This is a genomic window from Massilia sp. LXY-6 (genome assembly GCF_051233485.1).
Taxonomy (GTDB): domain Bacteria; phylum Pseudomonadota; class Gammaproteobacteria; order Burkholderiales; family Burkholderiaceae_D; genus Telluria.
Genome location: NZ_JBKFGF010000013.1, coordinates 1 through 44,635, shown reverse-complemented (window position 1 = coordinate 44,635; position 44,635 = coordinate 1). Strand labels below are relative to the sequence as shown.

44 protein-coding genes are annotated in these 44,635 nt (G+C 67.8%); 24 read left to right on the top strand and 20 right to left on the bottom strand.

Going from position 1 to position 44,635, the window contains the following annotated elements; genetic code table 11:
- From ACI48D_RS07535 to hemC, 3 genes are all read right to left on the bottom strand, one after another.
- The coding region (locus ACI48D_RS07535; protein WP_435570604.1) for a uroporphyrinogen-III C-methyltransferase at nt 1-726 on the bottom strand (726 nt) is incomplete at its 3' end.
- Entirely contained in the window at nt 723-1,502 is a 780-nt protein-coding gene (locus ACI48D_RS07530; RefSeq protein WP_435570603.1) for a uroporphyrinogen-III synthase, read from the bottom strand. The genes ACI48D_RS07530 and ACI48D_RS07535, both read right to left, overlap by 4 nt.
- Nucleotides 1,502-2,479 (bottom strand): hydroxymethylbilane synthase, encoded by a 978-nt coding sequence (hemC, locus tag ACI48D_RS07525; protein ID WP_435570602.1) that lies wholly within the window; start codon nt 2,477-2,479, stop codon nt 1,502-1,504. The genes ACI48D_RS07530 and hemC overlap by 1 nt, the downstream gene beginning before the upstream one ends.
- A 170-nt stretch (nt 2,480-2,649) precedes the next feature.
- Here hemC and ppc point away from each other — a divergent pair, with 170 nt between their 5' ends.
- A complete protein-coding gene (ppc, locus tag ACI48D_RS07520) occupies nt 2,650-5,469 on the top strand; it encodes a phosphoenolpyruvate carboxylase (protein WP_435570601.1) in 2,820 nt (939 codons plus the stop codon).
- A gap of 168 nt (nt 5,470-5,637) precedes the next feature.
- Entirely contained in the window at nt 5,638-5,916 is a 279-nt protein-coding gene (locus tag ACI48D_RS07515; RefSeq protein ID WP_435570600.1) for a hypothetical protein, read from the top strand.
- A 19-nt stretch (nt 5,917-5,935) separates the two neighbouring features.
- On the opposite strand, the gene ACI48D_RS07510 is transcribed toward ACI48D_RS07515, so the two are convergent.
- From ACI48D_RS07510 to rpoD, 3 genes are all read right to left on the bottom strand, one after another.
- Nucleotides 5,936-6,328 carry a hypothetical protein gene (locus tag ACI48D_RS07510; protein WP_435570599.1) on the bottom strand — a complete coding sequence of 131 codons (393 nt, stop codon included), beginning with the start codon at nt 6,326-6,328 and terminating at the stop codon, nt 5,936-5,938.
- Nucleotides 6,329-6,443: 115 nt separating this feature from the next.
- Nucleotides 6,444-7,256: a transporter gene (locus ACI48D_RS07505; protein WP_435570598.1), complete on the bottom strand. Its 813-nt coding sequence runs from the start codon at nt 7,254-7,256 to the stop codon at nt 6,444-6,446.
- Between the two features lie 127 nt (nt 7,257-7,383).
- Nucleotides 7,384-10,113: an RNA polymerase sigma factor RpoD gene (gene rpoD, locus ACI48D_RS07500; protein WP_435570597.1), complete on the bottom strand. Its 2,730-nt coding sequence runs from the start codon at nt 10,111-10,113 to the stop codon at nt 7,384-7,386.
- 806 nt (nt 10,114-10,919) lie between these two features.
- On the opposite strand from rpoD, the gene ACI48D_RS07495 reads away from it, so the two are divergent.
- From ACI48D_RS07495 to ACI48D_RS07470, 6 genes are all read left to right on the top strand, one after another.
- Nucleotides 10,920-11,297: a ProQ/FINO family protein gene (locus tag ACI48D_RS07495; protein WP_435570607.1), complete on the top strand. Its 378-nt coding sequence runs from the start codon at nt 10,920-10,922 to the stop codon at nt 11,295-11,297.
- Between the two features lie 18 nt (nt 11,298-11,315).
- Complete coding sequence (locus ACI48D_RS07490; protein WP_435570596.1) at nt 11,316-12,011, top strand: 3'-5' exonuclease; 696 nt, start codon at nt 11,316-11,318, stop codon at nt 12,009-12,011.
- Nucleotides 12,012-12,048: 37 nt separating this feature from the next.
- Nucleotides 12,049-12,474: a c-type cytochrome gene (locus tag ACI48D_RS07485; RefSeq protein ID WP_435570595.1), complete on the top strand. Its 426-nt coding sequence runs from the start codon at nt 12,049-12,051 to the stop codon at nt 12,472-12,474.
- 95 nt (nt 12,475-12,569) lie between these two features.
- Complete coding sequence (locus tag ACI48D_RS07480) at nt 12,570-13,322, top strand: c-type cytochrome (protein ID WP_435570594.1); 753 nt, start codon at nt 12,570-12,572, stop codon at nt 13,320-13,322.
- Entirely contained in the window at nt 13,319-14,572 is a 1,254-nt protein-coding gene (locus ACI48D_RS07475; protein WP_435570593.1) for a c-type cytochrome, read from the top strand. Before ACI48D_RS07480 ends, ACI48D_RS07475 begins: the two co-directional genes overlap by 4 nt.
- 42 nt (nt 14,573-14,614) lie before the next feature.
- Nucleotides 14,615-14,698, top strand: a complete 84-nt coding sequence (locus tag ACI48D_RS07470; protein WP_435570606.1) for a PEP-CTERM sorting domain-containing protein — start codon at nt 14,615-14,617, stop codon at nt 14,696-14,698.
- A 99-nt stretch (nt 14,699-14,797) separates the two neighbouring features.
- Here the strand turns inward: ACI48D_RS07470 and ACI48D_RS07465 are convergent, their stop codons facing one another.
- Both ACI48D_RS07465 and ACI48D_RS07460 read right to left on the bottom strand, forming a co-directional pair.
- Nucleotides 14,798-15,919 (bottom strand): type IV pilus twitching motility protein PilT, encoded by a 1,122-nt coding sequence (locus ACI48D_RS07465; protein ID WP_435570592.1) that lies wholly within the window; start codon nt 15,917-15,919, stop codon nt 14,798-14,800.
- Nucleotides 15,920-16,029: 110 nt separating this feature from the next.
- Nucleotides 16,030-16,503 (bottom strand): DMT family transporter, encoded by a 474-nt coding sequence (locus tag ACI48D_RS07460; RefSeq protein WP_435570591.1) that lies wholly within the window; start codon nt 16,501-16,503, stop codon nt 16,030-16,032.
- 231 nt (nt 16,504-16,734) lie between these two features.
- Here ACI48D_RS07460 and ACI48D_RS07455 point away from each other — a divergent pair, with 231 nt between their 5' ends.
- Nucleotides 16,735-17,523, top strand: a complete 789-nt coding sequence (locus tag ACI48D_RS07455; RefSeq protein WP_435570590.1) for a head GIN domain-containing protein — start codon at nt 16,735-16,737, stop codon at nt 17,521-17,523.
- Nucleotides 17,524-17,534: 11 nt separating this feature from the next.
- Here the strand turns inward: ACI48D_RS07455 and ACI48D_RS07450 are convergent, their stop codons facing one another.
- Genes ACI48D_RS07450 through purU form a run of 3 tightly spaced genes read right to left on the bottom strand, consistent with a single transcriptional unit; the run spans nt 17,535 to nt 19,472 of the window.
- Nucleotides 17,535-17,990 carry a copper chaperone PCu(A)C gene (locus tag ACI48D_RS07450; RefSeq protein WP_435570589.1) on the bottom strand — a complete coding sequence of 152 codons (456 nt, stop codon included), beginning with the start codon at nt 17,988-17,990 and terminating at the stop codon, nt 17,535-17,537.
- A gap of 29 nt (nt 17,991-18,019) precedes the next feature.
- Nucleotides 18,020-18,568, bottom strand: coding sequence for a YaeQ family protein (locus ACI48D_RS07445; protein ID WP_435570588.1), 549 nt, complete (start codon nt 18,566-18,568; stop codon nt 18,020-18,022).
- A 34-nt stretch (nt 18,569-18,602) separates the two neighbouring features.
- The gene (gene purU, locus ACI48D_RS07440; protein ID WP_435570586.1) at nt 18,603-19,472 is read right to left on the bottom strand and encodes a formyltetrahydrofolate deformylase; all 870 of its coding nucleotides are present in this window, start codon (nt 19,470-19,472) and stop codon (nt 18,603-18,605) included.
- A 123-nt stretch (nt 19,473-19,595) separates the two neighbouring features.
- Here purU and ACI48D_RS07435 point away from each other — a divergent pair, with 123 nt between their 5' ends.
- The 4 genes from ACI48D_RS07435 to ACI48D_RS07420 all read left to right on the top strand — a co-directional run bounded on the left by ACI48D_RS07435 (nt 19,596) and on the right by ACI48D_RS07420 (nt 24,650).
- Entirely contained in the window at nt 19,596-20,621 is a 1,026-nt protein-coding gene (locus ACI48D_RS07435; protein WP_435570585.1) for an NADP-dependent oxidoreductase, read from the top strand.
- A gap of 144 nt (nt 20,622-20,765) precedes the next feature.
- Nucleotides 20,766-21,098, top strand: a complete 333-nt coding sequence (locus ACI48D_RS07430; RefSeq protein ID WP_435570584.1) for a KGG domain-containing protein — start codon at nt 20,766-20,768, stop codon at nt 21,096-21,098.
- A 165-nt stretch (nt 21,099-21,263) separates the two neighbouring features.
- Nucleotides 21,264-21,782, top strand: a complete 519-nt coding sequence (locus tag ACI48D_RS07425; protein ID WP_435570583.1) for a M48 family metallopeptidase — start codon at nt 21,264-21,266, stop codon at nt 21,780-21,782.
- Nucleotides 21,783-21,953: 171 nt separating this feature from the next.
- Nucleotides 21,954-24,650, top strand: a complete 2,697-nt coding sequence (locus tag ACI48D_RS07420) for a PAS domain-containing protein (protein WP_435570582.1) — start codon at nt 21,954-21,956, stop codon at nt 24,648-24,650.
- Between the two features lie 3 nt (nt 24,651-24,653).
- Here the strand turns inward: ACI48D_RS07420 and ACI48D_RS07415 are convergent, their stop codons facing one another.
- Together ACI48D_RS07415 and ACI48D_RS07410 are read right to left on the bottom strand one after the other, a co-directional pair.
- Nucleotides 24,654-26,975 (bottom strand): TonB-dependent receptor, encoded by a 2,322-nt coding sequence (locus ACI48D_RS07415; protein ID WP_435570581.1) that lies wholly within the window; start codon nt 26,973-26,975, stop codon nt 24,654-24,656.
- 112 nt (nt 26,976-27,087) lie between these two features.
- A complete protein-coding gene (locus ACI48D_RS07410) occupies nt 27,088-27,507 on the bottom strand; it encodes a DUF2946 domain-containing protein (RefSeq protein ID WP_435570580.1) in 420 nt (139 codons plus the stop codon).
- Between the two features lie 177 nt (nt 27,508-27,684).
- Here ACI48D_RS07410 and ACI48D_RS07405 point away from each other — a divergent pair, with 177 nt between their 5' ends.
- Genes ACI48D_RS07405 through ACI48D_RS07390 form a run of 4 tightly spaced genes read left to right on the top strand, consistent with a single transcriptional unit; the run spans nt 27,685 to nt 32,186 of the window.
- Nucleotides 27,685-27,906, top strand: coding sequence for a hypothetical protein (locus tag ACI48D_RS07405; RefSeq protein ID WP_435570579.1), 222 nt, complete (start codon nt 27,685-27,687; stop codon nt 27,904-27,906).
- 1 nt (nt 27,907) lies between these two features.
- Nucleotides 27,908-28,345 (top strand): phosphate ABC transporter substrate-binding protein, encoded by a 438-nt coding sequence (locus tag ACI48D_RS07400; RefSeq protein WP_435570578.1) that lies wholly within the window; start codon nt 27,908-27,910, stop codon nt 28,343-28,345.
- Nucleotides 28,346-28,356: 11 nt separating this feature from the next.
- Entirely contained in the window at nt 28,357-31,077 is a 2,721-nt protein-coding gene (locus ACI48D_RS07395; RefSeq protein ID WP_435570577.1) for a bifunctional diguanylate cyclase/phosphodiesterase, read from the top strand.
- Nucleotides 31,074-32,186 carry a diguanylate cyclase gene (locus ACI48D_RS07390; protein ID WP_435570576.1) on the top strand — a complete coding sequence of 371 codons (1,113 nt, stop codon included), beginning with the start codon at nt 31,074-31,076 and terminating at the stop codon, nt 32,184-32,186. Before ACI48D_RS07395 ends, ACI48D_RS07390 begins: the two co-directional genes overlap by 4 nt.
- A 2-nt stretch (nt 32,187-32,188) precedes the next feature.
- Here ACI48D_RS07390 and ACI48D_RS07385 read toward each other — a convergent pair whose 3' ends face one another.
- The 7 genes from ACI48D_RS07385 to ACI48D_RS07355 all read right to left on the bottom strand — a co-directional run bounded on the left by ACI48D_RS07385 (nt 32,189) and on the right by ACI48D_RS07355 (nt 38,328).
- Nucleotides 32,189-32,755: a TIGR00730 family Rossman fold protein gene (locus ACI48D_RS07385; RefSeq protein WP_435570575.1), complete on the bottom strand. Its 567-nt coding sequence runs from the start codon at nt 32,753-32,755 to the stop codon at nt 32,189-32,191.
- Nucleotides 32,752-33,432, bottom strand: coding sequence for a TetR/AcrR family transcriptional regulator (locus tag ACI48D_RS07380; RefSeq protein WP_435570574.1), 681 nt, complete (start codon nt 33,430-33,432; stop codon nt 32,752-32,754). The genes ACI48D_RS07385 and ACI48D_RS07380 overlap by 4 nt, the downstream gene beginning before the upstream one ends.
- A 79-nt stretch (nt 33,433-33,511) precedes the next feature.
- Nucleotides 33,512-34,279: a response regulator gene (locus ACI48D_RS07375; protein WP_435570573.1), complete on the bottom strand. Its 768-nt coding sequence runs from the start codon at nt 34,277-34,279 to the stop codon at nt 33,512-33,514.
- Between the two features lie 33 nt (nt 34,280-34,312).
- Nucleotides 34,313-35,242 carry an esterase/lipase family protein gene (locus tag ACI48D_RS07370; protein WP_435570572.1) on the bottom strand — a complete coding sequence of 310 codons (930 nt, stop codon included), beginning with the start codon at nt 35,240-35,242 and terminating at the stop codon, nt 34,313-34,315.
- A gap of 7 nt (nt 35,243-35,249) precedes the next feature.
- Entirely contained in the window at nt 35,250-36,896 is a 1,647-nt protein-coding gene (locus ACI48D_RS07365; RefSeq protein WP_435570571.1) for a GMC family oxidoreductase N-terminal domain-containing protein, read from the bottom strand.
- A 9-nt stretch (nt 36,897-36,905) separates the two neighbouring features.
- Nucleotides 36,906-37,436, bottom strand: coding sequence for a twin-arginine translocation signal domain-containing protein (locus tag ACI48D_RS07360; RefSeq protein ID WP_435570570.1), 531 nt, complete (start codon nt 37,434-37,436; stop codon nt 36,906-36,908).
- Between the two features lie 136 nt (nt 37,437-37,572).
- On the bottom strand, nt 37,573-38,328 hold the full coding sequence (locus ACI48D_RS07355) for an RNA methyltransferase (protein ID WP_435570569.1): 756 nt from the start codon (nt 38,326-38,328) through the stop codon (nt 37,573-37,575).
- Between the two features lie 195 nt (nt 38,329-38,523).
- Between ACI48D_RS07355 and ACI48D_RS07350 the strand changes: the two genes are divergently transcribed.
- From ACI48D_RS07350 to ACI48D_RS07320, 7 genes are all read left to right on the top strand, one after another.
- Nucleotides 38,524-39,303: an inositol monophosphatase family protein gene (locus ACI48D_RS07350; protein ID WP_435570605.1), complete on the top strand. Its 780-nt coding sequence runs from the start codon at nt 38,524-38,526 to the stop codon at nt 39,301-39,303.
- Nucleotides 39,304-39,627: 324 nt separating this feature from the next.
- Complete coding sequence (locus ACI48D_RS07345) at nt 39,628-41,076, top strand: DEAD/DEAH box helicase (protein WP_435570568.1); 1,449 nt, start codon at nt 39,628-39,630, stop codon at nt 41,074-41,076.
- A gap of 171 nt (nt 41,077-41,247) precedes the next feature.
- A complete protein-coding gene (locus tag ACI48D_RS07340; RefSeq protein ID WP_435570567.1) occupies nt 41,248-41,709 on the top strand; it encodes a MarR family winged helix-turn-helix transcriptional regulator in 462 nt (153 codons plus the stop codon).
- 95 nt (nt 41,710-41,804) lie between these two features.
- Nucleotides 41,805-42,581 carry a 2-oxo-tetronate isomerase gene (otnI, locus tag ACI48D_RS07335; RefSeq protein WP_435570566.1) on the top strand — a complete coding sequence of 259 codons (777 nt, stop codon included), beginning with the start codon at nt 41,805-41,807 and terminating at the stop codon, nt 42,579-42,581.
- Between the two features lie 92 nt (nt 42,582-42,673).
- Nucleotides 42,674-43,543, top strand: a complete 870-nt coding sequence (locus tag ACI48D_RS07330) for a hypothetical protein (protein ID WP_435570565.1) — start codon at nt 42,674-42,676, stop codon at nt 43,541-43,543.
- A 15-nt stretch (nt 43,544-43,558) separates the two neighbouring features.
- The gene (locus ACI48D_RS07325) at nt 43,559-44,077 is read left to right on the top strand and encodes a hypothetical protein (protein WP_435570564.1); all 519 of its coding nucleotides are present in this window, start codon (nt 43,559-43,561) and stop codon (nt 44,075-44,077) included.
- A gap of 65 nt (nt 44,078-44,142) precedes the next feature.
- Nucleotides 44,143-44,523 carry a TraR/DksA family transcriptional regulator gene (locus ACI48D_RS07320; protein ID WP_435570563.1) on the top strand — a complete coding sequence of 127 codons (381 nt, stop codon included), beginning with the start codon at nt 44,143-44,145 and terminating at the stop codon, nt 44,521-44,523.
- The last annotated feature ends 112 nt before the right edge of the window (nt 44,524-44,635 follow it).

Here is a 44,635-nt window from a genome sequence, read left to right as displayed (position 1 = left end):
GGGCACGCCGGCGCGCGCCGGCGCGCTCGGCTCGGCCGGCTTTTCGTCGGCCAGCAGCGGCAGGTTGTCGATCTGGCCGATGACGTTGTCCAGGCGCAGGGCGATGCCGGCCTGGTCGACCTGCGGCAGCGCCTTCAGCTTGTCGATGTCGCGCGCGATCGCGCGGCGGATCGTGATGAATTGCGGCTTGTCGGAACGCGACAGCGAACGGTCCGCGTTCTGCAGCGCGATCAGGGCGCCCTGCACGTTGCCGGCCAGCTGCAGCTGCTGGCTGGCGGTGGACAGCACCTGCTCGATCTCGGACAGCGCCCATTCGTCGCGGTTCTTCGAGATGTCCTGGTACATCTGCTCGAGCGCGGCCTGCTGGCTCTGCGATTCGGACTGGCGGCTTTCCAGCACCCCGACCTTGACCTGCAGCTCCTTGGCCGTCTCCTGGGTCTCGCGTAGCAGCTGGGCGGTTTCGGCATTCGACGCGTTGTCCTTCTGCAGCGTCTTCGCCACGTCCTCGCGCAGCTTGTTGAAGCGGGTGTGGGTCGACCAGGTCTGCAGCGCCAGCAGCACGGCCAGCGCGATGATCGCCACGTTCTGCGGCTTGTTCAGCAGCCCGCCCACGCGGGTCATTTCCGGCACGCGCGGCTCGCCCGGCGAAGGCGCCACGTAGGCTTCCGGCGGGACGACCTGGCCGCCCTTGCTCGATGGTTCAGGATTGTTGGGCAATTCGTTCATGCTTGTGATTGTAACGCGGCAATGAGCCGCTCGTCGCCGGAACCGCTCAGGATCAGCCGGGTGAAGCCGAGCGCGCGTGCGGTTTCATGGATGCGCGCATGCGGCACGATCAGGCGCTGCTGCCGCAGCTGATGCGCTAAATCCTGCGCTTCCAGCCGCTCCACCAGGGAGACCAGGCCGCGCAGCGCTTCCGAGCTCGTGATTATCCAGTCGTTCGGCCGGGCCAGCAAGCCGGCCAGCCGGGCGGCCAGTTCGGGGGTGAGTTCCGGCACCGCGCGGCGGTAGGCCGTCACCGTCTCGACCGCGACGCCGGCGCCGCGCAGCGCGTCCGGCATCAGTTCGCGCCCGCCGTCGCCGCGCACCACCAGCACCCGGCGCCCGGCGAGCCGGCCGAGGTCGAGCTCCTGCAGCAGGTGTTCGGAATCGCTGTGGGCCGGGTCGCGCGGGCAATGGATGCGGACCCGCCCATCCACGCCGTGCTTCGCCAGCGCCGCGCGGCTGCCCTCGCCCACCACGCCGATGTCGACGCCCTCGGGCCAGCGCACGATGTGGGCGAAGGCGGCGTCGATCGCATTCGGCGAGACGAACACCACCAGCGCGTACGCATCCAGGCCGGACAGCACGCGGCGCAGCTCGGCGCCCGCTGCGCTGTCGTGCGGCAGCAACGAAATCTCCAGCAGCGGCAGCAGCACCGGCGCGCGGCCGAGGGCGGCCACGGCGCGCGCCAGCGGCTCGGCCTGCTGGCGGGGTCGGGTGATGACGACCGCCGCGGTCATCAGGGCGCGGCCGACTCGGCCTTGCACTCGGCCAGGATGGCGTCGGCGTCCTGTTCGCGCAGGCGCGTCGACACCTGTTCGCCGAGCTGCTCCGGCAGGTTCGCCGGGCCGCTGCTTTCGGCGAAGGCGCTGCGGCGGCCGTCCGGGGTGGCCACCATGGCGCGCAGATGGAGTGTCGCGCCGTCGACGGTGGCGTGGGCCGCCAGCGGAATCTGGCAGCTGGCGCCGAACACGCGCGAGACCTTGCGCTCGGCGGCGACGGCGCGCGCGGTGTCGTCGTGGTTCAGCGGCGCCAGCAGCGCGCGCAGGTCGACGCCGTCGCTGCGCTGACCGGACACGATCTCGATCGCCATCGCGCCCTGGCCGGCGGCCGGCAGGCTTTCATCGGTTTCCAGGTAGGCGCGGATGCGGCGTTCCAGCCCCAGGCGCTTGAGGCCGGCGGCGGCCAGGATGATGGCGGCATAGTCGCCGCGGTCCAGCTTGCCCAGGCGGGTGTCGAGGTTGCCGCGCAGCGGCTTAATCGTCAGCTGCGGATAGCGCGCCGCCACCAGGGCCTGGCGCCGCAGGCTGCTGGTGCCGACCACGCTGCCGGGCGGCAGGCCGGCCAGGCTGGAATAGTCGTTGGAGACGAAGGCGTCGCGCGGGTCCTCGCGTTCCAGCACGGCGGCCAGTTCGAAGCCGTCCGGCAGTTCCATCGGCACGTCCTTGAGCGAGTGCACGGCGAGGTCGGCGCGCCCTTCCGCCATCGCGACTTCCAGCTCCTTCACGAACAGGCCCTTGCCGCCGACCTTGGACAAGCTGCGGTCGAGGATCTGGTCGCCGCGCGTGGTCATGCCGAGAATATCGATTTGGCAATGCGGATATAATGCCGCGAGCCGGTCGCGCACGTGCGTGGCCTGCCACATGGCCAGTCGGCTCTCGCGCGATGCGATAATGAGGCGAATTGGCCCGCGCTGAGTCGTGTCACTAGTGTTCAAAACAATTTCTTTCACTGTCGTTGTGCCTGGATCGGCCGGCGCCGGTAAGCGGCATGCCTGTAACCATAAATTCTAGCATGTTGCCCCTTGCAGAACCGTGGCAATCGCCATGGCAGAGTTGTACCTGTGTGCCCCATTGGGACTCCCGTTAATTCAACCTGTGCTCGAACATGAACCAAGCTGCAATTCCTGATCCCCACGCCGATCCGCAAGTCCCGGCCAACAACCCAGTCCAGGCCGGCGACAAGGACGCGCCGCTGAAAGAAGACATCCGCCTGCTCGGCCGCCTGCTCGGCGACGTCCTGCGCAACCAGGAGGGCGAGGCCGTGTTCGACGTGGTCGAGAACATCCGCCAGACCGCCGTGCGCTTCCGCCGCGAGGACGACCCGCAGGCCGCCGCAGAGCTCAGCACCCTGCTGAAGAAACTCACGCGCGAAGAATCCAACTCGGTGGTGCGCGCATTTTCCTACTTCTCGCACCTGGCCAACATCGCCGAGGACCAGCACCACGTGCGCCGCCGCCGCGCCCACCAGCTGGCCGGCTCGAAACCGCAGCCGTCGAGCGTGGCGTATGCGCTGGCGCGCCTGCAGGAGGCCGGCGTCGAGCGCGGGCAGATCGAGGAATTCCTGCGCGAAGCATTGATCTCGCCGGTGCTGACGGCCCACCCGACCGAGGTGCAGCGCAAGTCCATCCTGGACGCCGAACACGACATCGCCCGTCTGCTGGCCGAGCGCGACCTGCCGCTGACGCCGAAGGAGCGCGCGCACAACCAGATGCTGCTGCAGGCGCGCGTGGCGACGCTGTGGCAGACCCGCATGCTGCGCTACGAGAAGCTGACCGTGGCCGACGAGATCGAGAACGCCCTGTCCTACTACCGCACCACCTTCCTGCGCGAACTGCCGGCGCTGTACGACGACATCGAGGACGAGCTGCAGGCATCGCTGGACGGCGCGGTCTACCTGCAGATGGGCAGCTGGATCGGCGGCGACCGCGACGGCAACCCGAACGTCAACGCCGGCACCATGCAGCGCGCCCTGGTGCGCCACGCCACCACCATCTTCGACTTCTACCTCGACGAGGTGCACGCGCTGGGCGCCGAGCTGTCGACCTCGACCCTGCTGGTGCCGGCCAGCGCCGCGCTCGACGCCCTGGCGGCGGCCTCGCCCGACACCTCGCCGCACCGCAGCGACGAACCCTACCGGCGCGCCCTGATCGGCATCTACGCGCGCCTGGCCTCGACCGCGCGCGCGCTGGGCGCCACCAACCCGCTGCGCAAGGAAGTCGGCCATGCCGACGCCTACGCCAGCGCGGCCGAGTTCCAGGCCGAGCTGCAGGTGCTGGTCGATTCGCTGAACGCCCACCACGGCGCGATCCTGGTCAAGCCGCGCCTTAGCGGCCTGCTGCGCGCCGCCAGCCTCTTCGGCTTCCACCTGGCCTCGCTCGACATGCGCCAGAGCTCGGACGTCCACGAGCGCGTGCTGGCCGAACTGTTCGCGGCCGCCTCCGTCGAAGCCGACTACGCGAAGCTCGACGAAGCCGCCAAGGTCAAGCTGCTGCTGGCGGAAATCGCCCAGCCGCGCCTGCTGTACACGCCGTATGCGGCGTATTCGGACGAGACCAATTCCGAACTGCAGATCCTGCGTGCCGCGCGCGAGATCCGCCAGCGCTACGGCGCGCGCGCGATCCGCAACTACATCATCTCGCATACCGAAACCGTGTCCGACCTGCTCGAAGTGCTGCTGCTGCAGAAGGAGACCGGCCTGCTGCGCCCGCGCGAGCAAGCCTGCGAGGTGATGGTGATTCCGCTGTTCGAGACCATTCCCGACCTGCAGCGCGCCGGCGAAATCATGGCCGAGTGGATGGCGATCCCGGTGGTGAAGGCGCTGATCGAGCAGCAGGGCCGGCTGCAGGAAGTCATGCTGGGCTATTCGGACTCGAACAAGGACGGCGGCTTCCTGACCTCGAACTGGGAGCTGTACCAGGCCGAGCTGAAGCTGGTGGAGGTTTTCGCCGGCGCCGGCGTCAAGCTGCGCCTGTTCCACGGGCGCGGCGGCACGGTCGGCCGCGGCGGCGGCCCCAGCTACGATGCGATCCTGGCGCAGCCGCCGGGCACGGTGAACGGCCAGATCCGCCTGACCGAACAAGGCGAGATCATCTCGTCGAAGTTCTCGAACCCCGAGATCGGCCGCCGCAACCTCGAACTGCTGGTGGCGGCCACGCTGGAAGCGGGCCTGATGCCGCACGGCGAAGACCCGGCACAGGTCGCGCGCCTGGCCGGCTACGAACAGGTGATGACCGAACTGTCCGAACGCGCCTACAAGGCTTACCGCAATCTGGTGTACGAGACCCCGGGCTTCACGGACTACTTCTTCGCCGCCACCCCGATCGCCGAGATCGCCGAGCTGAACCTGGGGTCGCGCCCGGCCTCGCGCAAGTCGACCCGCCGCATCGAAGACCTGCGCGCGATCCCCTGGGGCTTCTCGTGGGGCCAATGCCGCCTGCTGCTGCCGGGCTGGTACGGCTTCGGCGCGGCGGTGTCGGGCTGGCTGGGCGAGGGAGACCGGGATGAACGCCTGGCGCTGCTGCAGGAGATGTCCAGGCAATGGCCGTTCTTCGCCACCCTGCTGTCGAACATGGACATGGTGCTGGCCAAGACCGACCTGCCGATCGCGCGCCGCTATGCCGAACTGGTGCCGGATGCCGAACTGCGCGAGCGCATCTTCAAGCGCATCGCGGCCGAGTACGCCGAAACCCTGCGCTGCCTGGAGCAGGTCACCGGCCATGCCGAACGCCTGGCCGCGAACCCGCTGCTGGCGCGCTCGATCCAGAACCGCTTCGCCTATCTGGATCCGCTGAACCACCTGCAGGTCGAACTGATCCAGCGGCACCGGGCGCTGTCGCAGGATCCGGCGCAGATCGATGTGCGGGTGCACCGGGGGATTCACTTGTCCATCAATGGTGTGGCGGCCGGCTTGCGCAATACCGGCTGATCAGCTCGTCCCCGCCGCCGCCGTCCCCGCCCGCGTGGGAACGGCGGCGGCCGGCCGACGGCCTCTGACTGGATGCTTTATTCGGTGACATGGATCATGAACACCGCCGGCAGATTCGTGGAGATTGAGGATCTGGTGACAGACCAATCGAACAGCCGGAGCCCAGCCATGAACGACCTCACTCCAAGCCGCAAATACGCCATCGCCGCCGTGTGCGGCATCTTTGCGGTGTCGCTCCTGTACCAGATCGTCAAAGGCTGGGATATCGTGGAATTCCTGCTGCGCGGCACCATCAGCACCGCCGGCGCATGCCTCCTGTGGCGCAGCGCCGGCATGGTGAGCCGCGGCTATGCCGGCTCGGGCGCAGGCCGCCGCTTGGCGCTGCATGGCCTATGCTGGGCCGTGGTGGCGGCCGTCCTGTTCCTCGGCTTCGGACTGAGCGGCTGAAAGCGCCCATCCCTCCTGCTCAGTCGGCTTTCTTGCCGGCATGGTCCGGGTAGGCGGCGTCGATCGCCTTGATGATCTGCCTGCTCTGGTCGATGTACATCTGGTAGCGCTCGTACAGCTGGGGGCTGGACTGCATCTGGCCCAGCAGGCGCTTGCTCTTCGGCGACGTCATCCAGCGGAAATGCGACAGCTCGTCGTCGGCTTCCAGCTTGTCGTCACGGTAGTCGCGCAGCTTGCGCTGGCGGGTCTGCCATCCCTCTTCCGAGGTCTGGATCTGCGGCAGGAGCATCTGGTACAAGGCCAGGATCGAAGCCAGCAGCTTCTCGTCTTCGATATTCGTCAGCTTGCCACTCATCAGGAAGCCGTCGTAGCGGCTCCTGGCCGGGATATAGAACCCGTTCGCCTTGAACATATCATACGCGGCCTTGAATTTGTTCCAGTCCGGCTGCTTGCCGGGGTCGAGGCTGGCCAGGTAGGCATAGTTCGCATGGCAGATTGCAAGATGGCAATTTATTGGCGGCGCCGGCTTACCTGCGCAGCGACAGGCCGAACGTCAGGCTCAGGTCCGGCGTGCGGCGGTTCAGGCCATGCATCAGCGCGGCATCGACCTGAATATTCTTGCTCACCAGATAAGTCAGGCCGGCGTCGAAGACGGCTTGGGTGCCGCCGTGCGCGGCGCGCGCGATCTGGGGCGCGGCCAGCTCGGCGAAGCCATGCAGGCGCTCGTTGAAGGCCTTGTCCAGTTCCACCGCCAGCACCCCGTAGCCGTAGCGGGCGCCCCGCTCGTCGCTGTCGATGCCCAGGCCCGGCATCACGCTCAGCGAATACGCGTTTGCCAGCTCCCAGTCGGCGGCCAGGCGCAGCGAAGGGCGCAGGCCGCGTCCGCGCAGTTCCCGGCTCCCGCTCGGCAGGTCGGCATGCAGCAGTACGCCCAGCGAAGGCCGGCCCGCTTGTCCTTCGCGCTGGTCGGCCAGATGCCATTTCACGCCCAGCGAGGTGTCGGCGTAGCCGGCCGTGACCGTGTGCAGGCCGCTGGCGGGATCGGCATCGTGGATGATGGTGCGGCCATCGGTCTCGATGCGCAGCTCGGCGCGCTCCCCCAGTCCGATGCGCAGCAGGGTCGGCGTCGTCAGCGTGCGCTCGTGCACGGTCTCGTCGCGCTGGCGCTCCCACTGGAGTCCGGTCTCGAGCTGGAAGCGGCCCTTGCCGACGACCTGGCTGGATTCGGCGACGCTGGGACGGTCGGAGGAAATGGCATCGTCCTCGGCGGCGCCGGCGGTGCCGGAATATGCCAGGCAGAGCGCGGCGAGCAAGAGTGGAAGCGGGGCGGCGTGGGTCATCTGGGAAACGGATCGGTGATCGGAACCGACAGTATCCATGAGCGGCGCGGCCGATGCCAATACAGTTAAAAAAACTCCCCGGCCGTTGCCGGCCCGGGGAGTTTCTGGTTGAAGGCAGCGCCGAGGCTTACTGGTTCTGCAGGAAGGTCTTCAGCTTGTCCGAACGCGAGGGCTGGCGCAGCTTGCTCATCGCCTTGGCTTCGATCTGGCGGATACGCTCGCGGGTCACGTCGAACTGCTTGCCCACTTCTTCCAGCGTGTGGTCGTTCGACATCTCGACGCCGTAGCGCATGCGCAGCACCTTGGCTTCGCGCGGGGTCAGCGAGTCCAGCACTTCCTTGATCACGCCGCGCATCGAGGCGTGCATCGCGGCTTCCAGCGGCGCCAGGGTCGCGTTGTCCTCGATGAAGTCGCCCAGCTGCGAATCGCCGTCCTCGCCCATCGGGGTTTCCATCGAAATCGGCTCTTTCGCGATCTTCATGATCTCGCGCACCTTCGATTCCGGCATCTCCATCTTGGCCGCCAGGGTCGCCATGTCCGGCTCGGTGCCGGTTTCCTGCATGATCTGGCGCGAGATGCGGTTCATCTTGTTGATCGTCTCGATCATGTGCACCGGCACTCGGATGGTGCGGGCCATGTCGGCGATCGAACGCGTGATCGCCTGGCGGATCCACCAGGTCGCATACGTCGAGAATTTATAGCCGCGGCGGTATTCGAACTTGTCGACCGCCTTCAGCAGGCCGATGTTGCCTTCCTGGATCAGGTCGAGGAACTGCAGGCCGCGGTTGATGTATTTTTTCGCGATCGAGATCACCAGACGCAGGTTGGCAACCGTCATTTCGCGCTTCGCGGTGCGGGCGCGCTTTTCGCCGGCCGCCATCTGCTTGTTGATCTTGCGCAGGTCGGCCAGCGGCAGTGCCACGCGCGCCTGCAGGTCGATCATGCGGCGCTGCAGTTCCATGATCGCCGGCGCATTCCGCGACAGCACCGCGCTGTACGGATACGCGCAGTCGACTTCGCGCTGGACCCATTCCAGGTCCGTCTCGTTGCCCGGGAAGACCTTGATGAAGTGGGCGCGCGGCATGCCGCAGCGGTTCACGCAGATGTCCAGCACGGCGCGCTCGATCGAACGAACCTCGTCCATCTGGCCGCGCAGGGTGTCGCACAGCTTTTCGACGATCTTGGCGGTGAAACGGATGCCCAGCAGTTCGGTCGAGATCACGTCCTGGGCCGCGATGTACTGCAGCGAACCATAGCCGTGGGTCTTGAAGGCGTGGCCCATCTTGTCGAACTGCTTCTCGATGACGGCGAACTTGTCCAGCGCGGTCTTCTTCAGCGCGGCCAGCTGCTCGGCCGAGTAGCCGGCGGCGCCGCTGGCGCTCGAACCGCCCTCTTCTTCCTCATCCTCGATCTCTTCTTCTTCATCCTCGTCGTCCGAGGATGCGGCGACCGGGGCCGCCGGGGCGCCTTCGTCCGGGGCCATCAGGCCGTCGACCACGTCGTCGATCTTCAGCTCGTCGCTGGCGATCTTGTGCGACAGGGCGATGATTTCCGAGATGGTCACCGGGCAGGCCGAAATCGCCTGCACCATGTCTTTCAAGCCTTCCTCGATGCGCTTGGCGATCGCGATCTCGCCTTCGCGGGTCAGCAGCGACACCGCGCCCATCTCGCGCATGTACATGCGGACCGGGTCGGTGGTGCGGCCGAAGTCCGAGTCGACGGTCGACAGCGCGGTCGCGGCGGCGGCCTCGACTTCGTCTTCGCTGGTCGGGGTCACGACGGCGTCCGACAGCAGCATCATTTCCGCTTCCGGGGCGCGCTCGTAGACCGCGATGCCCATGTCGTTGAAGGTCGCGATGATGCCTTCGATCGCTTCCGGATCGATGATGTTTTCCGGCAGGTGGTCGTTGATCTCCGCATGGGTCAGGTAGCCGCGCTCCTTGCCCATGTTGATCAGGTTCCTCAGCTGCTGGCGGCGCTTTTCCAGTTCCTCGCCCGAGAAGCCCTGCTCGGCGCCGATGATGGCGGGGATGCCCTTGGCTTTGCGCTCGCGCAGCTTCGAGGCCGCCTTCATTTCGGCGCGCTCGACCGCGTTCAGCGCGGCGATCTCGTCGTTCTCCGGCACGAATTCGCTCGGCTTGCGGCCGCGGCGGCCCGGTACCTTCACCTGCGGCAGCAAGTAGCCCGAGGTGTCGATCGCAGCCAGCGCGGCGGCGTCGGTGGTGGTGCTGACGCTGCCGGTGCCGGGGACGGCCGGCGCGGCGCCGGACATGAGGGCGTCGACGCGGCGGGTGCGGGCAGTACGCACCACGCGCGGCGCCGAGGCTTCCTCGGCGGCCGCCGGTGCCGGGGCGGCGATCGGAGCCGCTTCGGCTTCGGCGTCGACGGCGGCTTTCAGAGCCGCCAGCTTCGAGGTACGCTTGCGTACGATCACCGGCGCGGCCGCCGGTGCGGTCGGGGTCGGGATCGCATCGGCTTCATCGGCTTCGTCAGCGGCGACGGCTGCGACCGGGGCCAGCACCGGGGCGGCGTCGTGAATGGCTTCGACGATGGCCTCGGCGGCGGCTTCGCCCGCAGCGGCGGCCTGGTCGAACTGCTCGGGCTGGAGTTGCGCTGCCTGCTCCTGCACGGCCTCGGCGGGCGCCGTGGCGGCCGCACTCTGCTCGGCCTGTGCCGCTTTCAGGGATGCCAGGCGGGAACGCGTCTTAACCACCGTCACCTTGGCCGCCGGAACGCCGGCCGCCACTTCCGTTTCGAGGAAGTAGGAGGTCGCGGTTTTCGGCACCGACAGCTGCGCCGTGGTCTTGGCCGGCGTTTTCTTCGCTGTCAGTGTCAATGTCTTGGCGGTGTTTTTCATGATGAACATTCTCCAGTCGAGGCGAGGGGCGCGCCTGCGAAGTCAATAAGCCACCTGGTCCGCTTGCGGACCCTCTGGCAAGGAATAACGGGATGGCCCTAACTAAGGGCGGATGGTCCGGAAATCAAGCACTGGCGACCGCGCTCGCCGGCCGGCGTTGGTGGCTGCCTGGAAAGGCGGCATCGAAACGCGCGGACGGATGGCAAGGACAAGTCGGAATGTGGTTGAAATCGCGGATTAGCATGTCGGAACGAAAAAAAGCCCGTCAAGTAACGGGCTTGAGCTATTTTCCCAAGGGAGAAATAGAGGAGACAGGCAGATTATGCACCACGGAAAGATTTAGCGATAATTGAAATATCCGATAATGGATATAAGAATTTCGCATACTAGTCAGTCCTTCGTGGTCCCGTCATCCGACCCCCTGGCCGGTCTGCGTCGGCGCAAGCCCTACGCAAGGAAAGGGGCGGATCATACACGATTTCTTGCTGCAGCGCCCACTGACCACGAAGGAAATCACGGTCGCGAGGCAGCGACGACGAACCCTTACACAGCTCAGCGTCACATGTGCCGTCTTGCATGCTATCCTTCCGCTTCCTGTTCTTACCATGAAGTCAATGAATACGATTAGTCCTGTCGCCGCATCCCCCGAGGCCACCGAAAACACCGCCGCCAACCTTACGCCGGAAACCACGGCCACCCCGGGCGGCGAACATGTCGAGCCGGCCGCTGCCGTTGCCAATGAGGCCGCCGTCGCACCGGAGGCAGAGGCTCCGGCCGGCGCGCCGGCCGCCGACTCGCCGCGCGCGCTGCTCAAGCAGCTGCAGCAACAGTTCGCGGCCTTCCGCAACTGCCTGCCGCTCGAGATCGGAATCGACAAGCAATTGCTGTCGCGCATGCCCGGCCTGAACCGCAAGCTGATGCGCGCCGCACTCGGCATCCACACCGGCTCGATGCGCTACCTGCGCGCGATGGAAAAAGCCACCGTGCGCTACGACCTGGACGGCAAGGCGGGCGCCGAGGTGACCGATACCCATCGCCAGCACGCCAAGGAATTGCTGCAGCAGCGCTTCAAGAAGGAAGCCGAGCGCAAGAAAGCCGAGCGCGACGCCGCGGCCCAGCTCGAAGCCGACCGCAAGCGCCAGGAAAAGCTGGAGCAGCTCGCATCGAAGTTTTCGCGCAAATGAGCAGCCGTTACTGATCATATGAGCGAAACCGCACCGGTCGCCGAGGAGACGCTGCCGCCCTACCAGGGCATTCCGCTGTCCGAGGTACGCCTGGTGCGCTCCCGCGAGGATGCCGAAGGCGCGCTCGCTGCCCTGCTGGGCGCGGACAGCATCGGCTTCGACACCGAATCGAAGCCGACCTTCCAGAAAGGCGAGGTATCGACCGGGCCCCACCTGGTGCAGCTCGCCACCGACAGCCACGCCTACCTGTTCCAGGTCGGCGCCGGTGCGGCCCCGTCTCCGGGCGCGGCGCACCTGGTCGAGGTGCTGCGCGCGGTGCTGGAGTCGCCGGCGATCCTGAAGGTCGGATTCGGCCTCGGCGACGACCTGCGCCGCCTGCGCGCCAAGCTCGGCATCGAGACCCGCAATGTGATCGACCTCGCCACCGCCCTGCGCGATGTCCAGAAGCGCGAGCGCAACGCCTGGGGCGCGAAGACCGCGGTCGAGCGCTTCTTCGGGCGCCGCCTGCAGAAGTCGCGCCGCATCACCACCACCAACTGGGCGCTGCCGCGCCTGTCCGAACAGCAGATCCAGTACGCGGCCGACGATGCCCACGTCGCCCTGCGCATCTACCGCCACTGGCGCGAACACTTCCCGGCGGCCGCCACGAGCGCCGCCGCCAACGCCGCCCGGCTCGCCGCGCGCACCGCCGCCCAGGCCCAGGCTTCGACCTGATCCGCCCGGCGGATCCGCCGCGGCCTATAATCGCGGCATGAAGTTTCCGTTCCCGCCCCCACTCCTGCTCCTGCTGCTCCCGCTGTCGATCCTGCAAGGCTGCGCCCCTTCCGGCACCGATGCCGCCACCGGTGAGCGCGCGTTCAAGCAATGCGCTTCCTGCCACCAGGTCGGCCTCAACGCCCATGGCGGCTTCGGGCCGCAGCTGAACGGCCTGTTCGGCCGCCGCGCCGGCTCCACGCCGGATTTCGCGTATTCGGATGCGATGAAAGCCTCCGGCATCGTCTGGGACGAGCGCACCCTGCCGGCCTTCCTGCGCGATCCCGGCAAGCTGGTGCCCGGCACCAAGATGCGCTTCTGGGGCATCGGCGACGACAACGAGATCGCGGCCCTGCTGGCCTACCTGCGCACTTTCCAGCGCCCGGACCAGGCCGGCACTGCGGAAGGCCCGGCGCCGCGCTGAATCTTGCCTGAATAAAAATATTGCCGGCAAGTTAAACCAACAAGGTATGATGCCGGGATCACGCACGAGCAGTCCCTCATCGACAGGAATCCATCATGCGAGGCATCTTCCGTTCCCTGGCCCTGGTTTGCGGCTGGGCATGGCTGGCCGGCGCCGCGGCCCAGCCGCAGGAGCAGCAAGACCGGCAAATGCGCGTCCCCGGCAGCCTGGCCCAGCGCCTGGCCGCCTGCACCTCCTGCCACGGCAGCGCGTCCGCACCGTCGGCCGCAGCCGGGTCCGGCGGCCAGCGCCAGTACTTCCCGCGCATCGCCGGCAAGCCGGCAGGCTATCTCTACAACCAGCTGATCAATTTCCGTGAAGGCCGGCGCCAGTATCCGCTGATGACCTGGATGGTTCAGCATATGTCGGACGACTACCTGCACGAGATCGCCGATTACTTCTCGCGCGAGCACCTGCCGGTCCCCGTGCTGGACCGCAGCAGCCTGCCCGCCGCCGAGCTGGAGCGCGGGCGCCAGCTGGTGACGCGCGGCGACGCCGCCTTGAAAGTGCCGGCATGCATCGCCTGCCACGGCGAGCGCCTGAGCGGCGCGCTGCCGGCCACCCCCGGCCTGGTGGGCCTGCCGCGCGACTACATCAACGCCCAGTTCGGCGCCTGGCGCAACGGCAGCCGCCATGCCCTCGCCCCCGACTGCATGGGCACGATCGCCTCGCGCCTGAGCCTGGCCGACGTATCGGCGATCTCGGCCTGGCTGGCTGGCGAGCCGCTGCCGGCGGACGCCACCCCGGCCCGGGCCGTCGCGCGGCCCCTGCCGCTGGCCTGCGGCAGCGCCCCGGAGGGGCAACCATGAAACGTCCTGTGCTGATCGCGCTCGGCGCCCTGCTCGTCCTCGCGCTGGCCGCCGTGCTGGCCTGGCCGCGCGCCGAATTCATTCCTTCCCGCTCGCCGCAGGCCTGGGCGCCGACCGCGGCCAACATCGCGCGCGGCGCCTACCTGGCGCGCGCCGGCGACTGCGCCGCCTGCCATACCGCGCGCGGCGGCGCCGCCTACGCCGGCGGACGCGCAGTCGACACGCCATTCGGGCAGGTGATGGCGCCCAACATCACGCCCGACGTCGAGACCGGCATCGGTGCCTGGAACGCCGACGACTTCTGGAATGCCCTGCACAACGGCATCGGCAGCAAGGGACGCCTGCTCTACCAGGCCTTCCCCTACCCGAACTACACGAAGGTGACGCGCGACGATGCCGACGCCCTGTTCGCCTACCTGCGCAGCCTGACGCCGGCGCACCAACCCAGGCGCCCGCACGCGCTGCGCTTCCCCTACGACAGCCAGGCGGCGCTGGCAGCCTGGCGCCTGCTGTATTTCAAGCCTGGCGTCCACAGCGCGGAGCCGGGCCGCGGCGCGGAGTGGAACCGCGGCGCCTACCTGGTCGGGGGCCTCGGCCACTGCAGCGCCTGCCACAGCCCGCGCAATGGCCTGGGCGCCAGCGGCGAGGGATTGCGCGGTGGCCTGATCCCGGTGCTGGGCTGGTACGCGCCCGCGCTCGGCTCCACCGATCCCGACCTCGCGCAGCTGCTGCGCACCGGCGTGTCGCCGCGCGGCGCCGTGTTCGGGCCGATGGCGGAAGTGGTCGGGCGCAGCCTGCAGCACCTGTCCGAGGCCGACCTCGGCGCGATGTCGGCCTATCTGGCCTCGCTGCCGCAGGAAAAACGGCAACACGAACCGGCCGCCGTCCCGCCCGAAGCGCTGATGAAGCTCGGAGAAAAGCTCTACGGCCAGCACTGCGCGGACTGCCACGGCAAGGATGGCCGCGGCGCCAGCGCCGAGGATGGCGGCCCGGCGTATCCGCCGCTGGCCGGCAACCGCACGCTGGCGATGGAAGAACCGGTCAACGCGATCCGTATCGTGCTCAACGGCGGCTTTGCCCCGGCCACCGCCGGCAATCCGCGTCCCTACGGCATGCCGCCCTACAGCCCGGTGCTGAGCGACGCCGAGGTGGCGGCGGTGCTGAGCTATGCGCGCGCCAGCTGGGGCAACGCGGCGCCCATGGTGACGCCGGTGGAGGTCAACCGCTACCGCGCGGTGCCGCTGGATTGAGCTTGGCGCGGCTGCAATGGCGTCTCGGGCCAGGCATTTGCCCTGCCGGAACCGGGCGCGCTGTCGCTGATGGGCCTGGCGATGATCGGCATGGGCGCTGCACTGCGCCGCCGTTCGCGCAATTAATCCAGCAGCTACGGCGCGCAAGAAATTGCGCGCCAAAAGCAAATCGCCGGTACATGCCGGCGATTTTTTTTTCCTGCAGCACCCGGCTGCCGGATTTCCTTACACCATCTCCGCAAAACCGATCCGGTCGGTGGTCGCCGCGCGCGCATCGTCGACGCCGACCTTGTGCGAGGCCAGCAGCCCTTCCAGCACGCTGTTCATCGTGTGGCAGCCGGGTGCGCGGCCGGCGTTCATGTGGGCGCGGATGGCGCCCAGGTCGCCCTGCTCGATCATGCCGGCCACCGCCGGGCTGATGCTCAGGCATTCGGTCGCGAGGTGGTAGCGGTTGCCCTGCTTGGACGGCAGCAGCGCCTGGCACAGCACGCCGCGCAGGGCGTGCGCCAGGGCCTGGCCCTGGGCGTCCGAATTGCCCAGCAGGCGCAGCATCTTCTGCAGGCCCAGCTCGGTCGAGCGCGCGTGCAGGGTCGCCAGCACCAGCGGCCCGGATTCGGCCAGCGCCAGCGCTTCCTGGGCGGTCTGGGCGTCGCGGATCTCGCCGATCACGATCACGTCCGGACGCTCGCGCAGCGCGTCCAGCGCGCCGAGGTAATAGCTGTCGACGTCGCCGTCCACGCCCACTTCGCGCTGCGTGATGATGCATTTGCGCTGCGGGATCAGGGTCTCGACCGGGTCTTCGATGGTGATGATGTGGCCCGAGCGCTGCCGGTTGATCTCGTCGAGGATCGAGGCGATGGTGGTCGACTTGCCCTGGCAGGTGTCGCCGATGATCAGCACCAGGCCGCTGGTCATGCGCGCGAATTCCTGCTCGTCCGGATGCAGGCCCAGCTCGGCCAGCGCCAGCGGCTCCTTCGGGAAGCGCCGGATCACGCAGCCCAGGCGCTTCTTGCCCTGGAAGCTGAAGCAGTTGGCGCGAATGCGCGCCGTGTGCAGGTCGATCGAGCGGTCGAACGCGCGTTCCTGGATGCGCTCGGCCCAGTTCGGCTCGATGACGTCGAAGAACTCTTCCAGCTCCTCCTTCGTGATCGGCGAATCGGTGACCGCCACCAGGCCCTTCGGCTGGCGCAACGTCAGCGGACTGTTTTGGTGAATGATGATGTCCGAAAACACCAGCTTCGAGTTCAGCAGGTGCAGGATCTGCTCGACCAGGGTACCGAACACCGGATGGTCTTCGTTTTCGATATACGACAGGGTGGGAATCTGCGAGGACTGGTGGTATTCCATCGGGCGATCGATGATAAAAGTGGAAACTGCGATGCATTAATTATAAAACCTGCAGCGTCCAAAAGTTCCACTCGGAAAGAGATTTTTTCGTGTTAAAAACTTACAACATCTCAGCGTTCGAGCGCCTGCGCGATGCGGTCGCCGAACAGGGCCAGTGCCACGCCGGCGATCATGAGCGCGGCGCCGGCCAGGCGCACCACCGAGACCTTGCGCATGGCGACATTGACCAGGCCGAAATGGTCGATCGCCATCGAAGTGATCAACTGGCCGGCGATCACCAGCACGACCAAGTTGAGCAGGCCGATGCGCGGCACCAGCAACACGGTGCAGAAGATGAAGGCAGCACCGAGGAAACCGCCGGAAAACTTCCACAGCGGCTGCTGCGCCAAGGCTGCCAGCGCGTCGGGCAGGCCGCCGCGGATGCACGCCACCACGGCCAGCGCCGCGCTGCCGCACAGGAAGGAGACCAGGGCAGCCACCACCGAGTTGGCGCCGACCGCGGCCGCCATCTGGCTGTTGATGGCGGCCTGGAAGGAGACGGCGATGCCGGCGCCGAAAGCGATGAAGAACAGCAGCAGATTCATGAAGCGGGAAGGACGGAAAAAAGCCGACGATTGTAGCGAAAACGGCTGGGCTTGCGAAGGCAGTGCGCCGCCCGCGCGATGGCGGCGGCATGAAACGCCACGGTTTGCTCCCGGAATTCGCATCCTGGCATGCCGGCGATGCAATCCATCGCAAACCGCCGGCACCCCCCGGCCGGCTTGCTTAAGATGCTTCCATCGATCACCGACAACAAGAACCGAGGAGGACACACCATGACCACCACGAACCCGAGGTCGCCGAACCAGCGCCGCCGCCTGCTGGCCGCCTGCGCCCTCGCCTTCGCCGCCGGCGCCATGACGGCGCCGGCCCTGGCCGCCGACTGGAGCGTCGGCCGCAACGAACAGGTGCAGGGCAACGGCAACATCAAGCGCCAGGCGCGCGAGGTCGGCCACTTCAACGGGCTGGCATTTTCCCTGCCGGGCCAGGTCGAGATCCGCAGCGGCAACAGCGAAGGACTCAGCATCGAGACCGACGATAACCTGCTGCCGCTGATCGAGACCGTGGTCGAGGACGGCACGCTGAAGATCCGCAACAAGAACAAGGTCAACATCCAGACCCGCCACCTGAAGATCGTGGTGCAGGCGCGCGAGCTGGACCGCCTGGCGCTGGCCGGCTCCGGCAACATCGATGCCGACCGCGTCACCGGCACGCGCGTGAAGTTCGACGTCGGCGGTTCCGGCAGCATCAAGGTGCGCAAGGCCGAGGGCGAGTCGATCAGCGTGAACCTGGGCGGCAGCGGCGACCTGAAGGTGGATGAAGGCAGGGCGCGCAGCCTGTCGGCCTCGATCGGCGGCTCCGGCACCGTCGACATGGCGCGCGTGCGCCTGGAGAATGCCAGCGTGACGGTGGCCGGTTCGGGCGACGCGACCCTGTGGGTGCGCGACAGCCTGAGCATGACGATCGCCGGCTCCGGCGACGTCAGTTACTACGGCGACCCGCAGGTCAGCAAGGCGGTGGTCGGCTCCGGCAACGCACGCCGCCTGGGCGCCGCGCCACGCTGATCGCCTACGCCTTAATGCGCGGCCGGTGCCTTGTAGGTCAGCGGCTTGACCGGCGCCGACACCGCGACGGTCTCGCGCTTGCCGGCGCCATCCAGCACGACGAGCGTCAGCGGCACCTGCTCGCCTTCCTTGAGCTGGCGTTTCAGGTCGAACAGCATGAGGTGATAGCCACCCGAGGCCAGGTTCACGGTCTGGCCCGCCGGCAGCTCGATCGAATCGACCGCGCGCATGCGCATGGTCTGGCCTTCCATCGCCATCTGGTGCAGCTCGACCCGGCCCGCGACCGGGGTCTTCACCTCGACCAGCCTGGCCGGCTTTGCGGATGTCAGCTGCATGAAGGCGCCGCCCACCTTCTGCTGGGGCACGGTGGCGCGGACCCACGGGTCGCTGACGCTGACCTGGGCCGCGGCCAAGGACGGCAGAGAAACGAGGCCGGCGAGCGCCAGCGCGAGAAGACGATGGTTCATGGTTTTACCTGTTCGATGAGCAGGAACGCTCAGTAAGACCGTTCCGCCAGCAGTATATCCCGCTCGACCTGCACCGTGTCGGCACCGTCGGTCAGCCAGACCTGGCCGTCCTGGATCGTGCACTGCAGCTGCATATTGCGCTTGGCCATGCGCTCGAGGGCGGAACTGGTCTCCGCCGGGATGTTCACGACCGTGATGTTGCGGGCACGGTCGATCTGCTTGGCGATCTGCTTGAACCAGATGTTGCTGACGGCGCTGTAGCTGTAGACGACCACGTGCTCGGCACGCCCGCTGGCCTTCATCAGGCGGCGCTCGTCGGGCTGGCCGACCTCGATCCAGGTGTCGATGGCGCCGGTGAGGTCCTTCAGCCACAGGGCCGGTTCCTCGACGTCGAACAGGTCCTTGCCGAACGCCAGCGCCTCGTCGGCGTGCAGGGCGAAGGCGAGCAGGCGGATCATCACCCGCTCGTCGGTTTCCGAAGGATGGCGCGCGATGGTGAGCGCGTGCTCCTGGTAGTAATTGCGGTCCATGTCCGCAATGCTCAGCTCTGCCTTGTAGATCGTTGCTTTCAGGGCCATCTGGTTCTTCTATCTTTCTGATTTTCCGATGCAATCAGCTGAACACGACGGTCTTGTCGCCATTCAGCAGGATGCGGTGTTCCACGAACCACTTGACCGCGCGCGCCAGCACCACGCTTTCGACGTCGCGCCCGATCGCCGTCAGCGCCTCGACGCTCATCGCGTGGTCGACCCGTTCGACGTCCTGCTCGATGATCGGCCCTTCGTCCAGGTCGCCCGTGACGAAGTGGGCGGTGGCGCCGATCAGCTTGACGCCGCGCCGGTGTGCCTGGGCATACGGGCGCGCTCCCTTGAAGCTGGGCAGGAAGGAATGGTGGATGTTGATCGCCCTGCCCTTCAATGCCTCGCACAGCCCCGGCGTCAGGATCTGCATGTAGCGCGCCAGCACGACCAGGTCGATCTGGTGCCGGTCCAGCAGCTCGACGATGCGGCTTTCCTGCGCCAGCTTGTCGGATTCGCTGGCGCCGGCCTCGAGCGGCAAGTGGTGAAAGGGGATATTGTAACTGGCCGCGAGCTGGTAGAACTCCATGTGGTTCGAAACGATGGCCGAAATCTCGACCGGCAGCAGCCCGCTGCGGTAGCGGAACAGCAGGTCGTTCAGGCAGTGGCCGATCTTCGAGACCATGATCAGCACGCGCGGCTTGCGCGCGGCGTCGTGCAGCTGGCCCGACGCGCCCAGGTGGGCACAGAGGGCGTCGAAGCCGGCGCGCAGGGTGGCGTCCGCGACGTTCGGTTCTTCCAGCGCAAAGTGGATGCGCATGAAGAACAGCTTCGATTCCGGATCGCCGAACTGGTCGGAATCGATGATGTTGCAGCCGTGCTCGGCCAGGAAGCCGGACACGCGCAGGACGATGCCGCGCTGGTCCAGGCAGGACAGGGTCAGGATGTATTCTGGGTGCGTCATGGGAGCGGTCGATGGTGATGAATGGATGAGGATGCTCCGGCATTGTCGCATGGCTTGCGGAATTGCTCACTCACCGTCGGATCGAGCTATAGTTGGCAAGTCCCCATCTCATAAAGGAAGGCCATGTCCACCCAGACCAACCAGCAAGTCCGCCTCGCCTCCCGTCCCGTCGGCCTGCCGACCAGCGACAACTGGCAACTCGTCGAAGAGCCCCTGGCGCCGCTTGAAGAAGGCCAGGTCCGCGTCAAGGTGCTGTACCTGTCGCTCGACCCGGCCATGCGCGGCTGGATGAACGAAGGGAAATCGTATATCCGCCCGGTGGCGATCGGCGAGACGATGCGCGCCGGCGCGGTCGGCAGGGTGGTGGAGTCGCGCTCCGGGCGCTTCGCCGTGGGCGAGCACGTCAGTGGCGCGTTCGGCGTACAGCGCTTCTGGACCGGAGCGGCCGATGACCAGGGCAATCCACTGGTGAAGATCGACCCCGCGCTGGCATCCCTGCCCGCCTGGCTGAACGTGCTGGGCATGCCGGGCATGACCGCGTACTTCGGCCTGCTCGAAGTCGGCCAGCCGAAGGCCGGCGAGACGGTGGTGGTGTCGGCAGCCGCCGGCGCGGTCGGAATGACGGTCGGCCAGGTCGCCAAGCACCTGGGCTGCCGCGTGGTGGGCATCGCCGGCGGTGCCGACAAGTGTCGCTTCGTGGTCGAGCAGCTCGGCTTCGACGCCTGCATCGACTACAAGGAAGGGCAAGTCGCCCAGGGGCTGAAGCAGCACTGCCCGAACGGGGTCGACGTCTATTTCGACAACGTCGGCGGCGAGATCCTTGACACCGTCCTCACCCGGATTAACATGAAAGCGCGCATCGTGATCTGCGGCGCGATCTCGCAGTACAACAACACGGCGCCGGTCCGGGGGCCGGCCAACTATCTGTCGCTGCTGGTGAACCGGGCGCGCATGGAGGGTATGGTCGTGTTCGATTTCGCGCCACGCTATCCGGAAGCCGTGGCCAGATTGGCGCAGTGGCTGCGGGAGGGCAGCTTCAAGAGTCGCGAGCACGTGGTCGAGGGCCTGGAGAACTTTCCCGCCGCCCTGTTGATGCTGTTCGAAGGGAAGAACTTCGGCAAGCTGGTGCTGAAGATCGCCGACGCCTGATCCGCGCGCCACCGGCGCAGCGGGCCGATGTGATCTCGCCGCCGTCAGCAGGAACTATTGTCTCCTCCGCCTCTCTAATCGCACGAGCGCATCCATGGACGCTCTCGGGTTAGATTCTTCACCGACAGGCACAAGGAGATCGATATGGCGACAAGCAAGGAAGGCGGCAAGAGCGCGAGCTCGGGCGGCAACGAGCAGAAAAGCCAGCCTGCCAAGCGCGGTTTCGCTGCGATGGACCAGAACCAGCAGCGTCAAATCGCCAGCAAGGGCGGCCAGGCCGCCCATCAGAAAGGAACGGCGCACGAATTCGATTCGGAGGAAGCGCGCCGTGCCGGCCAGAAAGGCGGGGAAGTGGTCAGCCGCAACCGCGCCCACATGGCCGACATTGGCCGCAAAGGCGGGGAAAGCCGGCAATCGGCCAACCGCGCCGCGGCAGCCGCCAAGGGGGGCAACCGCCAGGGCGGCAAAACGGAATAAGATAAGGAAAGCGGCATCGCCAGGCTCCTTACCTGACCAGGGATGATTTCATTGGCCGCATCGCGTTCCCGGGCGCGGCCATTCCCTTCACCGGCGGTATTGCGCCGGCCCCACCACCCGTTGCGCACTCTGCCGGGCTTTATCCTGTGCTAGAGTGCGCATCACATGTCCAACCCGAACCACCTCAAATACCTGAGCGCCTATCCGGCCCACCTGCTCGACCAGGTGCGCCGCCTGATCGACGGCGGCAAGCTGGCCGATCACCTGCGCAGCCGCTACCCGCAGGCCCACGCGGTCCGCACCGACAAGGCCCTGTACACCTACGTGCAGGACTTGAAAGATGACTACCTGCGCAACGCCGAACCGGTCGCCAAGGTCGGCTTCGACAGCAAGATCGGCATCGTCCAGCAAGCCCTCGGCCTGCACACCGCCATCTCGCGCGTACAGGGCAGCAAGCTGAAGGCCAAACACGAGATCCGCATCGGCACCGTGTTCCGCGACGCCCCGCCGGAATTCCTGCGCATGATCGTCGTGCACGAACTCGCCCACCTGAAGGAAAAGCAGCACGACAAGGCCTTCTACAAGCTGTGCTGCTGGATGGAGCCGGACTACCACCAGTTCGAGTTCGACCTGCGCCTCTACCTCACCCAGCTGGAGCTGGGCGGTGAGCGGCTGTGGGGCTGATAGCGAACAGTCAAGGCGTCCACGCAACAGTCACCACAAGAGTATCCACATGGAAATAGTTTCTATGCGGAACGCATGGTAGGATGTGCTCATCGGTTGCCCCCGCCCCCGGCACCGAGTATGTTTCCGGCCCTTACCCTGCCGTTCTCCGCCTGGACTACTGGAGTGGCCATGCACCATCCCATCCCCTCTTCCGAACACACCCGCATCAAAGCCCTCGACTCGCTGGACGTCCTCGACACGCCCGCGGAACAACGTTTCGACCGCTTCACGCGCCTGGCCGCGATGACCTTCGGGGTCCCGGTCGCGCTGGTATCGCTGGTCGACGAACACCGCCAGTGGTTCAAGTCGCGCTGCGGCCTGGCCGAGTCGGAAATGCCGCGCTCGATCGCCTTCTGCAGCCACGCGGTGGCGCAGGGCGACCTGCTGGTGGTCGAGGATGCCGCCCGGGATCCGCGCTTCGCCGCCAATCCGCTGGTGGCCGGCGCCCCCCACGTCCGCTTTTATGCCGGCCAGCCGCTGTTCAGCGACGGCCAGCCGGTCGGCACGCTGTGCATCGTCGATTATGCGCCGCGCAGCTTCGGCGATGCCCAGCAGCAGGCCCTGCGCGACCTGGCCGACCTGGTCGAGGTCGAACTGAACCATGTGAAGCTGGCCACCGCGCGCCTGATGGCCGAGCAGGCGCTGAAGGCCCTGAACACGGAACTGGAGCAGCGCGTCGCCGCGCGCACGGCCGAACTCGAGCGCAAGCTTGCCGAACTGTCGCAGGAGATCGCGCACCGCAAGGAGATCGAGGTCTCGCTGCAGCACAGCGTGGACTGGAACCGCACCATCATCGCCTCCTCCTGGAACGGCTTCGTCGGCGCCGATGCCGACGGCCGCGTGGTCGAATGGAACGCCTCGGCCGAGCGCATCTTCGGCTGGCCGCGCGCGCAGGCGCTCGGCCGCAGCCTGACCGAACTGCTGGTGCCGCACGCCTACCGCGCGCGGCACGAGGCGGGTATGCGGCGCTGCATCGAGACCGGCGACGGGCCGGTCCTGAACCGCAGGATCGAGCTGCCGGCGCTGACCGCGAGCGGACGCCAGATCATGGTCGAAATGACGATCAGCTTCTACGAATGGAAGGGCAAGCGCTGCTTCGGCGCCTTCATGAACGATATCTCGGAGCAAATCCGCACCCGCCAGCAGCTGGAAGAGAAGCAGGAACTGCTGGACGCCGTGCTGGACTCGATCGATGTCGGCGTGGTCACCTGCGACGCGGTCGGCAACCTGTCGCTGTTCAACCGCGCGGCGCGCACCATCGTCGGACGCGAGCTGAAGACCATCGTGCCGGCCGAGTGGTCGGCGTATTACGCGATGTACCACGTCGACGGCCGCACGCCGCTGGCGATGGACGAGGTCCCGCTGGTGCGCGCGCTGAAGGGCGAGACCATCCGCGACGAGGCGATGGTCATCGCGCAGGACGGCAGCGCAGTGCATACCCTGCTGGTCAGCGGCCGGCCCCTGCGCGGTGCGTCCGGCCGCCCGCTCGGCGCGGTGGTGGCGATGAAGGACATCACCGAGGCCAACGCCTCGCGCGCCCAGCTCGAAATCAACGAACGGCGCCTGCGCGCCATCACCGAGAACCTGCCGGCGCTGATCGGCAAGGTGAACGCGGCCGGCCGCTTCGTGTTCCTCAACGGCCATGCCCTGAACGTCCACCGCCGCACCGCCGACGAGCTGCTCGGCCAGGACATGGCCTGCGCCTACCGTCCTGAGGACTATGCGACGCTCAGCCCCTACATCGGCCTGGCGATGTCCGGCCAACGCGTGTTCTTTGAGTACATGTCCCGGTCCAGCGGCCAGGAGCTGCATTACCAGTGCTGCCTGGTCCCGCAGCATACGTCCGGCGGCGAGCCGGACGGCTTTTATGCGATGGCCTTCGACATCACCGAGCGTAAGATGAGCGAGCTGCGCCTTGCCGAAAGCGAGGAAAGGCTGCGCACCATCACCGACAACCTGCCGGTGCTGATCGCCCACCTGGACAGCGAGCGCCGCTATGTGTTCGCCAACGCCGTCCACCAGTCCTGGCTGGGCAAGCCGGCCGGGCAGATCATCGGCAAGACCATGGAAGAAGCCTTCGGCGCCGACTACCTCGCGCCCCAGGCGGCGGCGCTGGAACAGGCCTGGCGCGGCCACGCCTCGCAGTGCGAGCACGAGATCGTGCGCAAGAAGCACACCCGGATCGCGCACACGACCTTCCTGCCGCAGCTGCGCGACGGCCTGGTGGTCGGCGTGTACGTGCTGACCACCGACGCCACCGCCTCGCGCATGCACGAGCGCAGCCTGCACGCGCTGGCGCACACCGACACCCTGACCGGGCTGCCGAACCGGCGCCACTTCGAAAATGCGCTGAAGGGCGCGCAGCGCGCCGGCCGTGCGGGACGCGGCAGCGCCCTGCTGTATCTGGACGTCGACCACTTCAAGCAGATCAACGACCGCTACGGCCATGCCGTCGGCGACGCCGTGCTGGTCGAGTTCGCGCGCCGCCTGAGCGTCGCGGTGCGCAGCTCGGACCTGGTCTCGCGCCTGGCCGGCGACGAATTCACCGTGCTGCTGCACGACGTGGCCGGCGAGGCCGACGTCGAGCTGGTGGCGCGCAAGATCCTCGCCGCGATGCGCGCGCCGTTCGAGCTGGAGGCAGTGGTCCTGCAGGTCGGCACCTCGATCGGGGCCGCGCTGGCGGACCAGCCGGACCCGGTGCCGGCACGCCTGCTCGACGCCGCCGACCGCGCCCTGTACGCGGCCAAGGAAGCCGGACGCAATACCTTCGCGATGCTGCGCCTGGGCCGCAGCCAGGCGCTCGGCCTGGCACTGGCCCACGACTGAGCGTCACAGGTCCCAGTTCAGCTCCGCCACCCAGGTACGCTGGGGATACGGGTGGAAGTTCCAGTACTTGTAGTTGTTCAGGTTGTCGATGCCGAGCGCGGCCGACCAATGCCGGTCGATCCGGTAAACCAGCCGCAGGTCGGCCGTGAAATAGCGGCTCGCGCCCTGGTAGGCGAAGCCGTTCGGGTCGGCGTTGTCCAGGGTCGAGTACTGGCGCCCGCTGTAGCGCGCCGCCAGCGTGGCGGACAGGCGGTCGTCGACGCGCCAGGTCGCCTGCCCGGTCGCGCGCCACTGCGGAATGCGCGGCTGCCACTTGCCGACGCTGGCCGGGAATTTGTCGTTGCGGACGATTTTTGAATCGGTCCAGGTCAGGCTGGCGTTCAGGTCCAGTCCGCGCAACGCAACGTCGCTGGCCGCATAGGCGAGCTCGAGTCCTTTCGTGTTGATACGGTCGACGTTCTGGACGTTGGTGACGTTCGGCACCACCAGCACATTGGTCTGCGAATACAGGGCGTCGCGGGTGCGCTCGCCGAAGGCCGTCAGGCGCAGCAGGCCCCGCATCGGATCCCCCTCCAGTTTGCGCTCGGCCGTCAGCTCGCCGGTCCAGGATTTTTCCGGTTTCAGGTTCGGGTCGTTGTTGACCAGGGTGCCGGCCGCATTGATGCCGCCCTGGTACAGCTCGGACACGGTCGGCATGCGCACCGCGCGGCCCAGCGAGGCCTTCAGCAGCCAGTCCTCGCTCGCCTGGAAGGCCAGCGCGGCCTTGGGCGAAACATAGTGCTCGCTGCGCTCGCCATGGCTGACGGTCGTGCTCGCGTTCGAGGTCCGGCCCTCGCGCGCTTCCCAGCGCTCGTGGCGCAGGCCCAGCACCGTCTTCCAGCGTGGCGCGAACTTCCAGGTGTCCTGGGCGTACAGGGCGTCGACGCCGGTGCGGCCGCCGAAGGCCTGGTTGCGCGCGCCGGGTGCGCCGTTCAGCCAGTCGGCGGTCGCGTTCTCGATGCTGCGCAGTTTGTAGGCTTCGCGCTGCCAGCCGAATTCGACCACGTGTGCGCCCGCCGCGCCCTGCGGCCGCCACACGCCCTTGGCCGCGAAGGTGTGCCAGCCGGTGCCGCCCTGGTCGACGATGCGCCCCGTTCCGCCGCTGGCGGCGGCCGGCAGTGCGATGGTCGGCGCGCGCAGGATGTCCTTGTCGTAGTCATACAGGCTGGCGGCAAGCTCCCAGTCGAACACGCCACGGGAGCTGCTCTTCAAGGTCAGCCCGTGCATGAAGTGGCGCAGGCTTTCGTTCGATTGGCTGAAGTCGCCTGGCGCGAGCTGGTAGGCGCGCCCGCCGATGTTCACCGTGCCGCTGTAGACGGGCCGGCCGGCGGCGTCGCGCAGGTAGCTCCGCGGCCGGCCCTGCGCGTCGTTGTCCCACAGCCCGAACACGTAGGTGGCGCGCAAGGACGACGAGAAATCGTAGGCCAGCTTGGCCTTCAGGTGCTGTTGTTCGGTATGGTATTGCGTCGCCGCGCCGAGGATCAGCCAGTCGCGCCCGCTGCGGTCTTGGGCGGGCACGGCGCCGCTCACGGGCGTGCCCGCGCCGGAGGCAGCGGCCGGGTAGCGGGTCGGGAAGGTCAGCGGCTGGCCGTCGCTGTCCATCCGGCCGAGGTCCAGGTACCAGGACCAGGCGCCGGCGCGGTTGCCGAGCGAGATGCTGCCCTGGCGGCCGCGGAAGCTGTCGTCGCTGCCGTACAGCCTGAACGGCTGGTACGAGGCCGAGAGTTTCGCGTGCGCTTCGAAGCGCGACGGCATGCGGGTGACGTAGTCGACCACGGCGCCGACCGAATTGCCGCCGTAGGCCGCCGAGAACGGGCCGTACAGCACGTCGACGCGCTCGATCTCTTCGGGGCTGACCATGCCCCAGCGCGGCGCGAAGGCGGCGCCATTGCCGAGGTAGTTGGACAGCAGGATGCCGTCCGCGTACACCGCCGAGCGGGCGCTGTTGCCGGTGCCGGAAGCGCGGGTCGACAGCACCGCGTGGTTGTAGTCGCCGTTATAGCGCTTGCGCACCAGCAGGCTGGGCAGGTATTTCAGGGCGTCCTCGGCGTCGCTGGCATTGATGCCGCGCGCGATCTCTTCGCCGGTAACGGTCTCGATCGTGGTCGGGATCTGGGTCGGCAGCGAGGTCGGGTGCTTGCCCGTGACGATGACGGTGCCGAGCTGGCGGGTCTGGCCGGCGGCCGGCTCCTGGTCGGGCGCGGCCTGGCCGAAGGCCGCCGGCATGGCGGCCGCCAGCACGGTCAGCGTGCCGACCTGCGCCAGCGATGTGCTTGCATTCTTCATTCTTGTTCCTGGGATGATGTGGCGATCGGCGCACGCCAATGCGGCCGCCGGCCTGTGCGGCGGCCGGATGGCATGGCGTGCGAATCGATGCTGGCGGTGTGAAACCGCGCGCTCAGGACAGGCGTGGCGGGGCGCGCGGCTGCGCCAGCGACCACGGGAACAACGGACGCGAAGACTGGTAGTGGAGCGGCGGAAAGGCATCGCGGCCGGCAGCCGCGACGAAGCCGGCCCCCATCGGCGGCGGCAGGCCGTATGCGGCGGCATGGAAGACGCACAAGCCGCAGTGGGCGATGCCCTTCTGCAGCTTGCCGGACGACGCATCGCCGGCATCGGACGGGGTAGCGGACAACACCACCGGCATCGTTTTCATGCCCATCGCGGTGCAGACTTCCATCTGCATCAGCGTCGGCGCCGGGCCGGCGGCTTGCATCGCCTGCGACACCAGCGGCACGAGCGCGTTGAACAGGATGGCCAGGCAGGCGATCCAGCCGATCCGCGCGCGCATGCGCCAATGCCGTGACAGGATATGCATGCTTGCATTATAGTCCACGCCCCGGGACCCGCCGCCCGCGACACCACGTTGCCACCACACAACGGAATAAACTATTCCTGAAAGCATTAAAACTTATCTATCGACTTTCAATTTCCCTGCGTATAAAGTCAACCCGCGCTTCCTGCGCCCCGCCCGCCCTTGTTCCGAATCCAAGTAATGCTGCAACACACCTCCGGCCGACTCTTGCTCTCTCCCCTGTTCGCGATCGGCCTGCTGCTCGGCGGCGGCGCTCGTGCGCAGGACGGCGAGGAAGCAGGCTGGACGCTGTCCGGCATCGGCACGATCGGCGGCGACGGCACCCTGATCAACCCGACGCCCGCCTTCCGCTGCGGCCAGACGGCCCACGTGGCCAGCGTCGCCCTCGATGTCGTGTACTAGGATGCGGACCGCCAAGCTCTCCCGGCGCCTGTTGGCGGCCGCCGTCATGTCCCTCGCCGGCATGGCGGCCGGCGCCGCCGACCTGGTGGTGATCGTCTCGGCCAGGAATCCGGTGACCGCGCTGCGTCCGGACCAGGTGGCCGCGATCTTCCTCGGCCAGGCCGCGCGCTTCCCGGACGGCCTTGAAGCGGTGCCGCTCGACCAGCCGCTCGGATCGAAGCTGCGCGACAAGTTCTATCAGCGCGTGGCCGGCAAGACCCCGGCCCTGCTGAAGGTCCACTGGTCGAAGATGGTGTTCACCGGCCACGGCCAGCCGCCCGGCGAGGCCGCCGGCAGTGCCGCGGTGCGCCGCCGGGTCGCCGAGGATCCCGAGCTGATCGGCTATATCGATCGCGCCGCGCTCGACCCCAGCGTGCGCCCGGTGCTGGTGGTGCAATGATGGAACCCGCCATGCACACCGCGCCCGCCACCAAGACCGCGTCCGCGCCCGCGCCGGGCATCAGCCGCCGGCTGGGGCGCGCACTCGAGACCCACATCGCGCTGCCGCTGTTCGCGCTGCTGCCGCTGATCGCGATCTGGATCGCGACCTTCCACTTCGTCGCCGCCGAGCGCGAGGCTGCCGTCGCGGATGCGCGCGACGCCACCCGCGAGCAGGTCGCCACCTACGAAGCGCAGATGGCGCGCAGCCTGAACGCGATCGACCAGACCCTGAAGGTGATCAAGTACGCGGTCGAGCAGCACGGCCCCGACGCCGCGCTCGACAAGCTGCGCCGCCAGGGCCTGCTGCCGCCGTCGCTGGTGTTCGTGGTGAGCATCGCCGATCGCGACGGCCGGATCGTGGCCAGCAACCCGGCCAGGCCACCGCTGGACGTCGGCCGCGAAGCCTACTTCACGGTGCACCGCGACGGCGAGTCCGCCACGCCCTTCGTGAGCCGCACCCAGCACGATCCGGCCAAGCTCGAGCCGCACCTGCATTTCACGCGGCGCATCAATGACGCCGCCGGCCATTTCGCCGGCATCGCCATCGTCGAAGCCGATCCGGCCTACTTCACCAGCGCCTACGAGCGCTCGCGCGAGGGCGAGCTCGGGCTGGTCGGCCTGGTCGGCGACGACGGCATGGCGCGCGCGCTGCGCACCGGCGACAAGGTCTCGTGGGGCCAGCGGCTTGCGCTCGACCGCCTGCTGGACGACGCCTTCGAACCGCACCCCACCGCGCCCGACGGCGTGGCGCGCTACGCCAGCGTGCGCCGCCTGCACGGCTTCCCGCTGTCGGCCGTGATCGGCCTGGCCGAGAGCGAACAGATGGCGCAGTACAAGCAGCACCGCGGCAACTACCTGGTGGCGGCCTTCGCCGCCAGCGCCCTGCTGCTGGCCGTGGTCGGCATGATCAGCGCCTGGTCCTGGCAGCTGGCGAAGGCGCGCGGGCGCGAACGGCGCGCCCAGGAAACCTATGCGGCGGCCTCGGAGGCCAGCCTGGACGCCTTCTTCGTGCTGCGCAGCGTGTTCGACGGCGACGGCCGCGTGATCGACTTCCTGATCGAGGAAACCAATTCGCGCGCCGCACAGGTTAGCGGCATCCCCAAGGAACAGCTGCGTGGCCGCCTGATGGGCGAACTGATGCCGTTCTACCGCGTGAACGGCATGTTCGACGAGCTGCTGCGCGTGGTGACCGACGGCGCGCCGCTCGAGACCGAATGGCAGGCCGCGACCGCGCCGGCCGTCGGGCGCTGGCTGCAGCGCCAGATCGTGCCGGTCGAAGGCGGCGCGGTCGCCACCGTGCGCGACATCACCGAACGCAAGCAGGCCGAAGAGCGGATCCGCCACCTGGCCCACCACGACGAGCTGACCGGCCTGCCGAACCGCAGCCTGATCCGCGACCGCCTCGAGCAGGCCGTGCTGAACGCCCAACGCAACGGCAAGCACCTGGCGCTGGCCTTCATCGACCTGGACGGCTTCAAGCTGGTCAACGATGGCCTTGGCCACAATGCCGGCGACGAGCTGCTGAAGGTGGTTGGCCGCCGCATGCAGGACTGCCTGCGCTGCAACGACACCCTGGGCCGGGTGGGCGGCGACGAATTCGTGATCCTGCTGCCGGACGTCGCCGAAACCGCGCTGGCGATCACGCCGGTGCTGGAAAAGATCCGCCAGGCCGTCACCGAACCGGTGGCGATCGGCGACCAGGCGGTGCAGGTCAGCTGCAGCATGGGCGTGGTGATGTACCCGCGCGACGGCGAGGATCCGAAGACCCTGATGATGAACGCGGACGCGGCGATGTACCGCGCCAAGGACCTGGGCAGCAACAACTTCCAGTTCTACACCCGCGAGATGAACGCCAGCGTCGAGGAAAAGCTGATGCTGCTGGAAGGCCTGCGCAAGGCTTTCGATACGACCCAGGCCGGCGCGCCGGCGTCTGGCGCGGCCCCGGCCGGCGAGTTCAGCCTGCTGTACCAACCCAAGGTCGACCTGCGCACCGGCCGCATCTTCGGCGTCGAAGCCCTGATCCGCTGGCGCCATCCCGAGCACGGCATGGTGCCGCCGCCGCGCTTCATCGGCCTGGCCGAGGAATCCGGCCTGATCGTCGCGATCGGCGAATGGGTCTTGCGCACCGCCTGCCGCCAGGCCCAGCTCTGGCGCGCCGCCGGCCTCGATCCGCTGACGGTGTCGGTCAACGTGTCGGCCCGCCAGTTCGAGGAACAGCACCTGGTCGAGCGCATCGCGGCGGCCCTGCGCGACACCGGCTTGGCGCCCTGCGCGCTGGAACTGGAAGTGACCGAGAGCCTCCTGATGCGTGACCTGAACCAGGCCGTGGAGCGCATGCGCGAACTGAAGCACATGGGCATCTCGCTGTCGATCGACGACTTCGGCACCGGCTACTCCAGCCTGTCGGCGCTGAAGTCCTTCCCGATCAGCACCCTGAAGATCGACAAGTCCTTCGTGCGCGACCTGGCCACCAGCGAGGACGACCAGGCCATCGCACTGGCCGTGATCTCGCTCGGGCACCGCCTGCAGCTTCGGGTGATCGCCGAAGGCGTCGAGACCGAAGAGCAGCGCGAATTCCTGGCCGCGAACGAATGCGACGAGATGCAGGGCTACCTGTTCTCGCCCCCGGTGCCGGCCGAACGCATCGCCGAGATGCTGCTGGCGCAGGCGCGGACGGGAGGCCAGGCATGATGCCGTCCACATTGTCCCGCCTGCTGTTCGGCACCGACCCCAAGCTGCGCCGGATGCTGTCGTACTGGGGCGCGACGGCGCTCCTGTACCTCGTCTTCATCCTGTTGGTGCTGCAGGTCGCCGACCGCCGCTTGATCGACCATGGCGCGGCCGTGGTGCTGTCGGCGTATGGCGTCGGCGGGATCGTCGTCTCCTACCTGCTGGTGCGCTTCGGCGCCCGCCTCGGACTGGCCCCGACCGTGCTGTCGGCGATCCAGGCGGTGTTCGCCATCAGCTGCAACATGTGGCTGTATTCGATCGCCGGGCCGCTGCGCGGCGCCACCCTGATGGGCTTGATGCTGGTGGTGGTGTTCTGCACCTTCGCGCTGCGTCCGCGCCAGACCCTGGCGCTGGCCGGCGCCGGCCTGGCCGGCATGGGCGCGACCATGTGGTGGCACCAGGCCCACGATCCTCTGCATTATCCGCCGATGGTGGAAGCGGTGACCTTCGCGATCATGGCGATCTGCTCGCTGGCGGTCACTCTGATCACCGGCGAGATGTCGAAGCTGCGCGCGCGCCTGAAGGCGCAGAAGGAAGAGCTGATGAAGGCGGTGGAGACGATCCGTACCCTGGCCACGGTCGACGAGCTGACCGCGCTCGCCAACCGGCGCCACATGAACGAGGTGCTGGCGCAGGAGGAACGGCGCCGCGGCCAGGGATGCAGCACCTGCATCGCCCTGCTCGACATCGACTTCTTCAAGCAGATCAACGACCGCCACGGCCACGCCGCCGGCGACGAGGTGCTGCGCAGCTTCGCGGCCGCCGCGCGCGCCGAACTGCGCGCCGGCGACGTGCTGGCACGCTGGGGCGGCGAGGAGTTCCTGCTGCTGCTGCCCGACACCGGCGAGGCCGAGGCGCTGAAGGTGGTCGAGCGCATCCGCGCGCGGGTGGGCGGGCTGCGCATCGCCGGCCTGGACGGCGCAGACCTGCCGGACGGGCGCCGCGTCAGCTTCTCGGCCGGCCTGACGCCACGGCGCGGCGCGGAAGTGCTGGCCGACACCGTGAACCGCGCCGACAAGGCGCTCTACCAGGCCAAGTCGGCGGGGCGCGACCGGGTGGTCACCGCATAAAGTCAGACCAGCGCTTCGGCGCGCGGGGGTGCCGCCGCCTGCAGCCGCGCCACCAGCGCGTCCGGATCGGCGTCCAGCATCATCAGGCCCGCGTGCGCCGGGCGCACGAAACCCTGCTCCACCATGTGGCCCACGAAGGCGGCGAGGCCGTTCCAGAAGCCGTTCGCGTTGAGCAGGCCGATCGGCTTGGCGTGGATGCCCAGCTGGGCCCAGGTCACCATCTCGAACAGCTCTTCCAGCGTGCCCATCCCGCCCGGCATGGCGATGAAGCCGTCCGCCAGGTCCGACATCATGGCCTTCCGTTCGTGCATGTCCTTGACCACGAACTGGCGCGTCAGCCCGGTGTGGCCGACTTCGCGCTCGAGCAGGGCGCGCGGGATCACGCCGGTGGCCTCGCCGCCGAGGCGCAGCACCTCGTCGGCAATCACGCCCATCAGCCCGACCTTGCCGCCGCCGTAGACCAGGCCGATGTTGCGCTCGACCAGCACGCGAGCCAGGCCGCGCGCGGCGTCGGCGTAGAGGGGATCGGCGCCGAGCGAGGCGCCGCAGTAGACGGCGATGGCTTTCATGCTTGTCCTTCCGGAGGCAGTTGTTTCAGGTAGTCTTCCGAGAGGCGCTGGAACAGGGCCTGGGTGTCGCCGCGCAGGTAGGGGCCGACCATCGACAGCACCTGGTAGCAGCCGCGCGCGAGGGCGTCGGCGATCGCCTGCTGCTCGCTGTACTTGCGCGGATTGCGCACGTATTCATAGGACAGCCAGTAGGTCGCCACCACCACCATATTGGTCGCCATCGCGCCGATCTGGCTGTCGCCGGCCTCCAGCGAGCCCTCGCTGCGCAGGTCTTCGCACAACTGGCGCGCGACCTTGATCTTGTGCGCCAGGATGGCCTTGAAGTGCAGCTCCAGCTTGCGGTTGCGCGACAGCAGGTCGTTCAGGTCGCGGTAGAAGAAGCGGTAGCGCCAGATCAGCTCGAACATCATGCGCAGGTAGAGCCAGACGTCCTCGAGGTTCGAGCGGCGTCCGGCCGGCACGGTCAGCATGCGCCCGATCTCGGCCTCGAACTGGGCGAAGATCGAATTGACGATATCGTCCTTGTTCCGGAAATGGTAGTACAGGTTTCCCGGAGAGATGTTCATCTCTTCGGCGATCACGGTGGTCGTGATGTTCGGCTCGCCGAATTCGTTGAACAGCTTGAGCGACAATTCGAGAATCCGTTCGCGGGTCCGGCGGGGCGCTTTTTGTTGCATGGAAGACGGCATGGTTGAACTCACCCGCAAGGATAACACCGACCGTCGGCCATATCGAGGGGATCCTTGGTCACGTTGCTCAGTTTCGCCCGCCGTGCAGGGCGAACGCGGCGCGCAGCTCCTCGCGCAGCGCGCCGGCGGCCCAGGGCTTGGACAGGCGGCGGTCGACCAGGCCGGCCGCGCAGGCGCGTTCGATCGGTTCCAGCTCCGCCACGCCGGACAGGATCAGGCGCACGGTGCGCGGATGCGCGCGGCTGACGCAGGCCATCAGCTCGGTGCCCTGCATGCCCGGCATGCACTGGTCGGCCAGGATCACGTCGACCGGATGACGCGCGATCAGCGCCAGCGCTTCCTCGGCCGAGCCGGCGCTGAGGATGCGCCAGGGTTCGCCTTCGAGGGCGTCAACCAGCACTTCGCGCATGAAGCTGTCGTCGTCGACCACCAGCAGGGTCGGCGACGGCGGCGCGGCCGGCTCGACCGCCACCGGCAGGAAGGCCTCGACCTCGGCGACGAAGCTGGCCGGTTCGATCGGCTTGCACAGGTAGCCGTCGAAGCCGGCCGCCAGCACCCGCTCGCGGTCGCCCGCCTGCGCCAGCGCGCTCACGGCCAGCAGCGGAATGCGCGCACAGCCAGGGTCGGCCCGCAGGGCGCGCGCCACCTCGTAGCCGTCCATCGACGGCAGGCGCAGCTCGCACACCACCAGGTCCGGGCGGCCGTCGAGGGCGAGGCGCAAGCCGTTCGCGCCGTCGCCGGCGCCGCTCACGGCATGCCCTGCCTCCTGCAGCAGGCAGGCCATCAGCTCGCGGGTGGAAGGATCGTCTTCGACGATGAGGATGTGCGCAGGCATGGCCTGTCTCCAAGGCGTGTCATTGTATTTACTTTAACATCCCGGCGCTCGGGAAGGAGGTAGCGCCAGCTCGTGCATGACCGCGGCCAGCACGCGCGGATTGCTGCCGAGGGCGACGTGGCCGACGCCGCCGAATTCGAGGTTGCGCGCGCCTTCCAGGCGGCTCGACTCGCGCGGCGACACGATGTTGTCGTGGTGAGTGTAGAGCGAGGTGACGAGGGCGCGGGCGGCGCCGTCCTCGGCGGCGGCCAGCGCGCCCAGCCACGCGCTGCCGGGCCGCATCTGGAAGGCGTTGATGCCGAGGCCGAAGCGCGCCAGCGCGGTGCCGTGGTGCGGCGTGCCGAGGGTGATCACGCGCGCCACCCGCGCCGTCCCATGGGCGCGCATCCAGGCGCGCGCCACCAGGCCGCCCATGCTGTGCGCGACGATCGCCACCTTTTCCGCACCGGCGGCCGCGCACAGGTCCCGGACCGCGCGCTCGACCAGCGGCACGTAGCCGTCGATGTCGCCGGCCACCGGCTCCAGGTCCACCGTCGCGTGGCTGATGCGGGCGGCGTCCAGCAGGGGCGTCAGGTGGACCCAGTAGCCGCTGTTGCAGCCGTAGCCGTGCAACAGCAGCACCGGTGGCCGGCGGCTGCCGGGGTAGATGCGGGTGGCGGCGCCGGCGCGCGGGATGAGCCAGGAGGTGACCAGCATGCTGGCCAGGTATTCCTCGGCCAGCAGGCGCAGGCGCGCGCCAAGCCCGAGGCGGAAGGCCTCCGGCGTGGCGCCGGCGAAGCGCGCCGCCAGCACGAAATTGTTCATGTTGATGAGCAGGCGCACCAGCACCACGCTGCCGATGCCGAGCAGGGCCGCCTGCCAGGGCGCCATCTTCGCCCAGGCTACCGCGCTCCAGCCGATCAGGATGGCCGCGCCCAGCTGCGCCAGCAACAGCGCGCGTGACAGGCGGCGTGCGCTTTTCATGCTTCCCTCAGGCCGCCGCCGGGGCGCCGGACCGCGGCGTCGGCGCCGGGCGGCCGGTCAGCGACTGCGCCAGCTGGCTCGCCAGGCGCGCCGTGATACCGTAGATCGACAGCTGCGGATTGGCGCCGATCGAGGTCGGGAACAGCGAGCCGTCGTGCACCGACAGGTTGGCCAGGCCGTGGTAACGCCCGTCCGGCCCGGTCACGCCGGCGCGCGGATCGCCCGCCATCATGCAGCCGCCCATCACGTGGGCCGAGGCCACCCGCGTCAGGTGCGGGCGGTAAGGCAGCGCCGCGATGCCCTGCTTCGCATCGCGCCAGGTGGTGTAGCGCGGCGCGCTCTCGTGCGCCACCTGCACGGCGGCGGCGCCCGCCGCGAACTGGATCTCGGCCATGGTGAGGAGCGCGCGGCGCGCGCCGTCCCAGAGCGGATCGCCGAGCGGGTAGTCGAGCAGCGGCGCCCCGCCCTCGCCCAGCGCTACCGTGCCGCCGCGCGACTCCGGATGAAAGCCGTCGCGCAGTAGCGCCAGCATGCCCTGCAGGTGCGGGAACTGGCGCATCATGCCGGCGTGCTGGACGCCGAAGCCGGTCATGGTGGTCGACAGCAGCACCGGATGCAGCGGCGGCGCTTCGAGCTTGTAGCCGAGCGGGCCGTCGATCGCCTGGGTGTGCAGGAAGTGGTCCGAATACACGGTCTGCGGCGCGCCGGCATAGCCTTCGACGGGCTGCGGAAACACCGCGGCCGAAATCAATGTCGGGTGCAGGAAGGTGCGCTTGCCCAGCAGCCGGTTGGGATCCGGCGCGTTCGAACGCAGCAGCAGCGCCGGCGAATTGATCGCGCCGCCGGCCAGTACATAGTGTTTCGCGCGCAGGTGCAGCCGGCGCCCGGTCGGGCGGATGCCGTCGGCGTCGAGGAGCAGGCATTCCAGTGCCTCGATGCGCTCGCCCTGGATGACGAAGCGTTCGGCGCGCGAACGGGTCAGGAGGGTCGCGCCATGGTCGAGCGCGGACGGAATGGTCGTCACCAGCATCGACTGCTTGGCGTTGGTCGGACAGCCCATGCCGCAATAGCCCAGGTTCCAGCAGCCGTTGACGTTGCGGCGGATGAAGCCGGTCGGGATGCCGAGCTTCTCGGCGCCGCGCCGCAACAGGTCGTTGTTCTCGTTCGGCGCGGCCGGCCAGTCGGCGATGTGCAGGCGCGCCTCCATCGTCTCGAACCAGGGCGCCAGCGCCTCGACGCCGTAGTCGCGCAAGCCATAGCGCTGCTGCCAGAACGCCAGGGTGTCGGGCGGGGTGCGGAAGCTCGAGGTCCAGTTGACTGTGGTCGAGCCGCCCACCGTGCGCCCCTGCAGGATGTTGATCGCCTTGTCCTTGGTCTTGCGCGCGGCCGACTCCTGGTACAGCGCGGGATAGGCATCGGCTTCGCGCATCTTGAAGTCGCGCGAGGATTTCAGCGCGCCCTCCTCCACGAGGATGACGGACAGGCCGCTGAGTGCCAAAATCTCGGCGGTGACGCCGCCGCCGGCGCCGCTGCCGACGATCACGACGTCGGCCTCGAGGCTGCGGTCGCTGTCCACCCGGGCGCCGTCGACGAGCTTCCAGCCCCGCGCCAAGCCGCTCTCGTACGGGTCGGGGATGATGGTGGTGTTACTCATGCGGCCTCCTCATGCGAGCTCCCCGGGCGGTCCCGGATAGCCGATCGCCGCCCAGTTGGCGGAATCGCTGTACCAGCTGCCCAGCACCAGGTCGTGCAGGGCCTGGTAGGCGCTGCGCAGCAGGGACAGCCGGTGGGTGCGCCAGTCCTGCAGCCAGGCACCGACCTGGGCGTCGCCCGCTTCGGCCCAGCCGTGCGGAATGCCGGTCAGAAGCCGGCGCGCCGGACCCAGCGCGAGCAGGCCGAACAGGTCCTGTAACTCCCGCTGGGTGGCCAGCGGCAGGCCGAGGATGGTCTGGTTGACGCGTTCGGTGGCCGCCGTCACCGCCCGTGCGCGTTCAGCCGGATCGGTCGGCAGCACGCCGGCCAGGATCGCCGGCACGAGCGCATGCAGGGCGGCGCGCGCATCGCCGTCGATGACGAAACCGGCGCTTGCCGACTGCGCGGGCGGATGCGTGTAGCGGTAGATGCCGCCGCCGGCGGCAAGCACGAGCGCAGCCAGGGCGCCGGCCTTGAGGAAGGATCTGCGGCTTGTCTCCATGTCGAACCTTTATCTTGCTTTTTAACCTAGTGTAAGCGAAAGATTCACGCGGAAAATGCCGGAAAACTAGAGCGCGGCGTCTAGCTTTACGCAGGGCCATTTCCAAAAACCGGGCTCTGACCCCGGTTTTTGGCAACTACTCCTTGGAACGCAGGATCTGGCGGGCGATGCCGCGCAGGATGTTGACTTCTTCGGTTTCCAGCTGGGTGCGGGCGAACAGGCGCTTCAGGCGCGGCATCAGCTTTTTCGGGTTGTCGGCGTCCAGGAAGCCGATCGCCACCAGCGCCTCTTCCAGGTGGGCGTACATGCCGTCGACCTGGGCCATGCTGGCGGCCTCGCCGTGGAACCCGATCCCGCTCTGGGTGCGGTTCTCGCCTTCGGCCGCGAGCCGGCATTCGTAGGCCAGCACCTGGACCGCCTGCGACAGGTTCAGCGAGGAATACGATGGATTCGCCGGGATGTTGATCAGCACGTTGCAGCCCTCGACGATGTCGTTCGGCAGGCCGACCCGTTCGTTGCCGAGGATCAGCGCCGGGCGCAGGTCGACCTTCTCGGCCACGTGTGCTGAAAAGGCGCGCGGGCCCCATACCGGCGGCGAGAATTCGCGCAGCCGGGCCGACACCGCGGCGGCGAAATTGCAGCCCTCCAGCGCCTCGGCCACGGTGCCGACGATGCGCGCCCCTTCCAGCACGTCGCGCGCGCCGCTCGCGAAGGCAACCGCCTCGGGATCAACCAGCGGATCGGCGCAGCGCGGCGCCACCAGCACCAGGTCGGAGAAGCCCATGGTCTTCATCGCCCGCGCCACCGAGCCGACATTGCCTGCGCGACTGGTTTCCACTAGCACAAAGCGTAGACGTTTGAAAAGAGATGTGTCAGTTTCGGTCGGGTTCATTGTAAAATAGCGCCATCGCGCGGTGTACGAGCTTTGAATTCCAGGTCCGGGTTATGCAACCTGGCCGGGATTTTAACGGTTTCGGCACCGCTTTGCTCTTTGTCATTCTCATTGCTCTTTCATCGTTTAGTCGATCGTTCACGGCGCCTGTGCGCGGTGGGCGTCAGCATTCATCAGGAAGCCCTCATGCACCCAATGCTCAACACGGCCATCAAGGCCGCCCGCCGCGCCGCCACGGTCATCAACCGCGCATCTTTCGATCTCGATCGCATCACCGTCAGCGAAAAAAGCCATAACAACTTCGTCACCGACGTCGACCAGGCGGCGGAACAGGCGATCGTCGAGACCCTGCTGAAAGCCTATCCCGACCACGCCATCCTGGGCGAGGAAAGCGGCGCGTCCGGCAACCTGAACGACGAGAGCGAATACGTCTGGATCATCGATCCGATCGACGGCACCACCAACTTCCTGCACGGCTATCCGAACTACTGCGTCTCGATCGCGCTGCAACAGCGCGGCGTGATCACCCAGGCCGTGGTCTACGATCCGGTCCGCAACGACCTGTTCACCGCTTCCAAGGGCGCCGGCTCCTACCTGAACGAAAAACGCATCCGCGTGCGCAATCCGGACCGCATCAACAAGGCCCTGATCGGTTCCGGCCACGGCGCCGACCCGCGCGCGCTGGCCGAATACCTGCGCATGTACGAACTGGTGGCGGCGCGCTGCCACGGCGTGCGTTCGAGCGGCTCGGCGGCGCTGGAACTGGCCAACGTGGCCGCCGGCCGCGTCGACGGCTTCTTCGAAAAAGGCCTGAAGATCTGGGACATCGCCGCAGGTTCGCTGCTGGTGACCGAGGCGGGCGGCATCGTCGGCGAATTCAGCGGCGAATCCGAGTACCTGAACAAGGGCGACGTGATCGCCGCCGGCCCGAAAGTCTTCGCCGGCATGGTTGCGGTCCTGAAACCGTTCGCTTAAATACGCGCCTCTGGTCTTTCGCGTAAAATAGAGGCTGTGAAAGTCCGGGCGCCTACGAAAGGCAGCCCGCTGCGGAAACTTGCTTCCGGCGCCGACCCCGGCGCCGCGCCGGCCGCTCCCACCGGCGAGTTCGCCGCGCTAAAATTTCCCTAGCGAAACATATTTAACTAACTATAATGCCGTGTGGCTTCGACCTTGCTCGTCGGTGCCGCGCTTCTCGGTGTGTGCCGGCGTCCAGTACCGGCCTCCTCGTGTTGTGTAATCCGATCGGCTGGACTGGCGCTTTCCACGTGAAGGCGACGGGCCGATCCATACAGAGAATCTATGTCATTCACTACTCTCGGTCTGACCGACGCCATCGTACGTGCCGTTACTGAAGCGGGCTATACCGCCCCGACCCCGATCCAGGCACAGGCCATCCCGGCCGTGCTGGGTGGCGGCGACCTGCTGGCCGGCGCCCAGACCGGCACCGGCAAGACCGCCGGCTTCACGCTGCCCATGCTGCACCGCCTGTCGACCAACTCGGTGGGCGCAGCGCTGACCAACAAAACGGCGAAGCGTTCGATCCGCGCGCTGGTGCTGGCCCCGACCCGCGAACTCGCGGCCCAGGTCGAGGAAAACATCCGCACCTACGCCAAGTACACCAACCTGAACTCCGCCGTGATCTTCGGCGGCGTCGGCATCCACCCGCAGATCAAGCTGCTGGCCAACGGCATCGACATCCTGGTCGCGACCCCTGGCCGCCTGCTCGACCACGTCGGCCAGGGCACCATCAAGCTCGACAAGATCGAGATTCTGGTGCTGGACGAAGCCGACCGCATGCTCGACATGGGCTTCATCCACGACATCAAGAAAGTGCTGGCGGTGCTGCCGCCGAAGCGCCAGAACCTGCTGTTCTCGGCCACCTTCTCGGACGAGATCAAGGCCTTGGCCGACAAGCTGCTGAACAACCCGGCACTGATCGAAGTGGCGCGCCGCAACTCGACCGTGGAAGTCATCGAGCAGATGATCCACCCGGTCGACCGCGACAAGAAGCACCCGATGCTGGCCCACCTGATCAAGACCAACAACTGGAAGCAGGTGCTGGTATTCACCCGTACCAAGCACGGCGCGAACAAGCTGGTCGAACAGCTCGGCAAGGACGGCATCGGCGCGATGGCGATCCACGGCAACAAGAGCCAGTCGGCACGCACCAAGGCGCTGGCCGAGTTCAAGGACGGCAGCCTGACGGCGCTGGTCGCCACCGACATCGCGGCGCGCGGCATCGACATCGACCAGCTGCCGCACGTGGTCAACTACGACCTGCCGAACGTGCCGGAAGACTACGTGCACCGGATCGGCCGTACCGGCCGCGCCGGCGCCACCGGCGAAGCGGTGTCCCTGGTCTGCGTTGACGAACACCAGATGCTCAAGGACATCGAGAAGCTCATCAAGCAGGCCCTGCCGCGCCAGGTGATCCCGGGCTTCGAGCCGGATCCGAACGCCAAGGCCCAGCCGATCCAGCTGCGCAGCGGCGCACCGGGCCACGGCAACCGCGGCGGCCGTCCGGGCGGCGGCCGTCCGGGTAACGCACCGCGCGGCACCGCTCCGGCCGCCGGCCGCAGCCCTGCCCCGGCCGGCGGCGCGCCGCGCAACGGCGGCCAGCCTGGCGCGAACCGTAACGGCGCGAATGCCGGCGGCGCACGCGGCAATGGCGGCAATGGCGGCGGCGGACGCAGCGGCCAGAACCGCGGTCCGCGCCCGGCCTCGGCACGCAGCGGCGGCGACCGCTGATCGGTCACTGAGACAGGCCTCATCGGCCGGGGCCGCGCAAGCCATCAAGCTTGCGCGGCCCCGGCTTTTTTATGGCCACATCGAATGCTTGAGCACTCAAGTACTTGCTTAGTGTCGCAAAGCTCCATATACTTGATTACTCAAGTACATTTTCACACAATGAGGCCCAGCATGAGCGACACCCCCACCGATACCCTGAGCACCGATACCCCGACCACCGAATTCTGCCTGCGCATGGGACGCGCCTGGGCCGCCCTCTCGCGCCGCCTGGACAGCGCCCTCGGCGCCCACCACGGCATCAGCTTTGCCGACTACCAGTTGCTGCTGCACCTGCAGCGCGCCCCCGGCGGCCGCCTGCGCCGGGTCGACCTGGCCGAGAAACTGGGCCTGACCGCTTCCGGCGTGACCCGTTCGCTGCTGCCGCTGGAAAAGATCGGCCTGGTCGACCGCCAGAGCGATCCGCGCGACGCCCGCGTCGGCTACGCCATCATCACCGCCACCGGCAGCGAGCTGGTCACGAACGCCACGACCGTGGTCGACAACATCAGCCGCGCCATGCTGGGCGCGCCGTCGCGGGCCCAGCTCGAGGCGAGCTCGAACCTGCTGGCCCAGCTGGCCGGCACCGGCCCATGACGCCCGCCGCCACCGACAAACCGGCAAGCCGCCGTCCCACACGCGATCGTGCCGTGCTTCGCACGCCGCATTGCCATTTCCGCTAGAATTTTGGCATGCCAAAGTTCGCCGCCAACCTGAGCCTGATGTTCAACGAACTCAGCTTCCTCGAACGCTTCGCTGCGGCGCGCGCGGCCGGCTTCGACGCGGTCGAATTCCTGTTCCCGTATGTCTTCGAGCCGGAACAGATCGTGGGCCGCCTGCAGCGCTACGGCTTGGAGTTGGTGCTCCACAATTTTCCGGCTGGCGACTGGGCCGCGGGCGAGCGCGGTTTCGCCTGCGATCCGCGCCGCGTCGGCGAATTCCAGGACAGCGTCGAGCTGGCCCTCGATTATGCGGTCGACCTCGGCGTGCCGCGGCTGCACTGCCTTGCCGGCAAGCTGCCGCCGAACGTCGCGCCCGAGCGCGCCCACGCCACCTTCGTATCCAACCTGCGCTTTGCCGCCGCAGCCTGCGCCGGCCACGGCATCGAGGTCTTGATCGAGCCGATCAACAACCGCGATATTCCCGGCTATTTCCTGACGCACAGCAGCCAGGCCGCCGCCATCATCGCCGAATGCAGGGCCGCCAATCTCTTCCTGCAGTACGACATCTACCACATGCAGCGCATGGAAGGCGACCTGGCCCATACCCTGCGCGAGCGCCTGCCGCTGATCCGCCACGTCCAGCTGGCCGACGTGCCGGGCCGGCATGAACCCGGCACCGGGGAAATCAATTTCCCCTTCCTGTTCAAGCTGCTCGACGAGCTCGGCTACGACGGTTGGATCGGCTGCGAATACGTGCCGCAAGGCGACACGATGGCCGGACTGGGCTGGCGCGATGCGTGGATATAAAGGCGCGGCTTGATTAGAGGCAAGATAGCCGCTGGGCAACTTTGAAAGAATGGGGCTTTTCGAGTCCGGCTTCTGCCGGCTAGAGAGGAACCATGCTCATTCGCCCGCGCTGGCATCGTCACCTGCTCAGTTACCTGCCTATTTTCCTGGCCGCCCTGCTGCTGGCCGGTTGCGCCACCACCGGCCCGGCCAGCCTGGCGGAGGTGAGGCAATTCGCCGACGCCTCGGCCCGCCTCGGCGGCTATGCCGAGCTGTCGAAGCGCTACCGCGACACCTACGAACGCGAGCAGCCCTACCTGTCGCCGGCCGCCGACCGCATCGCCAGGGAAAACGACGCCCGCCGCAAGGCCGTCTACGACGACTTCGTCAGCATCCAGAAAAGCCTGGTGCTCTACATGCAGACCCTGAGCGTACTGGCCGGCGACGGCCGCTACGACCTGTCGCCCCAGCTCGACGATCTCGGCAACGGCCTGAAGGCAAACGCCGAATCCGGCCTGCAGCAGCGCCACATCGTGGCCTACACCGGCCTGACCCGCCTTCTGACGCGGGTGATCGCCTCCGGCTACCAGAACCGCAGCGTCGAGACCATGGTACGCGACGGCGACACCGACGTGCAGGTGCTGCTGGACGCGATGATCGCCCTGACCCGGCTGTACGCAAAGACCAACGAGAACGAGAAGAAGACCATCCTCGGCATCTTCGACGTCGAGATTCCGTTCTCGACCAAGAACTCGGACCGCATGCTGGTCACCCTGGCCAAGGTCCACTACCTGAGCAAGTCGACCGAATACAAGCTGATCGACAAGCGCTACGCGCTGGCCCTGCAGGGCCTGAGCAAGGTCGCGCAGGGGCACCAGAAGATGCGCGAGAACCTGCACCAGCTGTCCGGCGAGGAAATGCGCAAGCTCCTGGCCGCCTATGGGCGCGACCTGATCGCCCTGCGCGACGCGCTGTCCGATTGAACGCGAGGAGTCAACATGGCAAACGACACCCCCACCCCGCAGCCGGCGGCAGCGGTCAAACCAGGCGGCCAGACCTCGGCCGAAGCGCTGTCCACCGCGAAGCAGGTCGAGGAACTGGCCGACCGCCTGTCCGCCTGCGCCGACAGCATCCACGAGCGGGTGATGCGCGATATCCACCGTAGCCAGGCACAGCACCATGGCGAGGTGCCGGAGCCGGAGCAGGCCGTCGCGCGCGCGCTGCTCGACGCCGAGATCGAGCTGCGCCAGCGCGCCGATCGCCTGTATGCCGACGCCGCGGCCTGCATCGTCGCCTCGCTCGGCCAGTCGCAACAGCACCTGATCGCGCTCACCCTTGATGCCGCCGACAAGATCAAGCGGATCACCCGCATCGGCGACGGCATCACCCTGGTCGCGCGCCTGCTGGGCCTGGCCGCGGCGGCCGCCACCGGCCAGGTCCTGCCGATCCTGGCCGCGGTCGACCAGCTGAAGACCCAGCTCGATGTGGTGGCCGTGCACGAGGCGCCGCCGGCATAGAGCGCGCCCGGAGTTTGCGCTACACTGGCCTTCCGCGAGCCACATTCCAATCGGAGGGCCTTCCAATGAGCGTCAATCCAACCGTCCAGTCCGGCGGCGCGGACGAGGACCGGCTCGCACTCCTGAAATCGATGCTGGAACAGCGCCTGCGCGCGCTGGAAAGCGTGCAGGCGCAGCAGACCGCCGATGACGCATCGCCGGTCGCCGAAGTCGAAAGCTCACCGCTCGACCGTGCCACCGTGCGCCTGCTGAACGACCTCGAGCGCGAAGCCGCCGGCCACCATGCAGCCGAAGTGCAGGTATTGCGCCATGCGCTGGCCAAGTTCGAGGATGGGAGTTATGGCCTGTGCGAGGGCTGCGGCCAGCCGATCGGCGCTTCGCGCCTGCTGGCGCGGCCGGAAGCGCGGCTGTGCATTGCCTGCCAGACCCGCGCCGAAAAGCGCTAGAGCAATGGGATGGACGCCCCCACCCGTAACGGCATCGATGTGCCAAAGTGGAAGTATCGAGCAACCACTTGAACCGAGGGGGGCGTCATCATGGAGATTACGACAGTTGGCA

What these genes read in the sequence shown, in the direction of transcription:
- ACI48D_RS07445 (WP_435570588.1), bottom strand. Translation starts at nt 18,568, where the DNA reads ATGGCCCTGAAAGCAACGATCTACAAGGCAGAGCTGAGCATTGCGGAC.
- ACI48D_RS07530 (WP_435570603.1), bottom strand. Translation starts at nt 1,502, where the DNA reads ATGACCGCGGCGGTCGTCATCACCCGACCCCGCCAGCAGGCCGAGCCG.
- ACI48D_RS07375 (WP_435570573.1), bottom strand. Translation starts at nt 34,279, where the DNA reads ATGCCTGCGCACATCCTCATCGTCGAAGACGATCCTTCCACCCGCGAG.
- ACI48D_RS07385 (WP_435570575.1), bottom strand. Translation starts at nt 32,755, where the DNA reads ATGAAAGCCATCGCCGTCTACTGCGGCGCCTCGCTCGGCGCCGATCCC.
- ACI48D_RS07505 (WP_435570598.1), bottom strand. Translation starts at nt 7,256, where the DNA reads ATGACCCACGCCGCCCCGCTTCCACTCTTGCTCGCCGCGCTCTGCCTG.
- ACI48D_RS07355 (WP_435570569.1), bottom strand. Translation starts at nt 38,328, where the DNA reads ATGAACCCGACCGAAACTGACACATCTCTTTTCAAACGTCTACGCTTT.
- ACI48D_RS07320 (WP_435570563.1), top strand. Translation starts at nt 44,143, where the DNA reads ATGAGCGTCAATCCAACCGTCCAGTCCGGCGGCGCGGACGAGGACCGG.
- ACI48D_RS07405 (WP_435570579.1), top strand. Translation starts at nt 27,685, where the DNA reads ATGCTGCAACACACCTCCGGCCGACTCTTGCTCTCTCCCCTGTTCGCG.
- ACI48D_RS07490 (WP_435570596.1), top strand. Translation starts at nt 11,316, where the DNA reads ATGAGCGAAACCGCACCGGTCGCCGAGGAGACGCTGCCGCCCTACCAG.
- rpoD (WP_435570597.1), bottom strand. Translation starts at nt 10,113, where the DNA reads ATGAAAAACACCGCCAAGACATTGACACTGACAGCGAAGAAAACGCCG.
- ACI48D_RS07410 (WP_435570580.1), bottom strand. Translation starts at nt 27,507, where the DNA reads ATGCATATCCTGTCACGGCATTGGCGCATGCGCGCGCGGATCGGCTGG.
- ACI48D_RS07455 (WP_435570590.1), top strand. Translation starts at nt 16,735, where the DNA reads ATGACCACCACGAACCCGAGGTCGCCGAACCAGCGCCGCCGCCTGCTG.
- ACI48D_RS07400 (WP_435570578.1), top strand. Translation starts at nt 27,908, where the DNA reads ATGCGGACCGCCAAGCTCTCCCGGCGCCTGTTGGCGGCCGCCGTCATG.
- ACI48D_RS07420 (WP_435570582.1), top strand. Translation starts at nt 21,954, where the DNA reads ATGCACCATCCCATCCCCTCTTCCGAACACACCCGCATCAAAGCCCTC.
- ACI48D_RS07460 (WP_435570591.1), bottom strand. Translation starts at nt 16,503, where the DNA reads ATGAATCTGCTGCTGTTCTTCATCGCTTTCGGCGCCGGCATCGCCGTC.
- ACI48D_RS07485 (WP_435570595.1), top strand. Translation starts at nt 12,049, where the DNA reads ATGAAGTTTCCGTTCCCGCCCCCACTCCTGCTCCTGCTGCTCCCGCTG.
- ACI48D_RS07360 (WP_435570570.1), bottom strand. Translation starts at nt 37,436, where the DNA reads ATGGAGACAAGCCGCAGATCCTTCCTCAAGGCCGGCGCCCTGGCTGCG.
- ACI48D_RS07350 (WP_435570605.1), top strand. Translation starts at nt 38,524, where the DNA reads ATGCTCAACACGGCCATCAAGGCCGCCCGCCGCGCCGCCACGGTCATC.
- ACI48D_RS07345 (WP_435570568.1), top strand. Translation starts at nt 39,628, where the DNA reads ATGTCATTCACTACTCTCGGTCTGACCGACGCCATCGTACGTGCCGTT.
- ACI48D_RS07515 (WP_435570600.1), top strand. Translation starts at nt 5,638, where the DNA reads ATGAACGACCTCACTCCAAGCCGCAAATACGCCATCGCCGCCGTGTGC.
- ppc (WP_435570601.1), top strand. Translation starts at nt 2,650, where the DNA reads ATGAACCAAGCTGCAATTCCTGATCCCCACGCCGATCCGCAAGTCCCG.
- ACI48D_RS07330 (WP_435570565.1), top strand. Translation starts at nt 42,674, where the DNA reads ATGCTCATTCGCCCGCGCTGGCATCGTCACCTGCTCAGTTACCTGCCT.
- ACI48D_RS07475 (WP_435570593.1), top strand. Translation starts at nt 13,319, where the DNA reads ATGAAACGTCCTGTGCTGATCGCGCTCGGCGCCCTGCTCGTCCTCGCG.
- ACI48D_RS07425 (WP_435570583.1), top strand. Translation starts at nt 21,264, where the DNA reads ATGTCCAACCCGAACCACCTCAAATACCTGAGCGCCTATCCGGCCCAC.
- ACI48D_RS07390 (WP_435570576.1), top strand. Translation starts at nt 31,074, where the DNA reads ATGATGCCGTCCACATTGTCCCGCCTGCTGTTCGGCACCGACCCCAAG.
- otnI (WP_435570566.1), top strand. Translation starts at nt 41,805, where the DNA reads ATGCCAAAGTTCGCCGCCAACCTGAGCCTGATGTTCAACGAACTCAGC.
- ACI48D_RS07435 (WP_435570585.1), top strand. Translation starts at nt 19,596, where the DNA reads ATGTCCACCCAGACCAACCAGCAAGTCCGCCTCGCCTCCCGTCCCGTC.
- ACI48D_RS07365 (WP_435570571.1), bottom strand. Translation starts at nt 36,896, where the DNA reads ATGAGTAACACCACCATCATCCCCGACCCGTACGAGAGCGGCTTGGCG.
- ACI48D_RS07340 (WP_435570567.1), top strand. Translation starts at nt 41,248, where the DNA reads ATGAGCGACACCCCCACCGATACCCTGAGCACCGATACCCCGACCACC.
- ACI48D_RS07395 (WP_435570577.1), top strand. Translation starts at nt 28,357, where the DNA reads ATGCACACCGCGCCCGCCACCAAGACCGCGTCCGCGCCCGCGCCGGGC.
- ACI48D_RS07465 (WP_435570592.1), bottom strand. Translation starts at nt 15,919, where the DNA reads ATGGAATACCACCAGTCCTCGCAGATTCCCACCCTGTCGTATATCGAA.
- ACI48D_RS07325 (WP_435570564.1), top strand. Translation starts at nt 43,559, where the DNA reads ATGGCAAACGACACCCCCACCCCGCAGCCGGCGGCAGCGGTCAAACCA.
- ACI48D_RS07430 (WP_435570584.1), top strand. Translation starts at nt 20,766, where the DNA reads ATGGCGACAAGCAAGGAAGGCGGCAAGAGCGCGAGCTCGGGCGGCAAC.
- ACI48D_RS07510 (WP_435570599.1), bottom strand. Translation starts at nt 6,328, where the DNA reads ATGTTCAAGGCGAACGGGTTCTATATCCCGGCCAGGAGCCGCTACGAC.
- ACI48D_RS07450 (WP_435570589.1), bottom strand. Translation starts at nt 17,990, where the DNA reads ATGAACCATCGTCTTCTCGCGCTGGCGCTCGCCGGCCTCGTTTCTCTG.
- ACI48D_RS07480 (WP_435570594.1), top strand. Translation starts at nt 12,570, where the DNA reads ATGCGAGGCATCTTCCGTTCCCTGGCCCTGGTTTGCGGCTGGGCATGG.
- ACI48D_RS07415 (WP_435570581.1), bottom strand. Translation starts at nt 26,975, where the DNA reads ATGAAGAATGCAAGCACATCGCTGGCGCAGGTCGGCACGCTGACCGTG.
- purU (WP_435570586.1), bottom strand. Translation starts at nt 19,472, where the DNA reads ATGACGCACCCAGAATACATCCTGACCCTGTCCTGCCTGGACCAGCGC.
- ACI48D_RS07370 (WP_435570572.1), bottom strand. Translation starts at nt 35,242, where the DNA reads ATGAAAAGCGCACGCCGCCTGTCACGCGCGCTGTTGCTGGCGCAGCTG.
- ACI48D_RS07380 (WP_435570574.1), bottom strand. Translation starts at nt 33,432, where the DNA reads ATGCAACAAAAAGCGCCCCGCCGGACCCGCGAACGGATTCTCGAATTG.